Genomic DNA, 55,354 nt, shown 5'->3' with positions numbered 1-55,354 from the left:
TCATTAACTCCCGTTATTATTGTTTCACTGAAAAAAACTTATCTGACCATTATCTACTGGCCAATAAAATTAAGGCTTGGAAACAATTTTTATTATAATAATTTTATTTGAATCCGACCATTATCTCGCTACTTATCCACAAGTGCAATAAGCTTATTTGATTTAATTTAAAAAAAACCGACATTAAGAGATAAAACTCTGTTTTAATTAACTTTTAAATTTACTATTTAAGCATGAATTAGCTTTTTAATGGTGAATTTATCAACGAAATTAGGGCTAATTATTTATCTTCACAATGGCTTTTGTTATAAAACTGTGGACAGTAAACAAATTATCATTAAGATGGCGCTAAATGATCAAAGGATCCTGCTACATTTTAATAAGGATCTTTTACAATTATTTTTTATAAATAACGTTGACATTACTCTACTTTATATTTAGAATTCGGCCTCAATTTTTATACAGTGCTCGGAAACGTTTGTTTTCGTAAAGCAAACAAACTAACTCGAACATAGACAGGATAAAGTACAATGAAAAGAACTTTTCAACCTTCAGTACTAAAGCGTAAACGTAACCACGGTTTCCGTGCTCGCATGGCAACTAAAAACGGTCGTGCAGTAATTGCTCGTCGCCGTGCAAAAGGTCGTGCTAAGCTTAGCGCTTAATTCTTATTTTTAATAAGGATTACTACCCTTATGGGTAACTACGAATTTAATCGGGAGTCGCGTCTGTTGACTCCCGGTCATTTCAAACAAGTCTTCGACAACCCCACTCGTTATGGTTCAAACCATTTCACTATACTGATCCGCACAAATACTGACCAAAATAATCGTCTAGGTATGGCTATCGCGAAAAAGCGTGTTAAATTAGCTGTGCAAAGAAATCGTATTAAACGCATCGTTCGCGAAAGTTTTCGTATAAACAATGACAAATTACCTGCTATCGACATGGTTGTTATGGTAAAGTCAGGAATTGATCAGCTTGATAATGAAGCGATTAATTTACAATTGGAAAAGATATGGCGAAAAATAATTCAACGGCACAAAAGTTAATTATTGCCCCTATCCTTGCTTATAAACGCTGGCTTAGCCCGTTATTAGGTAATAATTGTCGTTTTAATCCCTCCTGCTCAACTTATGCAATAGAAGCAATTAATCGCTTTGGCGTAATAAAAGGTAGTTGGCTAGCGAGCAAACGTATATTAAAATGTCACCCGCTTAATGAGGGTGGTGAAGACCCGGTATCAAAATCTAAAAAAGAGAATTAACATATTATGGAATCACAACGCGGATTGCTATTTGTTGCTTTATTGGTGGTAAGTTTCTTACTTTTCCAACAATGGCAAGTAGACCAAGCTCCAGTACAAACGCCACAACAAACGTCTGTATCTAGCGATATGCCAGCAAACGAAGTAGCGTCGGATGAATTCATTCCATCAGCTTCTGATGCACAACAAACGATTACTCAAGCCCCTACTTCAGGTAAAGTTATTACCATTAGCTCTGATGTTTTAGAGCTTAAAGTAGATACTGAAGGCGGCGATATCATTTCGGCTAAGTTACTACAATATGACACAGAGCAAGGTAGCGGCGTTGCAATGCCGATATTAACTACCGACGGTTACAATTATGTCGCTCAAAGTGGTTTGATTGGTGCCCAAGGCGCTGATAAACCCGGCGCTCGTGCAATCTATACTAGCGCGCAAACTAACTATACGCTTTCAGGTGACCAGTTAATCGTTGACTTAACATTCAACAACAATGACATCGTTTATGTAAAAACATTTACCCTAACCAAAGGTAAGTATGATGTTGAAGTTAGTTACAAGGTTACCAACAATAGTGCTGCAAATGCTTCTGTTGAAATGTACGGTCAACTTAAACAGTCTACAACGGTAGAATCTGGTTCTTCAATGATGATGCCTACATATCGTGGTGCAGCTTATTCTACAGCTGAAGAACGCTACGAAAAATACGATTTTGATGATATTGAAGATGCAAACTTAAACCAAAACACCAAAGGTGGTTGGGTTGGTATGTTACAGCATTACTTTGTATCAGCGTGGGTACCGAACCAATCGACTAATAACAAAATTTACACGACTTACCTAGCAAGTACTGGTGAAGCGGTTATTGGTTTTAGACAACCAGCTATTTCAATTGCGCCAGGCTCTGAGCAAACAACATCAGCAACTTTTTATGTAGGTCCTAAAGATCAAGAAAAACTAGAGAAAATCGCTGAAGGTCTTGATCTTACTGTAGACTACGGCTTCCTTTGGATGATCTCACAACCGTTATTCTGGTTATTAATCATTATCCAAGATTTCGTTGTGAACTGGGGTATTGCCATTATCTGTATCACTATCGTAGTGAAAACGTTAATGTACCCACTGACGAAAACGCAATACACCTCAATGGCTAAAATGCGTAAGATCCAACCTAAGATGGCGGCCTTAAAAGAGCGCTATGGTGATGATCGTCAAAAAATGTCACAAGCAATGATGGAATTGTATAAGAAAGAGAAAGTAAACCCTGCAGGTGGTTGTTTCCCTCTTTTACTACAAATGCCTATCTTCCTTGCACTTTACTGGGTATTTATCGAATCAGTAGAATTACGTCACGCAGAATTTGGTTTATGGATCACTGATTTATCATCAAAAGACCCATACTTTATCTTACCGATTCTAATGGGTGCGTCGATGTTGCTAATGCAGAAGCTGCAACCGGCAATGTCTCAAGATCCAATGCAACAAAAAATGATGCAATGGATGCCAGTATTCTTTACGTTCTTCTTCTTATGGTTCCCATCAGGATTAGTACTTTACTGGTTCGTATCGAACGTAATTACAATTATTCAAATGCTAATTATCTTCCGCGGTATCGATAAAGCTGAAGAGAAAGCCAAGTTAGCGAAAGCGAATAAAAAGTAACTTGTTGAATAGACAGTAAAACAGTTTTCAAAGGCAGCCATTGGCTGCCTTTTCTATTTCTAGTCACTGATAACTTTTGTGTTTATAATACAGCCTATTACCCTATTTACACTGAACTGCGAATTAACTAATGCCTAATACAAACGTTGCTAGCTCAAATACTGAAACAATCGCCGCGCAAGCGACCGCGCCAGGTAGAGGTGGCGTCGGTATCATTAGGGTCTCAGGTCCGCTCGCTAAAACCGTAGCAGAACAGGTACTAGGTAAAATTCCGGAAATTCGTAAAGCCGAATACCTACCGTTTTATGATCAAAACCAACATGTAATAGACCAAGGTATCGCGTTATATTTTAAAGGCCCTAATTCATTTACCGGTGAAGATGTTATTGAATTACAAGGTCATGGTGGCCCAGTAATTTTAGATATGTTGTTAAATCACATTCTAACAATTTCAGGTGTGCGTATGGCTCGCCCTGGTGAATTCTCAGAACAAGCGTTTTTAAACGATAAACTTGATTTAACCCAAGCGGAAGCAATTGCCGATTTAATCAATTCAAGCTCTGAACAAGCAGCACGCGCTGCCCTGCACTCACTGCAAGGTGATTTCTCCAAACTTGTGCATCAATTGGTTGAAGACGTTATTCATTTACGTATGTATGTAGAAGCGGCGATCGATTTTCCAGAAGAAGAAATAGACTTTCTTGCCGATACCAAAATAAATACCGATCTTAAAGCTATCATCGACAGTGTTTACGATGTTATTAAACAAGCCCAACAAGGTGCAATTATCCGTGAAGGGATGCGCGTTGTTATTGCTGGTCGCCCTAACGCTGGTAAATCAAGCCTATTAAACGCCTTAAGTGGCAAAGACTCGGCAATTGTCACCGATATTGAAGGTACCACCAGAGACGTACTTACTGAGCAAATTCATATCGATGGTATGCCACTGCATATTATCGATACCGCCGGTTTGAGGGAAAGCCCAGATAAAGTTGAACAAATTGGCATAGAACGCGCTTGGAAAGAAATAGAACAGGCCGATCGAGTGTTATTGATGATTGATTCGGCCAAAGACGATCATAGTAACCCTAAAGCATTTTGGCCGGAGTTTTTTCAACGTTTACCAGAAAATATGGGCTTAACCATTGTTAAAAACAAGGCTGACGTAAGTGGTATTAGCACCGGCATGACTGTTGAGCACGACAGTGACACTGTTTCTCTATCCGCTAAAACAGGTGCTGGCGTCACAGAGTTAAAAGATCATTTAAAACAGTGTATGGGCTATCAAGGTTCAATGGAAGGCAGCTTCATGGCTCGACGTCGCCATTTAACCGCATTAGAAAGTGCCCATCAGCACCTTATTACCGGTTTAGAGCAGTTAGAGTCTTATGTTGCCGGTGAAATCCTAGCGGAAGAGCTACGTATTTGTCAGCAACACCTAAATGAGATCACCGGAGAGTTCACTTCTGATGATCTTTTAGGACAAATCTTCAGTTCATTCTGTATCGGTAAATAAACATTTTAAGGACTGCAAATGTCATCATTTCAAATTATCGTTGGCTCAATGTTGGGTGGAACTGAGTATGTCGCAGAGGCAGCACAAGAAGTTTTAGAAGCTAATGGCCACACAACAGAAATTCATTTTCAACCGGATTTTGACAAGATTAATCGTGATCAGCAAATTTGGCTTTTATGCACTTCTACTCACGGTGCCGGTGATTTTCCTGAAAACATCGAAAATTTTGTCCACCAGCTAAAAACCAGTGATCACAACTTTAATGATCTACCTTTCTTAGTGATCGCAGTAGGTGATTCAAACTATGACACCTTTTGCGAAGCAGGAAAATCCTTAAATAACATAATGTTAGATAAAGGTTCTAAGCAATTGTCTGACCTACTCACCATAGATATAAGTAATATTGATGATCCAGAACTGGCCGCAAACCAGTGGATAACCAGCAAATTAGATCTGTTTTAGATCAGTTATAACGATATTATCCACAATTTACGATCTTAAAAACATCATCTGTGGATAAAACTGGGTAAAAACTATTAATTTCTTATTATTATTCAGTGCACATAAAAAATTCCAGATCGTCTTGTGGATAAACAGCCCTTTTGATCATAGGTTATAAGTGAGTTGATCAAACTTTGATCACAGCAAACGATCTACTTTAAGTTAATGTTATATAAAGATAAAAATGACTTATCCACTAAAAATGCATTCCTTAATAAGTAATAATAATAAGATCTATATATAGATCTTTATATATTATTTAAGATCCGAACTATGATCTTTTTAACATTTTGATCGTTCCCCTTAGTAAAAAATAACGGTACAATTAGCATCTTTAATAAATAGATCGTTTAGGATTTTTTTGAATGTGGTATCAAGATACGTTTGATGTAATTGTTGTTGGTGGTGGACATGCTGGAACTGAAGCTAGTTTGGCTGCAGCTCGCATGGGCTGTAAAACATTACTACTAACTCATAACATCGATACGTTAGGTGCAATGTCATGTAATCCCGCCATTGGTGGTATTGGTAAAGGACACCTGGTGAAAGAGATTGATGCTCTTGGTGGATTGATGGCTGAAGCCACCGATCACGCTGGGATCCAATTTCGCACATTAAACTCATCAAAAGGACCAGCTGTTCGTGCTACACGCGCACAAGCGGATCGTTTATTGTATAAAGCGTATGTACGTAACTATTTGGAAAACCAAGAAAATTTAACTATTTTCCAACAAGCTTGTAATGATTTGATCGTTGAAGGCGACAAAGTTACTGGTGTTAAAACTGAAATGGGCCTTAACTTTAAAGGTCATACCGTGGTTTTAACCGTCGGTACTTTCCTTGCAGGCCAGATTCATATTGGTCTGAACAATTATGAAGGTGGTCGAGCTGGTGACCCAGCATCTGTTGGTTTAGCAGCGCGTTTACGTGATCTACCATTTAGGATCGATCGTTTAAAGACAGGTACACCGCCTCGTTTAGACGCTAGAACGTTAGATTTTAGCCAAATGCAAGAACAACCTGGTGATACACCAGTTCCAACGTTCTCGTTTATGGGGGATAGTAAAAATCACCCTCAACAAATTCCATGTTTTATCACTCACACCAATACAAATACTCACGATATTATTCGTGATGGCTTAGATCGTAGCCCTATGTATACCGGTGTTATTGAAGGTATTGGCCCACGTTACTGCCCTTCGATTGAAGACAAAATAATGCGCTTTAGTGATAAAGACTCTCATCAAATATTCGTTGAGCCAGAAGGTTTAACAACGCATGAAATTTATCCAAATGGTATTTCTACGAGCTTGCCATTTGATGTTCAAATGAATTTAGTTCGCTCAATCAAAGGTTTTGAGAACGCCCATATCACTCGTCCTGGTTATGCCATTGAGTATGATTACTTCGATCCTCGTGATTTGAAACAAACCTTAGAAACCAAGCATATGGATAATTTATTCTTTGCTGGCCAAATTAATGGTACGACAGGCTACGAAGAAGCAGGAGCACAAGGTTTAATAGCGGGCTTAAATGCTGCTTGCCGTGCACAAGGCAAAGAAGGTTGGACACCTGGTCGTGAACAAGCTTACATGGGCGTTTTAATTGATGATTTATCAACACTAGGTACCAAAGAACCGTACCGTATGTTTACTTCTCGCGCCGAATACCGCTTATTATTACGCGAAGATAACGCGGATATTCGTTTGACTGAAAAAGGCCGTGAATTAGGTCTTGTTGGTGATGATCGTTGGGCTCGTTTCTGCGAAAAAATGGAAAATATTGAGCTTGAACGTCAACGTTTACGATCAACATGGGTACATAAGGATCATGCAGCCTTAGATCGTTTAAATCCAATGTTGAAAAATCCATTGACCAAAGAAGCCAATTTAGAAGATTTATTACGTCGACCAGAAACTCGCTATGAAGAGTTAATGTCCATTGATGAATTTGGCCCTGGTTTAGATGATTCACAAGCAATGGAACAAGTTGAAATTCAAACGAAATATCAAGGCTATATCGATCGTCAACAAGAAGAGATCGATAAGAAGAAACGTCATGAAAATACCATTATTCCGGCTGACTTTGATTTTTCTAAGATTTCAGGTTTATCAAATGAAGTTGTTGCTAAGCTAACTGATTCTCGTCCAGAAACCTTAGGTAAAGCATCACGTATATCTGGTATTACTCCAGCGGCTGTATCTTTATTACTGGTTTACTTGAAGAAACACGGTTTATTGCGCAAAAGCGCGTAATGTGAATGCTTTCATAGAAACTGTTCACCGTCATTGCGGCGTAGGCCGCAACCTCTGGATGAATGCTTTCTATCGGTGACGATATAAAAACTGTTATTAATTCTACACCCTCTAAAGGTTCCTATAATGGATTTAACTTCCGACTTAAAAGCATTGATTGCGAAAACAGATCTCAACCTTTCTCAACAGCAAATTGAAAAACTTGTTGGGTACGTTGAGCTGCTAAACAAATGGAATAAGGCGTATAACTTAACGTCTGTCCGTGATCCTGAAGAAATGTTGGTAAAACACATTTTAGATTCTCTAGTTAATGGCCCTCTTCTTAACGGTGAAAACTTCATTGATGTCGGAACTGGCCCTGGTTTACCTGGTATTCCACTAGCAATCATGTATCCAGAAAAGAATTTTGTATTGCTTGATAGTCTTGGCAAACGAGTTACCTTTTTAAAGCAAGTGGTGTATCAGTTGAAGCTTGAAAACGTCACTCCAGTGCAATCTCGAGTCGAAAAATATACCCCCGATGTACCTTTTGATGGGGTGTTATCTCGAGCATTTGCCTCAATAGAAGATATGGTTACTTGGTGTCGACATTTGATTGATGAAAATGGTCGATTCTATGCACTTAAGGGCCAGTATCCAAAAGAAGAACTGGCGGCAATGGATAAAGATATTGAGCTAGTTGCCAGTTTTACCCTTGCGGTACCGGAACTTATTGGTGAAAGACATTTAATTGAGCTGAAAAAGTCAAAATAATTCGCTATTTACTATCGTTTTTTGGTAAGTTAGTTATTCGGATTTTTTCGGACAACAGTTCGATAACGAATTCCAAGACAATTTTCAAAAGATATTTCGAAAGATATCGCTAAATATAATAATTAATTTTTTTGCAAAAGCTTCGCGGGGAAACTGTGGGAAAAACTATCGCAATAGCCAACCAAAAAGGTGGTGTTGGTAAAACAACGACGTCGGTGAATTTAGCTGCATCTCTAGCAGCAACCAAACGTAAAGTATTGTTGATTGACCTTGATCCACAAGGTAACGCTACTATGGGTAGTGGTATTGATAAATATGAAGTTGAGTCAACTAGTTACGAATTACTCGTTGATGAAAAACCACTATCGGAAGTGATTTGTACCGAAACCACTGGTGGTTACGACTTATTGGCTGCAAATACCGACGTAACCGCTGCAGAAATAAAATTGATGGAAGTTTACGCCCGTGAACTTCGCTTAAAAAATGCTTTAGAACCTTTCAAAGATGGTTATGATTTTATCATTATTGACTGTCCACCTTCACTAAACATGCTTACCGTTAATGCTATGGCTGCTGCCGATTCAGTATTGGTACCTATGCAATGTGAATATTATGCGTTAGAAGGTTTAACGGCATTGATGGATACCATTTCTAAATTATCTTCGGTGGTGAATAAAGATTTACACATCGAAGGGATTTTACGCACCATGTATGACCCTCGTAATCGCTTAGCGAACGACGTTTCTGAACAACTAAAACGTCATTTTGGTGATAAAGTCTATCGCACTGTGATCCCTCGCAATGTGCGTTTAGCGGAAGCACCGTCTTTTGGTGCTCCAGCAATGTATTATGATAAATCGGCAACTGGCGCAAAAGCCTATTTAGCGCTGGCCGGTGAAGTATTAAAAAAACAAGCACAGCTTGCTACGGCGAGTTAAAGGAAAAGCATGAGTACTTCTAAACGTCGCGGTTTAGGTAGAGGCTTAGATGCCCTGCTTACATCAAGCCCTCGAAAATCAGATAAAGATCAAACCAATCAAGCTGAACCAGTTGTAGAAAAAAGCGATTTACAAAAACTTCCAATAGAACAACTACAACCTGGCAAATATCAACCTCGTAAAGATATGTCAGAAGCAGCCCTTGAAGATCTATCAAATTCAATCAAAGCACAAGGCATTATTCAGCCAATCGTTGTTCGTCCTGTCGGCAAAGATAAATATGAAATAATTGCTGGTGAACGTCGCTGGCGTGCGTCGCAACTTGCCGGTATTGATTTAGTCCCTTGTTTAATCAAAGATGTGCCAGATGAATCTGCAGTTGCGATTGCACTGATTGAAAACATTCAACGTGAAGATCTAAATGCAATGGAAGAAGCTGTTGCCTTAGAACGATTACTTAATGAATTTGAATTGACCCACCAAGAAGTGGCGACTGCCGTTGGTAAATCTCGCACTACCGTAACCAACCTATTGCGCTTAAATGCGCTTAATCCAGATGTAAAAACCTTTCTCGAAAATGGTGATATTGAAATGGGACACGCTCGCGCCCTTTTAGCATTACAAGGTGATTTACAAACCACTACAGCAAGAACCGTTGCTGCCAAAGAATTAACTGTTCGTGAAACAGAAAGTTTAGTGAAAAAAGTACAACAGCCTGTTGTTGAAAAACAGACTGATATTAAAGACCCGGACACGGTAAAACTTGAAGAAGATTTAGCCGTTCGTATTGGCTCTCCTGTTGAAATAAAACACAACAAGAAAGGCAAAGGAAAAATGGTTATTTCTTACTCATCTTTAGACGAGTTAGATGGTATTTTATCCAAAATTAACTAAATTGGATGTTTTCATTAACGTTTTTATAACGGACAAAAGTCTTAGTGTAAAAAACTGCTAATTTCGCTATTATCTAGGCGCTATAAAGTTGCAAAAATACTGTAATTAAGTATACTTGCGCACGCATTAAGGCTATAAAAAATAATAAAAATTAAAATAGCAGATTTAAAAAAGTGTTTCTTAGGAGTAACCGGTGGCTAACAAATTAACTGAGCCCGGTAAAAAATACGCCAAATTACAATTACTTATGCAGTTTTTGGTGTCCATTCTAAGCACGCTCATTATTTATTTTAATTGGGGATTACCTTACGCTCAATCAGCAATAGCTGGTGGATTGGTAAGCATAATCCCTAATTTTGTATTTGCTCTAAAAGCATTTAGATATGCAGGAGCTCGCGCCGCGAAACAAGTAGTCGACTCGTTTTATAGCGGTGTGAAATTAAAAATGGTGTTAACAGCAATTCTGTTTTCCTTGTGTTTTAAGTTCTTAGAACTTGCGCTGTTACCATTTTTTGTAACGTATTCCTTAGCTATGGTGGCGCCGTTTTTGGCTGCTGTAGTTAATAAATTTTACTTTAATCAACAATAATTAGGATAGAAGATGGCTGCAGATACAGGCTCTTATATCAATCACCATTTGACTAACGCGCAAATGTGTATGACAGACAGTGGCGTTGCTTTTAACAAAGCATGTGCTGATGCAGGGTTTTGGACCGTGCATGTCGACACATTAGGTTGGTCAATTGTTCTCGGTTTGATATTTCTACTTTCGTTTCGTTCAGTTGCTAAAAAAGCAACGACCGGTGTCCCTGGCAAATGGCAATGTGCTGTTGAAATGGTAGTTGGCTTTGTCGACTCAAGCGTGAAAGAGACGTTCCACGGTAAAAACAATTTAATTGCACCATTATCATTAACCATCTTCGTATGGATCTTGTTAATGAACGCAATGGATTGGGTACCAGTTGATTGGATCCCTTCAGTTGCAGGCTTTATTGGCCAACATGCATTTGACATGGACCCGCATGATGTTTACATCAAATCAGTTCCTACTACCGATATGAATATGACGTTCGCAATGTCGCTTGGCGTATTTGCATTAATCATCTTCTACTCTATCAAAATTAAAGGTTTAGGTGGCTTCGTTAAAGAATTAACGCTTCAACCATTTAACCACTGGGCATTCATCCCAGTAAACTTCATCCTAGAATCAGTTACTTTGATCGCACGTCCAGTGTCATTAGCACTACGTTTGTTCGGTAACTTATACGCGGGTGAATTAATCTTTATCTTGATCGCGACAATTGGTCTTGCTCAATTGCCGGTTCACTTTTTATGGGCAGCGTTCCATTTATTAGTAATTCCACTTCAAGCGTTTATCTTCATGATGTTAACCATCGTGTACTTAAGCTTAGCGCACGAAGATCACTAAGTAGTATTCGTACTATTTGGAAAACGTATTCGACCCCTTCGGGGTGGATGGTAGGAAGCCTGAAATACGAGCTTAACGGATTGAGCTAAATAGCCCTTAAGGTTTAAGGGCTAACCCGAAGGGTAAAAGAGCAAGGACGCTCAGAAAACAAATTTAATTTTATTAAATACTTTAATTTTTAACTTAACTAACTAAAAAATAACTGGAGATACACATGTTATATATTGCTGTTGCTCTACTAATCGGCTTAGGTGCATTAGGTACTGCGATTGGTTTCGGTCTACTAGGTGGCAAATTCTTAGAATCAGCTGCTCGTCAACCAGAATTAGCACCACAACTACAAGTAAAAATGTTCATCGTAGCTGGTCTTATCGATGCGATCGCGATGATCGGTGTTGGTATTGGCTTATATCTACTATTCGCTGTTGGTGCATAAGTAAATACTTTAACCCTTGCGAATTAATTAGATATTAGGAGAAACGAATATGAATATGAATGCTACTTTAATCGGTGAATCGATTGCATTTATCGTATTTGTGATCTTTTGTATGAAGTTCGTATGGCCGCCAATTATGGCTGCTATCGAAGATCGTCAAAAGACTATTGCTGATGGCCTTGCAGCTTCAGAACGTGCAGAAAAAGACCTTGAGCTTGCTCAAGAGAAAGTTGTTGCACAACTGAAAGATGCTAAAGCTCAAGCTGCTGAAATTATTGATGCCGCGAAAAAACGCGAAACTCAATTAATTGAAGAAGCTGCTGGTAAGGCACAAGCTGAACGCGAAAAAATTATCGCTTCAGGTCAAGCAGAAATTGAATCAGAGCGTAACCGCGCACGTGAAGAGCTACGTCAACAAGTAGCTACATTAGCGATTGCCGGTGCTGAGAAAATTCTTGAACGCTCTATTGATGGCGCTGCACACAGCGACATCTTAGATAAACTAGTCGCTGAACTTTAAGGGGAATGAGCTATGTCTGAATTGACAACCGTTGCTCGTCCTTATGCTAAAGCAGCGTTCGATTATGCCGTTGAAGCTAAAGCCGTTGACACTTGGTTAGAAATGCTAGTGTTTGCAGCTGAAGTAAGCCAAAACGAAACAATTTCTAATTACCTGTCTGGTGGCATGTCTACCGAACAAGTAAAAGATTTGTTTATTAACGTTTGTGGCGAACAGTTAAACGACAAAGGTCAAAACTTTATTAAGGTTATGGCTGAAAACGGACGCTTGTTGGTGCTACCACAGGTTGTTTCTCAATTCTCTGAATTAAAAGCTGAATTTGAGAAAGAAATTACTGTTGATGTAGCTTCTGCAGTTGAATTATCGGCAGAACAAGTTACTACATTGAGCGCCGCGCTTGAAAAGCGTTTGGCTCGTAAAGTTAAGCTTAATTGCACAGTAGATACTACCGTAGTATCTGGTCTTGTTATCAAGGCTGGTGATATGGTTATCGATGGCTCAGTTCGTGGTAAACTGAACCGTCTAGCGTCTACAATGCAATCCTAATTGGGGAACAGAGCATGCAACTGAATTCCACTGAAATCGCTGAATTAATCAAGAATCGTATTGATCAATTCGACGTTGTTAGTGAAGCTCGCAACGAAGGTACTATCGTTTCTGTAACAGATGGTATCATTCGCATCCACGGCCTTGCTGATGTAATGCAAGGTGAGATGATCGAACTTCCTGGCAGCCGTTATGCTATCGCCTTAAACCTTGACCGTGATTCGGTAGGTGCGGTAGTTATGGGTCCTTACGCGGACCTTGCTGAAGGCGTAAAAGTTAAAGGTACTGGTCGTATTTTAGAAGTACCAGTAGGTCGCGGTCTTTTAGGCCGTGTAGTGAACACTCTTGGTGAGCCAATCGACGGAAAAGGACCTATCGACAACGATGGTTTTGCTCCAGTTGAGCGTATCGCACCAGGTGTTATCGATCGTAAATCAGTTGATGAGCCAGTTCAAACTGGTATCAAATCAATTGACTCAATGATTCCAATCGGTCGTGGTCAGCGTGAGCTTATCATCGGTGACCGTCAGATTGGTAAATCAGCGATCGCACTTGACGCAATTATTAACCAGAAAAACACTGGTATTAAGAGTATTTATGTAGCAATTGGCCAAAAAGCGTCAACTGTTGCTAACGTTGTACGTTCTCTAGAAGAGCACGGCGCGTTATCAAATACTATCGTTGTTGTTGCATCAGCTTCTGAAGCTGCGGCACTACAATACTTAGCACCATACTCTGGTTGTACTATGGGTGAATACTTCCGTGATCGCGGTGAAGATGCACTAATCGTATATGATGATTTATCTAAGCAAGCTGTTGCTTACCGTCAAATCTCATTGCTATTACGTCGTCCGCCAGGTCGTGAAGCATACCCAGGTGACGTTTTCTATCTTCACTCGCGCTTACTAGAACGTGCTTCACGTGTAAACGCTGAGTACGTTGAGAAATTCACTAACGGTGAAGTTAAAGGCCAAACTGGTTCATTAACTGCATTACCGATTATTGAAACTCAAGCGGGTGATGTATCTGCATTCGTTCCAACTAACGTTATCTCGATCACCGATGGTCAGATTTTCTTAGAATCAAACCTTTTCAACTCAGGTATCCGTCCAGCTGTTAACGCTGGTATCTCGGTATCTCGTGTTGGTGGTGCGGCACAAACTAAGATCATCAAGAAACTTGGTGGTGGTATCCGTTTAGCACTAGCTCAATATGCTGAATTAGCGGCTTTCGCTCAATTCGCATCAGACTTAGATGACGCTACTCGTGCACAATTAGAGCACGGTCAACGCGTTACTGAGTTAATGAAGCAGAAGCAGTACAGCCCATTATCAATTGGCGAAACTGCGGTATCTTTATTTGCAGCTGAAAAAGGTTACTTAACAGACGTAGAAATCACTAAGATTGTTGATTTCGAAGCGGCGTTATTAACTTATGCAAATAACGAACATGCTGAGCTTATGGCTACCATTAACGAAACTGGTAACTACGATAAAGACATCGAAGCAGGTTTAAACAAGTTACTTGAATCTTTCAAGTCAACTCAAACCTGGTAATTAATAGTTTCGGAGTGAATAGTCATGGCCGGTGGTAAAGAGATAAAGAATAAGATCGGAAGTGTAAAAAATACACAGAAGATCACCAGCGCAATGGAAATGGTTGCGGCATCGAAAATGCGTCGTGCGCAAGATTCGATGTCATCTTCACGTCCATACGCTGAGAATATTAGAAACGTGATCGGTCACATTGCACGCGGCCAACTTGAATATCGCCATCCTTATTTGGAAGAGCGTGAAGTTAAGCGTGTAGGCTATATCGTTATTTCTACCGACCGTGGTCTTTGTGGCGGCTTAAATATTAACTTGTTCAAAAATGTCTTAAAAGACTCTGCTAAATGGCAGGAACAAGGCGCTGAAGTTGATTTTGCACTTGTTGGCTCTAAAGCCGCAGGTTTCTTTTCAAGTTTTGGCGCAAATATTGTTGCACAAAAATCAGGTTTAGGTGACAGCCCATCTATTACAGACCTTATCGGTTCTGTAAAAGTAATGCTAGATGCCTATGATAACGGTGAAATCGATAAGTTGTTCGTGGTTTACAACAAGTTTGTAAATACCATGACGCAAAAGCCAACAATCGATCAATTGTTACCTTTGCCTAAGTCAGATGATGACGCTATTTCGCATCGTTGGGACTACATTTACGAACCAGACGCGCAAGCATTGCTTGATCAGCTTTTAGTTCGTTACGTGGAGTCTCAAGTATATCAAGGCGTGGTTGAAAACCTAGCCAGTGAACAAGCCGCGCGTATGGTTGCTATGAAAGCAGCAACCGATAACGCCGGTAACTTAATTGATGATTTACAATTGGTATACAACAAAGCTCGTCAAGCAGCAATCACCCAAGAATTAGGTGAAATTGTTGCAGGTGCAGCTGCGGTATAGTGTAGGCAGAGTTTAATTAATAGTTTAGAGGAATAAACATGAGTGCAGGTAAAATAGTGTCAATCATTGGCGCAGTTGTGGACGTTGAGTTTCCACAAAATGCTGTACCTCAGGTATATGACGCATTGAAATTAACTGAAGGTGACCTTGGTGGCTTAGTACTAGAAGTACAACAGCAACTAGGTGGTGGCGTAGTACGTACTATCGCCATGGGTTCATCTGACGGTTTGCGTCGTGGTCTGAATGTAGAAAATACAGGCAACCCTATTCAGGTACCAGTAGGTGTGAAAACACTTGGTCGTATCATGAACGTTTTAGGTGAGCCAATTGATGAAGCTGGTGACATTGGTGCAGAAGAAAACTGGACCATTCACCGTGAAGCGCCTTCTTATGAAGAGCAAGCAGCTTCAAATGAATTACTAGAAACTGGTATCAAAGTAATCGACCTAGTTTGTCCATTCGCTAAGGGTGGTAAAGTTGGTTTATTCGGTGGTGCTGGTGTTGGTAAAACCGTTAACATGATGGAACTTATCCGTAACATCGCAATCGAGCACAGTGGTTACTCAGTATTCGCTGGTGTTGGTGAGCGTACTCGTGAGGGTAACGATTTCTACCATGAAATGAGCGAATCTAACGTACTTGATAAAGTAGCGCTAGTTTACGGTCAAATGAATGAGCCTCCAGGAAACCGTCTTCGTGTTGCGATGACTGGTCTTACTATGGCTGAGAAGTTCCGTGACGAAGGTCGTGACGTACTTTTCTTCGTTGATAACATCTACCGTTACACACTAGCGGGTACAGAGGTATCAGCACTTCTAGGTCGTATGCCATCAGCGGTAGGTTACCAACCAACTCTTGCAGAAGAGATGGGTGTACTTCAAGAGCGTATCACGTCGACTAAGACTGGTTCAATTACTTCAATCCAAGCGGTATACGTACCTGCGGATGATTTAACGGATCCATCTCCAGCGACTACGTTTGCTCACTTGGATGCAACAGTTGTACTTTCTCGTGACATCGCTGCGCAAGGTATCTACCCTGCAATCGATCCACTAGATTCTACTTCACGTCAACTTGATCCACTAGTTGTTGGTGCAGAGCACTATGAAACAGCACGTGGCGTTCAGTCGACACTTCAACGTTATAAAGAACTTAAAGATATTATCGCTATCTTAGGTATGGACGAGCTTTCTGAAGAAGATAAGCAAACTGTAGCCCGTGCCCGTAAGATTGAGCGTTTCTTATCTCAACCGTTCTTCGTTGCTGAAGTATTCACTGGTTCTCCAGGTAAGTACGTATCTCTTAAAGATACTATTTCAGGCTTCAAAGGCATCCTTGCGGGTGAGTACGATGATCTTCCAGAACAAGCGTTCTACATGGTAGGTTCAATCGAAGAAGCGGCTGAAAAAGCGAGCAAAATGTAATTTGGCGTTTGCCATAACTACAGGAGACTAATATGTCAGCTATGACCACACATTTGGATGTAGTAAGTGCAGAAGAGAGTTTATTCTCTGGTCGCATTGAATCATTACAAATTTCAGGTAGTGAAGGTGAACTTGGTATCATGCCAGGTCATGCACCATTATTAACTGCCTTAAGACCAGGTATGGCGCGTATTGTTAAACAACATGGCGAAGAAGAGGTAATTTACCTTTCTGGCGGTATGTTGGAAGTTCAACCAAACAGCGTTACTGTATTAGCCGATGTGGCTGTACGTGGTGGTGACTTGGATGAGCAAGCTGCTTTAGAAGCCAAGCGACGTGCTGAAGAGCACATCAGTTCAGCATCAGGCGATGTTGATTATGCTGAAGTTGCTGCAGAGCTAGCCAGAGCGGTAGCGCAATTACGTGTTATCCAGGAAGCAAACAAGTTTAAGCGATAACTTATTATTGCTGAACGCGAAAAAGGCGCCTTATGGCGCCTTTTTTTTCAATTTTTTTTGCCTTAATCATTACGTTCAGAAAGGTTATGTTTAACAATTTCAGAATCTTTTTGTGCATAAAAATCGACATGAAACTCGGTATCATCGGTTAAAAACTCAACTTTATGCCAGTACTCTGGTGGCGATACTGCAGATTGGTTTTCGTCAATAACAATTTCTTTTTCAACATTGCCGCGACGATGAGCGAAGCCATAAAACTTTAACTGCCCTTTTGTCACACAAATTTTCCCATAAACACCTGCCTTAGTATTATGTAAGTGCAAAAACATTTTTGGAATATTTGAACGAGTAAATTGCGGCGTTGATTTGTAATTAACAAAATCTTCTGGAATTGTTTGCATGCTCCCCCCTTTGAAAGCTTTAGTATTGATATTAGCTTAACTAAAACTTAATGCTAATTTTTGAGTAGCGTTAACGTCATATTTTCTACGACTAAGTTTTGGTATTTATTCTGCTTTTTAAACATACCGGCCAACATTTATTTAGAAACAAACTATATTAATCGGCCAAAGATCTATTTTCCCCATTTTTAAGCAAACAAGTGACCGAAACTAAGCCATTAATATTAGAAAAATAGGCTAATTAGCGCTAAAATATTGTTACTTAAAACAAAACGGAAATTTTATGTCTCTTTCAGTGGTTATCCTAGCAGCGGGCAAAGGCACGCGTATGCGCAGCGACCTGCCAAAAGTTCTTCATCCAGTAGCCCATCAATCGATGGTTGAGCATGTCATAGATTCTGCTCGTGCGGTCCAGTCAGACAACATTTATCTGGTTTATGGTTTTGGTGGTGATTTATTAAAGCAACGTGTTGTTGGTGATGATTTAACTTTTGTAGAGCAAGCAGAACAACTTGGTACTGGTCATGCTGTTGATATGGCTAGCCCACACGTTAAAGATGACGAAGATGTGTTAGTTTTATACGGCGACGTCCCTCTGACCAAAGTATCGACGCTACAACGTTTAATTGCCGCTAAAAAAGAAAATGGTATGGCATTGCTTACCGTTAACCTACAAAACCCAACAGGCTACGGCCGAATTGTTCGTATGACCGGTAACGTAGTTGGCATAGTAGAGCAAAAAGATGCTAATGAAGAACAACTGCAAATTACCGAATGTAATACCGGCATATTGTTGGCAAACGGTAAGGATTTAAAACGTTGGTTATCGAACCTTTCAAGTGATAACGCGCAGGGCGAATATTACCTTACTGATATCATTGCCATGGCCCATAGTGAAGGTAAAGTAATCAATACCGCGCATCCAGACACCGAAATTGAAGTGGAAGGAGCGAATAACCGAGTTCAGTTAGCTAACTTAGAGCGTGCTTATCAATTGCGCAAAGCTGAGGAGTTAATGATTAACGGAGCCTCATTGCGTGATCCAAATCGTATTGATATCCGTGGTGACCTAACAACCGGCAATGAAGTGGTCATTGATGTTAACTGTATCTTTGAAGGTACTAATACCATTGAGAACAACGTAACTATTGGTGCCAACTGTATCGTTATAAATTCGACTATTAAAGCGGGCGCAACAATAAAACCCAATACCATTATTGAAAATGCAGTTATCGGTGAAAATTGTAGTGCCGGTCCATTTGCTCGAATTCGCCCGGGTACGACAATGTTGCCTGACTCTCATGTTGGCAACTTTGTTGAGATGAAAAATACCACCATGGGTGAAGGTGCAAAAGCAGGGCACTTAACCTATCTTGGTGACGCTGAGATCGGTAAAAAAGTAAATATTGGCGCAGGTACTATCACTTGTAACTACGATGGCGTGAATAAATCTAAAACCATTATTAAAGATGGTGCCTTCATCGGTTCAAATGCTTCGTTAGTGGCCCCTGTTACGATTGGTAAAATGGCCACAACGGGCGCTGGTTCGACTATTGGTAAAGATGTTGAAGATGAGCAGTTAGCAATTTCTCGTGCGAAACAACGCAACCTAGACGGTTGGAAGCGACCAACTAAAAAATAGCAATTAATATTAATATGAAGGGCATTGTATTCTGCCCTTTTATTTAACCCGTACTATTGTTGTTCTCGGTCTTAACTAACAAACTTTCCCTATATCTTTTTGGCGTTAACGCTGTAACATTTTTGAAAACTCGACAAAAATGTGGTGATGTCTTAAAGCCACACATATCGGCAATAATATCTACATTGTAATGAGTAGTCGTTAATAGCAATTGGGCTTTTTCAACACGTTTATTCTGTAAATATGCCATTGGCCGTAGCTTAAAGTGTTCTAAAAATTTATCCGAAAAATAACTTGGCACTAAATTACTCTGCTTAGCCAAATCTGTAAGGGTTATTTGCTGATGTAAATTATCCTCAATATATTTAGTCACATTAAAAAAAATACTTTCATTTTTTTCATAGTTTAGACTTTGTAAAAATGGCGTTAGTAACAATTGAGCAATCGCTGTTATTTGCCACTCATCTATGGGACTCATTTTAATCTGTGCTTGCTGTAAATCTTGACTATAGATTAGGCTCACGGGGTTATAGTTTTGCAGTGGCACGTTATCGACTTGATTTAGCAAGGTTCGTAACGATGCTTGTATGTCGGCTGTGATCGGAAATTCAAATTGAATATCGTCTAACTGAAAAATAGAGCCGTAACCGGGCAGTTCTGCAGATAAAATTAGATAAAATTGAGTGCAACTATCGTTACATAGGTAATCTACGTTAGTGAACGGAGGAACAATATAAATATGTCCCGGCTTATGTTGATAGGTTTTACCGTTAAAGCGTACCTCTTGTACACCATCATATACCATAAAGATCCGAGCAAATGGACTATTGTGATTTGGATAATTCCACCAGCTCGAAACGGTAACCTCTTCAAAGGCAAAAACATTTAAATTGATGTCATTAATATTGATGTGTACACCCACTAATTATGTTTTTCGAATTATTTAATATATCAATAATAAATCCGAGATTCTAGGATTTAGATAATAATATCTTTGTTATTAATAATGATTAATCTTGCTGTTACTGATAGTCAAAGGTAATCTAATGCTCGTTAGCATTTATGCTTTTTACCAAACCAGACTGCCTCTAGCCAATCTATAGATAAAAGGTTAATAACAAAATGATGAAACGTTTGATAAATATATTACTTATCGCTTTATGCTTTATTGGCAGTATTAGTCATGCTTATGAGCGTGACTTAGATGTTCTTCAGCAAGAGTTTCGCAGTTGGAAATTTGGTATGTTTGTCCACTTTAATATGTCTACTTTTGTACCTGGAGGTTGGTCTACAGGACAAGAAGACCCTCTAAAATTTAACCCGACAGAGTTAGATTTTAATCAATGGGCCGATGCAGCTCTTTCTGCCAATATGAAATATGGCGTGTTAACCGTTAAACATACTGGTGGTTGGAGTTTATGGCAAAGTGATGTTGCCGAGCGCGATATGGCGGATTTTAAAAACTATAAAAACGGTCAGGGCGATATAGTTGCTGAGTATGTTAAGGCATTTCGAGATAAAAATTTAAAAGTTGGCTTATATTACTGCTTTCCTTTATTTAATCCTCGTTGGGCTAATTATCAAACTTTAGCCAAAGAGGGATATGCACAAGGTAAGGTCGATGCTGTTAGCTTTATTAAAGATCAATTTACTGAATTATTAACAAATTACGGCACTATAGATTTAATTTGGATTGACCAATCAGCAACTAAAAATGGTGGTATGAAAAGCGGTGACTGGTTAGAAATAAAGCGTCATATTCATGAACTGCAACCCAATACTCTGGTAATTGCCAATAATCAAACAAATTTAGCGTTAACTGATATTTACAGTTACGAGTACCCTTACTCTCTTGAGTTGCCTCCTGCGGGTAACACTATGGTGACTGAAGTTGCCGACAAATTACAACAAGGCTGGTTTTCAAACCCAGCTTCTGAAGCTGATCCGGTTCGTACCCTTGATTATGTTGTCAACAAAATGCTACGCCCATTGAACAATAATAATAGTAATTACTTGCTTAATGTGGCGCCAAATAAACATGGCTTAATGTCAAAAGCTACCGTTAGTTTACTTAAAGATATTGGTAAAGAGTGGCACCCTAATGAGCAAGAAAAAACAAATAATAATATTATTGGTATAACCCAGCAGACCATTTCACAGGTTGCCAATAAAAACAACAATGTCGGCTTACTATTTGATATTTCTAAAGATATAACAAACTTAGGCACTATTATAGATACTTTAAAGCAGTATGGTGCATCAGCAAGTTTTGTTGTTTCTGAGTACACCGTAAATAACGCTAAGAAGACACTTAAAAATCTTATTGCGCAAGGACATACCATTGTAAATGGGACAAAAAATCATGTTGACCTGACTGTTAAAGAAAAAGGACGTTTTATCCGTGATCAAATAAAACCGGTACAAAAGTCAGTGAACAAGATCACAAAGGTTCAACCTTTATTATTTAAATCACCAGAAGATAAATACAATACGTTTGTGTGGAATGCTCTTAATTATCAAGGTTTAGTCGCTATTGACTCATCATTAACAGTTGCTTCAATGCCTGAAGCAAATAGTTTAGATGTGCACAGCGGTGATATTGTTGAAATTGGCGTTAACAAAAGTGATATCAGTCATCTGCCTGCCATATTAACAAAGTTAAATACAAAAAATTTAAATGGCGTTACTATCGAATCGTTAATGGCGAGCGCATCAGATGCCTGGATACGTGATAAATTAAATAGTAAAACTAGCGCAGTTTCAGGTATGCAATAAGAGTATACTTTGGCTAACACAATGAATGTTATTTATGATAAATAACATTCTATCTCATCATTCCCCTCTTGCTTGGAATATCACTTGATTTAAAGAGATATTACGAGTGAGGGTGAAGCGCCTATCATGACGAATATTTAAAACGTCGATTACCTCTGAAAATGCATCAATAATAAATCCTACTTTGACAACCTCCTGTCTTATAAAACAAGAGGTTGCAGTTGGATCATTCTGCTCTTTATTTCCAAAATATTATTACTTTTATTGTTTGCTATATGTTTTATGGATAATTATAAGAAAATTTAATTTGTAAGCTATTGACTAATGTTTTCATGGTTTGTGTTACTCAATTGTTTTTAAAAAGAGTGTTTATTAGGCTAAATCTGTGATTCAGGTTATAACTAGAGTGATTTGGATAGTTTTAGTTATTGTTGCGGTGAGCATTAATAGTTATTTTTATTCAACTCTATTACAGGTTCCACATATTATGAAAAAAATACTCATCCTCACTCTCTTTTATTTCTGCTTACCAGTGTTTGCAGCAGATGATGTTAACTTTGATCGTGATATTCGTCCGATACTTTCGGATAAGTGTTATTTTTGTCATGGGCCTGATGCCGAAGATATTAAAGGTGACTTGCAATTACATACTTTTGAAAAAGCAACATCAGAGCGCGGCGACTATGGTCCTGCAATTGTGCCAGGTAAACCGGAAGAGAGTTTATTATGGGAATTAGTTAATAGTGAGTATGAAGATGAAATCATGCCGCCAACAGATAGGCATATGCCACTAACGGCTGATGAAAAGGACAAACTTAGACGTTGGATCATTGCTGGCGCTGAATACGATGTATTATGGTCATTTAAGCCTTTGCCTAAAGAAGTACCTGTGCCCAAAACGGCTAAAACCTCAAGCAGGAATCCTGTCGATTTATTTATAGCTGAAAAGCTTGAAGAGATCGGCTTTGCCCCTTCTCCTCAAGCAAAATCTGAGCAATTATTACGCCGTGTATATTTAAGTCTTACCGGCTTATTACCTACCGTTGAGCAAATCGATGCATATAACCAAGATAATTCAAAAAATAAATATGAAAAATTAGTTGATTCATTGCTTAAATCTCCTGCTTTTGCAGAGCGCTTAGCTGTGGATTGGATGGACTTATCTCGCTATGCGGATTCTTATGGTTACCAAACGGATAGAGCTCGTGAAGTGTGGCCTTACCGTGATTGGGTATTAAAAGCGTTACGCAAAAATATGCCATATGATCAATTCATTATGCAGCAACTTGCTGGTGATATGATGGAAGATAGCACCGATGATATGAAGCTTGCCACTGCCTTTAACCGTATGCACACTCAAAAAAATGAAGGTGGTTCAACGTCTGAGGAGTTTCGTACCGAATACGTTGCTGACCGCACACAAACAGCAGGAACCGCATTTTTAGGTCTAACCATGGAATGTGCCCGTTGCCATGACCATAAATACGACCCTATCACACAAGAAGATTATTTCAGTACTTATGCCTTATTTAACAATATTGATGAGTCAGGGTTACACACATTCTTTACTGGTGCAGTGCCAAGCCCAACAATGCATCTAATTAATGATAAGAAGAAAGAATCACAAGCAAAGTTACAACAGCAATTAACTCAAGCAGAGAAAGAACTATTAAAATTAATTTCTGAAGAAGTAAGTAACTTTGAAGAATGGCAAAACAGCTGGGATGGTAAGGTTCAAGCACAAGGTAAAATTGCCCAGTTTAGTTTTGAATCTCTTAAAGATGATCACATTCTTGTAAACGAACTTGATACTAAGACTAGCGCATATTTTTATCCTGAATATACCGCTAAAGTGCCAGGTGTTAAAGGCTTTGCTGCTAAATTAGATGGTGATGCAGCATTGAACTTTGGTGACTTAGGTCCTTATAAGCGCCACTTAGGTTTTTCTTATAGTGTCTGGCTAAATACTCCTGAGCATTTAGAGCGAGCGTTTATTTTAGGGCGTAACCGTGGTCGTTATGATGCGGGAAGTAGGGGCTACGAATTAATTATGGATGAAGGCCGTTTAAGTGCCGCGTTAGTGCATTTTTCTCCGGGCAATGAAATAAGAATACGTACTCAAGATAAAATAAAATTAGCTACTTGGCAGCAAGTAACGGTAACTTATGACGGCTCAGCAAGTGCTGAGGGTATAAAGTTATTTATTGATGGCGAGTTGGCTAAAACAGAGATCATTAAAGACCATTTAACTAAGCCCATCACTTATGAGAAAAAGGTGAAACGCAAGAAGCGTGAAGTTGCCAAAATCAGCGTTAAGGAAAGTTTGAAATTTACACCTGACTTTAGAATTGGTGCAAGTTTCCGTGATAATGGCTTTAAAGATGGTTTAGTTGACGAATTGCAATTTTTCTCACGCCCATTATCAGCCATCGAAGTTAAATCGTTATTTACTCAGCAAGACCTATCACCAAGTAAAGAAGAGTTATATGACTACTACTTAACTAACTTTTCTACAAAATACAAAACAGCTCATCAGGTCGTAGAAGATAACCGTAAGGCGCTGCATGCATTCAACGATAAGTTATTGTCGATGATGATCATGAAAGAGTTACCTGAGCGTCGTAAAACTTATGTACTTGACCGAGGCAATTACCAAACTCCTGATTTAAATCGTTTAGTTGAGCCTAAGCCTCCAGAGTTTATCTTTCCTTTTGATGGATATTCTAATGATAGGTTAGGGTTTGCTCAGTGGTTAACACACCCTGAACATCCATTAACGTCTCGAGTTGCTGTAAATAGATATTGGCAGATGATTTTTGGTAAAGGCATTGTTACCACAACCAATGATTTTGGTATGCAAGGCGAGTTACCGACTCACCAGCAATTGTTAGATTACTTATCAAGATACTTTATTGAGTCTGACTGGGATACCCGAAAACTAATCAAAGTTATTGTGATGTCGGATACCTTTAAGCAAGATTCAAATATGAATGAAGAACTGTATAAGAAAGACCCTGACAATAAGTATCTAGCCCGTGGTCCTGCTTATTATATGACTGCTGAAATGTTGCGTGATAATGCATTATATTCAGGTGGCTTATTATCATTAAAAGTGGGTGGCAAGAGCGTTAAACCAGGTAATTTAGATAAAGGTAAATATCGCCGTAGTTTATATACTCACTGGCAACGTAACTCGCTTTCTCCTGAAATGCAGATCCTAGGTGCGCCAAATCGTGAGATTTGCTCGGTGACACGTGAAGAAACCTCAACACCATTACAGTCATTGGTGTTAATGAATAGCCCTCAGTTTGTCGAAGGTGCTAGTGGCTTAGCTGCCCGCGTGTTGAAGAAAGGTGGTAGCGATATAGATAAACTACAGCGCATATTCCTTAGTTTAACGTCTCGAGAAGCAGGTGCCCAAGAGATAAAGATATTAACCAGTTTATTAACAGAACAACGCACTTACTTTAACGATAACCCCGATATTACCTACGACCTTAATAAGGTTGGTCTCATCGAGAAAAAAGACTTAGAGTCGGCGGAGTTAGCCGCGTGGACAGTGGTGGCAAGTGCCGTTTTTAATACAGATTCAAGCTACATGCTAAGGTAATCATGATGAATAGAAGAGATTTATTAAAGCTATCAGCAGCGCTAGGCGCAGGACAATTTTTTAATGTAAATGCTAGCACATCAGCGAGTACTTTTAATTCGGCTCCAGGTGTAATGGATAGTGTTCATCACACAGCCAAAGCTAAGCGTGTTATCTACTTGTATATGGCTGGTGGACCATCACAATTTGAGACCTTTGATCACAAGCCAGAGATGAAAAAATGGCATGGTCAAGATCTTCCGCCATCAATACTTGGTGACCAACGCTTAACAGGTATGTCAGCTAACCAGTCGTCTTTACCTGTAGCTGCTAGCCCTTTTGGCTTTAAGCGCTGCGGTGAAAGTGGCATGGAAATTAGTGATTTATTACCACATACGCAAAAAATTGCCGATGATATTGCCTTAGTCAAAACGGTTTATAGTGAAGCGATTAACCATGGACCTGCTAATACTTTTATGCAAACGGGTTCACAGCTTGCGGGCCGTCCATCAATTGGTGCTTGGTTGAACTATGCCTTGGGTACAGACAACATCAACTTACCACCATTTGTGGTAATGCGTACTAAAAATAAAAAAGGGCAAAAGCTGTTTTCACGTTTATGGGGTAATGGCTTTTTACCTGCTGAGTATCAAGGGGTATTATTTCGCCCAGACAATGAACCAGTCGCTTTTTTAAATAATCCAGGTGGTATAGCCGATAGTGCTAGACGACGTGTATTAGATCATATGAAGCGCCTTGAAGAATTTAATAAACAAGGTATTTACGATCCGCAAATTGATTCTCGTTTACATCAATATGACATGGCATATCGCATGCAACACTCAATACCAGAAGCGATTATTCCTGATGTAGCTGACTTGAGATCTGAAAGTGAAGCAACGTTCAATCTTTACGGTGAAGATTCTAAAATACCAGGTACCTTTGCAAATAACTGTTTGCAAGCAAGACGCTTAGTTGAGCGTGGTGTTAAGTTTGTGCAGCTTTATCATCAAGGTTGGGATTCTCATGGTGGTACCCCTTCAAATGCACAGAAACAATGTAAAGAAACCGATCAAGGTGCTGCAGGCTTGATTCAAGATTTAAAACAACGTGGCTTGCTTGATGATACCTTAGTTATCTGGGGGGGCGAATTTGGTCGTACTGCTTACTCACAAGGTAAGATCACTGAGAAATCTTATGGCCGTGACCATCACCCACGCTGTTTCCCTATGTGGATGGCTGGTGGCGGCATCAAAGGTGGTGTAACACTTGGTGAAACCGATGACTTCTCTTACAACATTGCTTCTGACGATAAAATGCATATCCATGATTTCCATGCAACTATCTTGCACTTATTGGGTATAAATCATGAGCGCTTAACGTATAAGTTCCAAGGACGTCGTTTCCGCTTAACGGATGTTCATGGTCATGTAATGAAGAAAATATTAACTTAATTAAGAAGTCTATTTAGCATGATAAAACGTAACATCATAAAGCCATTACTTTGTATTGCTCTTGTCTCGCAACTGTCAATGGCATGGGCGCATGATAAGCATAAAACATCTTGGGGAACGCCTCCTTCAGGCATGGAGACAATTGGTGAGACTCATGGTGAAATAGCTGTGGCCAACAATGGTGATATATATACCAGTGTGGTGAGTGGTAAAAAGCCCGGAATTCAGGTGTATTCACCTGCCGGCGAATACTTAAGAAATATAGATAACGCTCCTACTGATTTTCATGGTTTTACTATTCATAAAGAGGGTGACCAAGAGTTTATATATGGTTCAGGAAATAAATCACAAAAAATCTTTAAAATGACCCTTTCAGGAGACGTTGTATTAGAGGTAGATGTATTTAAAGCAATTAAAAATCAACTCGTAAAATATCAACAACAAGGTATCCAAAAAACACTACTTAGAGGTAAAAAGTTAAAATTATCTGCGGTTGATGTTAGCAGTAATGGTGACATTTATGTGATTGATGGTTACGGCGCTGATTTTATTCATCGTTTTGATAAATCGGGTAATTACTTATCAAGCTTTGGCGGCAGAGAGAGCCCATATGCATTCTCAAATGCGCATAAATTAGCTATTGATAAGCGCTTTTCACCTGAACGTATATTACTAACCGATAGAAAAAACTTGCGTTTAGTACACTTAACATTAGATGGCACCTTGATTGGCGATGTAAACACTAAACTAAAGCGCCCTAGTGCGATTGCATTTTACAACGACTATGTTGGGGTTGCAGAGATTGGTGGTGCTGTCAGCGTACTCGATAAGCAAGGAAACATTGTTAATGTACTTGGCGGCGGACAAATTAAACGACCAAAAAGCGTAAAGAAACCTTTCGATTTACCTATTGAGCATTGGCTTGCTGGACGTGTAAATACGCCGCACGGCATTGCTTTTGATAAACACGGCGACATTTTTATTACCGAATTTAATAAATACGGTCGTTTATTAAAATTTGAAAGCCCACTATCACAAGATAAGTAGATTGATAGCCGCTATCAAAATTATAAAATTTAACCAAAAGACAACTATATTAGGAAATCACATGAAACTATTTGCATTATCTTTAGCTTCAACATTACTTTTTACCACATTAAGCTTTTCAATATCGACCCCAAGTTATGCAGCTAATGTAGCGGACGATGACAGTGCGGTATCAAAAAACTTTACCGATATAGGACGCTCACTGAGAAAGCTTCGCCGTGAGAAAAACCCTGAAAAGATCGTGAACTTATTAACTAAAATAAAAGATATTGCTAATGCTAATATGGACTTAGTTCCTAGTTTTATGACTGAAGGTGATAAAGAGTTTGTCATTTACCAAGATGAAATGAAAAAAATGACAAACCTCATTGATGAATTAGTTATCAAGGTAAATAACGGCGACATCAAAAGCGGCGCAGACGTGGTTAAAGAGTTGACTACATTGAAGAAGTCGTCACATAAAAAGGTCGATCTAGAGGATTAAGTGATGTCTCATAATAGCAATTTAGGTTGGGATATTCTTATACGCTTTAGTCATTGGCTGGTAGCGAGCCTTTTTCTAGCAAATGCCTTTTTTATTGAACCTGACGCCTTTTTTTCTGACTATATCAACTGGGCAGCATTACCCGAATTTATCGCTGATGCATCTCCCCATGAATGGGCTGGTTGGACTATTTTAGGCATGTTAGTTATTAGAATATTATGGGGATTAACATTTGCGAAAGGACCTAACAGGTTAAAGGATTTTGTACCTAGTTTAGTTGATGCTAAAGAACACCTTGGTCATTTAAAAACGCGTCAAAAACAAACCAAGATTGGCCATAATAGTTTTGGCGCTATTGCGGTATATTTTATGTGGACGGGCTTAGCGTTTATTATATTCACTGGCTGGGCACAGGACACAGATTGGGGATTTGACAATAACCTAGATCAATGGCACCAATGGGGGGTAGATGCAATGACTATTTTTGTATGTATCCATGTTATGGCGGTCATTTCAACCTCGCTACTACTGAAACAGAACTTAATATCAGCGATGATAAAAAATCAAAATTAGATTAAGGCTAAGCCATTAGCGAGTTGTTAATATTGATTGCATCATACAGCTTAACTATCAGTTAAATAAAAAGGAGCTTAGGCTCCTTTTTTACTCGCTAATTCTGTGATTACTTCACAGCTTTAATCCATTCTATTTGCTTCCATACCTCTGGACCTTCGTTACTTTGTTTTTTCCCTGGCGTAGAACGGCCATTACGGATAACTTGAGCAAAAGTTTTTCTAAGCGCTTCAGCTTTTTCTGGATGATCTTTGATGATGTTATTCTGTTCGCCAATATCGTCTTTAAGGTTAACTAAGCGAGTTTTGTTTTTCTTATTCAGATAAGAGAGTTTCCAGTCACCCATTCGAATGGCTAAATCTCCCGCAAATGATTGATGCACTAGAATGCGATCAGTCGTTGTTTTGCTGCTATCTTTTAAGTAAGGCAACATAGATACACTATCTTCGCCGGCATTATCAGCTATTTTTTCGCCAAACATATCAGCCATTGTTGCATAAAGGTCGTCCAAAGATATTACTGCATCAGAGGTTGTTCCAGCTTTTACCCCACCGTTAGGCCAAGAAGTGATAAATGGTACGCGGTGACCACCTTCTTGTACTCGACCTTTATAACTGGTGTATATATAGCTTGTTTTGTGTTGATACTTTTCTTGTAGACTTATTGGAAATCCTTTTATGGAGGTGCCGTTATCTGCAGTAAACACAACTAGGGTATTGTCATACAGGCCTTTTTCTTTAAGCGCTTTAACCACTTGCCCTACAGCCCAATCTGTTTCTATAACGAAATCACCATAAAGGCCGGCTTTACTTTTACCTAGGAATTCTTTATTTGGAGTAACTGGAGAATGTGGTGCCGTAAGTGGCATATAAAGAAAAAATGGTTCATCTTTATTTTGCTGATTAATGTACTCAACGGCTTTTTCGGTTAGTTTTGGCATAGCATCAACTACAGTGACACCTTTTACTCCTGCACCTCCATCCCATTTTGTTAAAGGGTACTTAGATTTTATTGGTTTAAGGTGTTTGCCTTTTACTCCTGCAGCTATAGCATCTTGGACTTCTTTAGGTTCAAATTCGTAATTGCTGCCTTTTACCGTAACTGTTGGCACTTCAGTCAGCAGGCGGTTTTCGATGTAACCATACGGTGCCATATTCCATGAAGCCGAAGGTCCAAACCAATAGTCAAAACCTAAATCTAAAGGACCGTGCGTTATTGGCTTAGTAAAATCGACAGTCGTGTCGCCATTGGTACGCTCAATTGTTTTGCCCTCTTTAGCTTGCCAGTCTAATCCTAAGTGCCATTTGCCAACCATTGCAGTTTTGTAGCCATGTCTTTTTGCTAGCGATGCAACTGTATCTCTGTCTTTAGCAATCATCGACGGAGAGTAGCCACCTAATACTCGACCTTTTAACTCTGTTCGCCAACTTGAACGCCCTGTCATTAAAGAATAGCGAGTAGGCGTACACACAGATGCACCTGAATGCGCATCAGTAAAGGCAACCCCTTCACTTGCTAATTGATCTAAATATTTGGTGCTAATTTTTGATTCAGGATTAAGTGCCGATACGTCACCTACCCCCATATCATCCGCGAGAATGTATACAATGTTTGGTTTTTCTACAGCAAAAGAAGTTGAACTAATTACCGCCATCGTCGTAATGATAAAGAGTTTCTTTAAATTAAACATAATTTTATGATTCATATATAAATTGTATGGTGAAATTTAAAATATCATAAATAGACAATTTTATGAGTAATTTACTTAACATTTACACATCATAGGGCGTTTAATTGAGCTTATATTAATTCCTTTTTGCTTATAAAAAAATTTGATCACTTAATTACGTTAATTGCTATTGAAGTGCGCTAGTGAAGGAAGAAAAATTAATTAAAATTTTAAAGTACGTCATCGGACTCGGTTTATGTATGTTAGTTACCAACTAAAATGTATTTAACTTTGATTTAGTTAAACAAAAAATCAAAAAAACAGAAAATAATAACTAAACTAATAGCTAAATCTTATTTTTATTTGTACATTAACTGGTAATACCACTAAAGTGTAAGCTTTTATAAATTCGTAGGAAGTAATAATGACACGGAATTTAATCTCCTTAACGCTCACATCAAGTTTTATCTTATCTACTTCTGTATTTGCAGCGTCGCCTGCACAAACAGGCCTATTTGCCGAAGCCAATGGCGCCGGCACGTCGGCAACAAACCCAGCGGGCATGACCAGACTCAAAGGTACCCATAAAGAATTGCAAGGCATGTTAGTGCTTAGTGTTGGTGAATTTGAAGTCGATGAAGAGTTAAGCAGCACCGATGGCGGCGATCCAGATAATGAATTAACACCGATTGTTGTTCCTGGTTTTTATTATGTTAACGAGATAAATCAAGATTGGCGTTTTGGTTTTAGTGCCAATATTCCTAGCGGCTTTGGTGCAACCAACGGTAATGATTGGGCAGGACGTTATTACAGTGATGAATTTTCACTAATCTATGTCGCATTAACGCCAGCAGTTGCCTATAAAGTCAGTGACAAATTATCCATTGGCGCGGCGGTTTCATTTACCTACAACTATTCTGAAACAACAACGCCAGTGAACAATGGCGCAGGTTATGACGATGGTGAAATGACGTTTGAAGCTGGTGCTCTCGCGATAAGTTCATCAATATCTATGCTATACGAATTTACTGACAATACCCGAATTGGCTTAGTCTATGGCAGCGAAGGCAGCGCTGATTTAGAAGGTGATTTGGAGTTTTCTGGTCTAAGTCCTGCGCTTGATCAACGACTAACCGAGAATGGCACAAAAGACAGTGAAGTTACAGTAGAAAACATCATCCCACAACGTGTTCAATTTGGTGTGTATCATCAATTCGAACAGGGCGATTACCTGACCTTTGATACCGTTTGGGCAGATTTCTCTGAATTTGGTACGGGTGATGTCACCTTTAATGGCAACGACGCACAAAACAGCGAAGGTATTTATAACGATGTTTGGGTCGCCAGTATTGGTTATGGTTGGCCTGTTGAAAACAACAAAACTTATAAAGTCGGTTTAATGCACGTAACCTCAGCAGTGGACGATGATAAGCGAAGCTTTTCAATACCGCTTGATAGAATCTGGGGTATAGGTGCTGGAATGAGCGTTAAAGGCGAAGATGAAGGTTGGGATTTTAACGTTAATCTATACGATATTGGCAGTGCGCCGATTGATACCGGTAACAACCCGGTTCGTGGCCGAGTAGTCGGTGACAATAAAAACCCATATGCGCTAATGTTTGACGTTGCCTATCACTGGTAAAATAAATCCCCTTGTTATATACACTTTATGAATAAGGGGAGTAAAGATATATCAAAGTAAATCAGATAATGGACTAAGTACGCCACTGGCTCCACGTTCAATCACATGGGTATAAATTTGAGTGGTACGGACATCAATATGACCAAGCTGCTCTTGCACCGTTCGTATATCTGCACCACGCTGCAATAGATGAGTAGCAAAAGAGTGCCGTAAGGTATGGCATGTTACACGCTTTTTTATACCTGCTTTTTGAGCAGTATGTCGCACCGCTTTTTGCAATCCAGTATGATCGATATGGTGGCGCCTCAATAAATCGTTATCTGGATCTGCGCTTAACCGGCCGGAAGGGAATAAATAATGCCAACCAATTTGCTTTGGCGCTTTCGGATATTTCTTAGCTAAAGCATAAGGCAACCAGACGCCGGCATATTCAGAATTTTTAAGGTCTTGTTTAACAAACTCGGTAGCGTATCCAATTTGGGTTTTAAGTGGCTGCAATAACTCTTTAGCTAAGGTGACACGCCTATTTTTACCGCCTTTGCCTTGCCACACCTGTAAGCTGATATAATCAAAATCTATATCTTGAATACGCAGTCGCATAACTTCCATTAACCTTAAGCCACTGCCATACATTAACTGACATGGCAGTACCCACCTTACCGGCAATAATGAGAAAAATAGCTTTATCTCCTCTTTAGTTAACACCACTGGCAGCTTTGTTGGAGCACTACTTTTATTGAAGTTTAACGACAAGCTTAAAGGCTTTAACAGAATATCGCGATACAACAACACTAACGCATTCAATGCCAAAGCTTGCGTGCGCGGCGCAACGTGACGTTGATTGGCCAAGTAACTTAAAAATAGTTCTACTTCGTTATCGTGCAGATGTTTTGGATGGGTTTTATGGTTAAAGTTAATAAATGCTTTAATCCAATACAGATATGCCTCAATTGTGCGTTTTGCATAACGACGCGACCACATGTATTGCTTTACTTCTAATAAGAATCTTGATTTCATACATTGAATTCCTTTTCAATAGTTAACGCTTAATCAAAATAAGTATAGATTAAAAATGACCGACCTAACTGAAAAACAAAAAATGCTCGCCGGCCAACAATACAATCCGTTAGACAAGGAGCTGCTCCAAGAAAGAGAAGCCTGCAAGCTAATACTTAAGCAATTTAACGACTGCCAACCCAATGACCATAAGCAGCACAAAAAGTTATTGAAAGAGTTATTCAACGCCAATTACCAAACTTGGATTGAAGCGCCATTTTATTGTGACTATGGAACCAACATTACGCTTGGTAAACAAGTGTTCTTTAATACCAACTGTGTTGTATTAGATGCCGCAAAAGTAACAATAGGTGACCACGTATTTATCGGGCCGGCGGTACAAATATACACCGCAATACACCCACAAGATGCAGAAACAAGACGAAAGTTTTTTGAATCAGCCAAACCAATAACCATAGAAAAAGACGTTTGGATTGGCGGCGGCGCTATTATTTTACCTGGTGTAACCATTGGCGAAAACGCCATCGTAGGCGCAGGAAGCGTTGTAACAAAAGACGTTGAAAAAAATACAACAGTCGCAGGTAGCCCAGCAAAAATAATAAAAAAACAACACTAATTAAAACAAGCCTGCATTTGCACACCCAAATGTAGCAACACCAAACCAACTCAAATCATCAAAACACTTTAGATGTTTGTTTTAAAAAGAATTAGTGTTAACTTATCTAAATAAATTTAATAATCAAAACATTTAGCGGCACGTAAAAATGATGACTAAATCGTTTTAATAAACTGTTAGTATGTTTCTTCTTTAAAAGTAAAAAACAGGGAAAGTTTTCAATTCAAAGTAAGCGCTTTTTATCGAGTATCGATTGTTTCAATCCAGCGCTTACCCTATCAATAATTTCCCTTTTGTTTTCTTTTTCAGTAGAGTGAATAAATTAACAATAAGTGTATGTTTACCAGTAGTTTATGGCCAGTAAACTGGCGGAAGCGTGGTTACTCATACTAACAAGGCGCTTAAGTGGACAACTAACATTGTCACGGCTTTTGCAAAAGGCGCAAATGCGCGCGCCATTATTATTAGCCTACTTAGCTAGGCGTTAAATTACTAAGGAAATGTTCAACGAATGGATCTCAATAACGAAATCAAAAAACATATGCGCATGCAAAGCTTGATCGGTTTTATAGGCTTTCCTTTTATACTTGCTTTGATCTTTGGTGGTATGTCGTTTCTCAATGGGGACGCTATTTTTCCATTTCTAGAGGTAGATAGTAACTCGCTCTATGTATTTGTAATAGGCATTATTGGTACTGTGCTTGAACTATGGTTCGGCACTAAAAATGCATTGAAGATTAGAGCACTAAAAAATAAAGTAACTTAACAAGCCATTCAAGCGGGACTGCTAAAGTTTGGCTCGGTTTCGCTTCGCTACACAGTTTAGCCAAACATTTATCAGCCCCTTAATGGGGCGTTAAATTACTAAGGAAATGTTCAACGAATGGATCTCAATAACGAAATCAAAAAACATATGCGCATGCAAAGCTTGATCGGTTTTATAGGCTTTCCTTTTATACTTGCTTTGATCTTTGGTGGTATGTCGTTTCTCAATGGGGACGCTATTTTTCCATTTCTAGAGGTAGATAGTAACTCGCTCTATGTATTTGTAATAGGCATTATTGGTATTGTGCTTGAACTATGGTTCGGCACTAAAAATGCATTGAAGATTAGAGCACTAAAAAATAAAGTAACTTAACAAGCCATTCAAGCGGGACTGCTAAAGTTTGGCTCGGTTTCGCTTCGCTACACAGTTTAGCCAAACATTTATCAGCCCCTTAATGGGGCGTTAGGTTTTTCAAAAGGTTCATTGTCATCATCAAATTAATTAAAAGTTTATTACCTGAGATTTTAGGGACTATTTTTTCTGTTTTTATTTTGGCTTTAGCTTATTTATTATTATTTTTTGTATTTGAAGTATCAAAGTCACATGCTTTTACTCAAGGAGTAAATAAAATGCTTTCTGGTGATATAAACCCAGTATCTATTGGTGCTTCTGTTGCAATCAGTATTTTTCTAATTAAGGAATTTCTTGAGGCTTATAGAAAATCAAAAGCTAGAAGCAGAAAGGTTAAAGCTCTAAAAGCAATTATTTCTGAAGAAATTGAGATTAATTATTGGGCATGGATACAAATTGAGACTCTTGTAAATAAAGTAAAAGAGTTCCCTCGAACGACTGATTACAAAATATCAACATCTACCTCTGGAGTTGAACGGTTTGAATTTATTCACATAGATGGCAGCTTCGGTGGTGGAAGTCTCCCTCCGGTGACAGAAAAAATATTTAATAAGCTCATAATTGATATAGCCGAACTAGATAAAGTTTTTTACGAGAAAGCCATTTCGTATAGTAAATCAATAGCGGACCTAAAGCACCTAAGAAATGGGGCATATGACTTTATACATGAAACTCAGTTAGGTGATCATTATACCGATGGGTTTGCTGATTATGCTTTAGATGAATTACCACCAATTTATACAACTATGAGCAAATTTTATGAAATTTGCACAGGAGAAGAACTAACAAAACACCGGATGCGATAAAACCTAACACATATGAGCCTTTTCCTGTCAAATAAGCACTAGAAATTCTGTGGTTGCGTAGCAGCCACCTCTTATATCAATTAGCAAAAACGTCTGCTTCGTTCTGTCGCTTTGCAATTAAATCATCGTTTACTGCAAACACATATTGAGGCTCTCTTAATGTGATCTCATCACTGCCTATCATTCCATCCTCCTTGGTGAAAATAGGGGCACTAGACATTCTTCGGTTAACCTTTGACTAGCACTATTCAAGCAAAGTGATTCAAACGTTCAGTTAGTTTCAGGCTTAGCTAAGGTGTAAACGATTTTGCTTATTGTTTGTATGCGCACCAATGGCGTGTCTAATCAAGCAATATGGGCTTGGACAACTTGGCATAATCATCATCAAATAGTGATTAAACGACGATGATAGTTCATGCTCTTAACCAGCGAGTTAGGCTTTAGGCTCACGCCATTGTGCGACTTAACCTTTTAAAAATTTATCTTCATCAAATACCGTTTTGTTTTTCAGCATGTAATACACACAACGACCTATTTTATGCGCTAACGCAGAGAGTGCTTTGCCTTTGCTCATGCGTTTTTGCAGTTTGCTTAGATGGTTTTTCGCTCTATCGTTACCGCGCAGATACAGAACCGCGGCTTCGCTAAATGCCCACTTTAGATAGCCATTTCCAATCTTATTGCCGCTAGTACCATAAATTTTACCTGCTGACTCGGCTTTACACTTTACGAGTCGACTATAAGAGGCAAAGTTTTGAACGGATTCAAATCGGCAAATCTCACCAATTTCATAAAGAATGGTTAACCCAAGAATTTGTCCGATACCAGGAAAGGTGCGTATTAATGATAAATAACAACCGTGGTGCTCTTTCGCTTGTTTTTCGATAAACCATTCTACTTTCTTTAACTCTTTTGCATAGCAATCAAGTAACACCATATCCAGCTCGATGGTTCGCTGAATAACAGGGTCCTCGTAATGGTGTTTTAAGCCTTCTCTGGCTGATATATTTTTCAGATTGAGTGCTTGAGACGGTAAATTATATTGGCTGTCGGTATTAACGACATGTGCTTTTAAATCAGCACCGTGCCTAACAACATGAGTTCGTCGTCTGAGTAAGTCGCGAGTTGCACGCATTCTTGAAGGGTAAACGTAAGCAAGAGGGAAGTTACCGCCACGCATTAAACAGGCAATTTTATAAGAATCTATTTTGTCGTTTTTGGCTTTCCCACCATGAATAGCTTTCATATAAAGTGCATGGCCTAGAATAAAATCAATACTATATTCTTCACACCAATCACTAACCCAATACCAGCAATGCATACATTCAACACCAACAACGACATGGCCAATGTAAGGTTTTAGTAAATTTAATAGTTGTTGCTTATCTGCTTTAATCTGTTGATGTAAAACAGTTTTTCCTTCATTATCAATAATGCACACGTACAAAATACGTGAATGAAGATCGATCCCACAATAAAAAGGGTGAGAATTAGTATAGAATTTCATTGAGTGTTCTCCTTTTGGTTTGGTCGCCTTGAAGTCTAGTTTATCGCTAGACTTCGGGGAGAAGGCTCAATAAGTATCAAGTCATTAAAGCAGGACAAATAATAGTTGGCTTTTGCTCCTGCGTCGCTTATTTTAGCCAACATATTATTTGCCTCTTAAAGAGGCGTTATGCAGCAAGGAAGAATCATAGTGAAGTCCCAGTGTAGTGCATGTGTTAACGAAATATCATTTTTTGATGCACTTAAAAGTATATTTTCAAAAGATATTACATGCCCATATTGTAATCATAAAATTAAAACTAAAAGCTATTATGTTTACTCTATAACTTTTGCCGCGAGTGCTATATTTTTTGGAGCTTTTACATCCACAAACAGCCTTTTTATGTTCTTTCTATCAATGGCTTGCTTTTATATCGCTAATAAAAGTAAATTAAATAATATGCAAATTACAGCATAACAAGAACATTAAGGAATGGACGCAAAACACTTGGCTGGCGTTCGTTCCTCACTAATTTTAGCCAAGTATTTTGCGCCCCTTATGTGGGCGTTATATTTTACCAAGATCGATGAGTCAAAATGAATAATGTGAATTCTTTTATTTGTAGCTTTATTAAGTTTATTTTAGCTGTAGTTATTACTGGTGAGCTATTCATTCTTGCGGGTTACGATACAAGTAAAATAAGTATCCGAAATATCGATACTTTTTCTATTTACTCTATACTGATTTGGGGTATGTGTTTTACAACTATTGAACGTTTGCTAACAAAGCTTCAGAGGTACTCATTTAGTAAAGGTAAAAGTAAAATATAACACATATGAGCCTTTTCCTGTCAAATAAGCACTAGAAATTCTGTGGTTGCGTAGCAGCCACCTCTTATATCAATTAGCAAAAACGTCTGCTTCGTTCTGTCGCTTTGCAATTAAATCATCGTTTACTGCAAACACATATTGAGGCTCTCTTAATGTGATCTCATCACTGCCTATCATTCCATCCTCCTTGGTGAAAATAGGGGCACTAGACATTCTTCGGTTAACCTTTGACTAGCACTATTCAAGCAAAGTGATTCAAACGTTCAGTTAGTTTCAGGCTTAGCTAAGGTGTAAACGATTTTGCTTATTGTTTGTATGCGCACCAATGGCGTGTCTAATCAAGCAATATGGGCTTGGACAACTTGGCATAATCATCATCAAATAGTGATTAAACGACGATGATAGTTCATGCTCTTAACCAGCGAGTTAGGCTTTAGGCTCACGCCATTGTGCGACTTAACCTTTTAAAAATTTATCTTCATCAAATACCGTTTTGTTTTTCAGCATGTAATACACACAACGACCTATTTTATGCGCTAACGCAGAGAGTGCTTTGCCTTTGCTCATGCGTTTTTGCAGTTTGCTTAGATGGTTTTTCGCTCTATCGTTACCGCGCAGATACAGAACCGCGGCTTCGCTAAATGCCCACTTTAGATAGCCATTTCCAATCTTATTGCCGCTAGTACCATAAATTTTACCTGCTGACTCGGCTTTACACTTTACGAGTCGACTATAAGAGGCAAAGTTTTGAACGGATTCAAATCGGCAAATCTCACCAATTTCATAAAGAATGGTTAACCCAAGAATTTGTCCGATACCAGGAAAGGTGCGTATTAATGATAAATAACAACCGTGGTGCTCTTTCGCTTGTTTTTCGATAAACCATTCTACTTTCTTTAACTCTTTTGCATAGCAATCAAGTAACACCATATCCAGCTCGATGGTTCGCTGAATAACAGGGTCCTCGTAATGGTGTTTTAAGCCTTCTCTGGCTGATATATTTTTCAGATTGAGTGCTTGAGACGGTAAATTATATTGGCTGTCGGTATTAACGACATGTGCTTTTAAATCAGCACCGTGCCTAACAACATGAGTTCGTCGTCTGAGTAAGTCGCGAGTTGCACGCATTCTTGAAGGGTAAACGTAAGCAAGAGGGAAGTTACCGCCACGCATTAAACAGGCAATTTTATAAGAATCTATTTTGTCGTTTTTGGCTTTCCCACCATGAATAGCTTTCATATAAAGTGCATGGCCTAGAATAAAATCAATACTATATTCTTCACACCAATCACTAACCCAATACCAGCAATGCATACATTCAACACCAACAACGACATGGCCAATGTAAGGTTTTAGTAAATTTAATAGTTGTTGCTTATCTGCTTTAATCTGTTGATGTAAAACAGTTTTTCCTTCATTATCAATAATGCACACGTACAAAATACGTGAATGAAGATCGATCCCACAATAAAAAGGGTGAGAATTAGTATAGAATTTCATTGAGTGTTCTCCTTTTGGTTTGGTCGCCTTGAAGTCTAGTTTATCGCTAGACTTCGGGGAGAAGGCTCAATAAGTATCAAGTCATTCAAGCAGGACAAATTTAACTTGGTTTTTGTCACTGCGTTCGAGATTTTAACCAAGTTAAATTTGCCTCTTAATGAGGCGTTATATTTAAAGGCGTAAATCGGAAATGGATTATAAAATTAATATTTCACTAATTGTCGCAGGAGCATTAATCGTTATCGCCGCGACATTAGGGTACACCATTCAGGTAAGCTCTATGATGTCTGTTTTAGCGTCTGGCTATGCCGGTAGTATCGACATAAACACCGTTCCATTTTTTGTAAGTAGTGGTATTGGTGGTTTTATTACTTTGCTAGGGATAATACGCCCTAAAAAATCAAAAATTTAAATATAACAAGGCGCTCAATTGGACAATTAACACTGTCACAGTTTTTGCAAACAACGCAAAAGCAGCGCCATTATTAATAGCCACTTAGCTTGGCGTTATACGCTCTTGACCTTGACAGACTGTAAGAATATTCTGGTGATGAATATTTCTCTGTAACTAAAAATATTTCAGTTAATATTTATCTAGATATTATTGACCTACTCCAAGATTTCCTTGAGATTTTGGCGGATTTTAACTAACGGCGAAAGACTAGGCAGAATCGCTAGTTCGTGAATGGACACGCTATCGCACACCGCTACGTGAGATATGCCTAACCTCAGAATAAATAATTAAGGACAAAATTAATGGCTATGACTCATATAAAGAAACACTTTACCTTATTATGTTTTTCTATCATCTCTATATTCCTAATAGGGTGTCAGACATACAGCGGCCCTAAAACCGTTTGGCTTACACAGAAAACCTTTGATCAAAAATATCCAAAAGCGAACATAACCCCCCCATTTAGAAATATTCGACTAGAAAAGTTAAGCTATATAATAAAAGTTGATAGCGACACTTGGTTTGGAAAGGGGTCTGGAGGGTGTCAAGGAAGAAAAATTGAAGACAGCCACCAAACCTATAGTATTACGCACCACTCGAAAAATACTTATAAAGTAAAAAGGAGGAAGGTCGGATGTCGCAGCAATCCATCGACAGCTAATCTTTACGGAAGACTAAAAGGGAGCGAGCTAGCTTTGTATGGTGGAGGTTTTTACGGCAACACAGTCCTTAAATTTAGTAATGACTTTAGTTATGCGAAGGAATATCGAGTTTATTACTATTCAGACAATACCGTAGAGGAAACCATTTCATCGAAGCATCACGGAACGAGCGAGGATATTCTAGAAACATATTTGGTGCCATATATATCTCCTAAGGAAGCACGACGGTTAGAAGATGCCGCTAAAAATAGTCGGGGTGGTTCTTCAATTTTCACTCAGCTTGCACAAGGAATCGCACGAAACTCAAATCAATACTCTTCATCCGGCTTAGATGGTTTGTCGTCAAGCAGCGTGCCAAAATCATCGACATCTAAGGGTTACAAGTCTTATTCTCATACCTTTTCATGCGGATCATATGGTTCGCCTAAAACAATAAAGGTTCCATATAAAACCAACCGTCAAAAGCAACTTCGAATTAAGTTGGCCGAAGCAGGAAGCTGTAACAGAATAGAAGAAATGAATGCCGCAATAGCTCTTTGCCAACGAGAATTCGGCCATCCATATTGTGAATAGCATATAACAAGTTTATCAACGAACGCCTTTGGCTGGACAAAGTGCTACGCACTTTGCCCGTTATAAAGGCGTTAGGTGTTTTAGTGAAAATTGAAACTGGAAATTCAACATTTGGAAGAGTAATTCTTCTGCTCCTGATGGGTATCCCATTTGGTGCAACTCAATTGCTTTTTCAAAGCTATATTGTTTTATCAGTTTTATTGTTTTTAGCTTGGTTAGTTATCGGAGTATTTTTGGTTAATTGGTTAGCTAAAGAGAAGTTGGTTCGCAAGCCTTTTTCATTACTTATTATGGCTGTTATGTCTATTTGTTATTTCGTTGTGTTTTGGGCTAAGTTCAACACCTAACAAGGCAATCAAGCAGGACTTTTATCAGTTGGTTGAGTTCCGCTTCGCTTCAAATTTTAACCAACTAATAAAAGCCTCTTATTGAGGCGTTAGATGTTTTCTCAGGGATGATGTTAAATTGAAAAAATTATTAATTCTAATTCTTATATGTTTAGGTGCTTGGCAGTATTCTCTTAAGAATAGTGAAACTGTTGAACCTAATAAAAGTAGTGCCGCAGTCAAGTTTTCAAACAGTGCTGCTATTCAAACACTGTCTAAAGCTAAGGAAATCGCAAAGCCAAAATCGCGCTTTAAATGTGATGGTAGACAGCATTGCTCTCAAATGAGGTCTTATGAAGAGGCTAAGTATTTTATCAGGCATTGTCCTAACACGAAAATGGATGGTGATAACGATGGAATACCTTGTGAAAGACAGTTCAATAGATATGATTGAAAACTCTAACAAGTCATTCAAGCAGGACAAATTCAACTTGGTTTTTGTCACTGCGTGCCGGAATTTTAACCAAGTTAAATTTGCCTCTCAATGAGGCGTTAGAGGCCTGTCGACTTATGAGATATATTATCTTTCTTTGCATTATCATTTCGAATATTACATTTGCTAGTGAAAAAGTGCCTAAATTCAAAGTTACTAAGCTAGCTGATAATGTTTATCAGCACATTTCATATAAAAAGGTTGGTTCTTATGGAATGGTAGGTGCATCAGGTTTAGTTGTTGTTGATGGATCAAATGCACACATTATAGATACACCATGGACAGTCAAAGATACAAAGAAATTAGTAGAGTGGATTACATCAAAAAAATTAACACTCAAAAGTGCTGTAGTTACACACTTCCATAAAGATGCTAGCGGTGGACTTTCATTCCTTAACAGCTTAGAAATAAAAACTTATGCTACACCATTAACTAATAAACTACTCAAATCTAAGAAGAGAGAAGAATCTAGCCACGAAATCAAAAATAATGAATTACTTACTAATAAAATAGAAATATTTTATCCTGGTGCTGGTCACTCACGGGATAATATTGTTGTTTGGCTTCCAAAGGAAAAAATTCTTTTTGGCGGGTGTTTTGTTAAAAGTATTGAGAGTAAAGGCTTAGGTTATACGGGACATGCATCAGTGAAAGACTGGCCTATATCAATTCAAAACGTTATTAATAAGTACCCTAACGTAGAGAGGGTAGTACCGGGGCATGGGAAAATCGGTGATATAAGTTTACTTAAACATACCGCGAAACTTGCTCTAGGTGAAAAAGGCCTCTAACAAGGCACTCAAAAGGACAAATAACAGTTGGTTTTTGCTCCTTCGTCGCTTATTTTAACCAACTATTATTTGCCTCTTAGTGAGGCGTTAAATCGCATGTCAAAGTACGCATCTAGTATGTAACCTTAAGGGTTGCGGAGCGATACCTTTCGGGTTACAATCAAGTTATGATTAAAAGTTTCATTCATAAAGGTCTTCGAAAGTTCTACTCTTCAGGTAGTACTGTAGGAATCCAGAAAAAGCACGAAAAGAAACTACGTCTAATTCTTGCTAACTTAGATCAAGCAGAAGAACCAGACGATATGGATCTACCTGGTTTATTTATGCATCAACTTAAAGGTGACAGGAAAGGCGTATGGTCAGTTCGAGTAAACGGGAATTGGCGCATAACGTATAGATTTATTGGACGTGACGTTGAAATTGTAAATTATGAGGATTACCACTAATGGCTATGTTTAACCCTGCACATCCGGGGGAAATATTAAAAGAGTTAGTGATCGACTCTTTAGAGTTAACGATCACGGATGTTGCAAAGCACCTTGATGTAAGTCGAAAAACTTTATCTAAAGTTTTAAATGCAAAAGGGTCTGTAACCCCCGAGATGGCTGTCCGTCTTGAATTAGCTTTTGGAAAACCATCAGCAGATCATTGGCTTCGTTTACAGAATGCACATGATTTATGGAGAACAAGACAAGAGCAAAGCTCATTACATGTTTCACCGTATAATTTTCAAGTGGCATAATGCGGTTTAACAAGTTACTCAATAGGACAAATAACACTGTCACAGTTTTTGCAAACAACGCAAAAACATGTGCCAGTATCATTCGCCTCTTAGTAAGGCGTTAAATGTCACAAAGGATTGGTTATGGAATTTAAGTTCTCCTATTTGTTTGCTGTAATTTGGCTCTTAATCAATGTAATTGTTTCTATTCAAGTTGCGAGAAGAGATGATTTGGATGCTTTTCAAAAAAAAGGGCAAATCGTTTTTGTCTGGATTATCCCTTTTCTAGCTGCAATTTTTGTATGGCATTATAACCGGTCAATGGATCTGGAAGTTAAGAGAGGAAATGGAACTTTTGGTGGCGGAGAAAGCCCCGTAGATCATGAGTAAAGTAACACTTAACAAGTCATTGAAGCTGGACAAATTTAACTTGGTTTTTGTCACTGCGTTCCGGAATTTTAACCAAGTTAAATTTGCCTCTTAATGAGGCGTTAGGCGGAGAAACGAGCGGCACCGATCATCAGTATAATATTTTTACAATTTGCGGCGAAAAGGTGCCAGTAATTTTTACACATTTCAGGACTTTAATATGGGTTCTGTAAAATAATATGATAAAACAATGGCATAGGGTTTTGGCATGCATTTTGCTTTTTGTTACGAATTATATTTTACGGAGAATAATAATGAAGAAACTCATCACAATACTTGCTTTTTTGGCATACGCACATTCCGCCAATGCAACTTTAATAAATACTGATTATGCCTCAGCTGGCGATGGATTGCTTGTCCTTGATACAGATACTAATTTGGAATGGGCGCTCGTAACACAGACAGGAAGATCGGTCGATTATTTTTTTAGTAGCAGTGTTTACGCAGGTGGTGGTTTTACGGTTGCTAATGCAACTGATTTACTAGCATTTTTTACAAATACAGGTGCAACTGAACTGACCATAGGAACTTATCATACTGGAGATCAGTATGATGCCCCAGCCCAGTTAATGTACGATTTAATGGGGGTTTACACACCATATACAGAGTTCGGTGGAAATAATTGGATTCATGCTTTCTATGACAATGGTTCTGGTACCTACGATACTGGACGTGTAGGTTGGGATGGCTCTACTTATATTCGTCAAAGTAGCTTCATGATCGGCAATAACAATTTATCAAATGCTGACTCTTCTTATTCTCATTCAGCTTACAGCGTATGGGCATATCGTGAAGCCGCAGCAGTTCCAGAGCCTGCTTCACTTGCACTGCTAAGTTTTGGTTTAGCTGGTTTGGGATTTTCTCGTAGGAAATCGAAAGCCTAACAATCGCATTAACGCGGACAAACAAAAAGCGGGGCTTGAAGGCCCCGTTTTTTGTTTGCCGGTTATGCGGGCGTTATATTAAAAGGAATTAAACTTATGACCCGATATCTATTTCTTGTTCTTCTATTCTTTTCTACAAATATAATTGCCGAAGAAAATCCGGATGTAAAACCACAAGAAACAGAAATAACGCCGCTAATGATTATAGGGGTGGAAGCGTTATTTGCTGTTAATTCATGGATGGCATCAGAAGATCCGCATACGTATGGCGGCGCAGCCGCTCTATTATTTCCTATTGCTGGTTGTAACGAGTTATATTGCAGTAATTTAATTGCAGCAGAATCTCTAGCTCTGTATAACTTATCGATAGATGATGACAAAACGTCGAAAAGTGAAATTTTCAAAAACAACATGATTGCATGGCATATTTTTGCTGGTGTTGTTGGTTTGTCTGAATATTTAATTGAAGATAAAGATATTAAATTAAGCTTTCAACCAATATCAACAGGCGGTGGAAAAATAGTGTTTGACTATAAATTTTAATATAACACATATGAGCCTTTTCCTGTCAAATAAGCACTAGAAATTCTGTGGTTGCGTAGCAGCCACCTCTTATATCAATTAGCAAAAACGTCTGCTTCGTTCTGTCGCTTTGCAATTAAATCATCGTTTACTGCAAACACATATTGAGGCTCTCTTAATGTGATCTCATCACTGCCTATCATTCCATCCTCCTTGGTGAAAATAGGGGCACTAGACATTCTTCGGTTAACCTTTGACTAGCACTATTCAAGCAAAGTGATTCAAACGTTCAGTTAGTTTCAGGCTTAGCTAAGGTGTAAACGATTTTGCTTATTGTTTGTATGCGCACCAATGGCGTGTCTAATCAAGCAATATGGGCTTGGACAACTTGGCATAATCATCATCAAATAGTGATTAAACGACGATGATAGTTCATGCTCTTAACCAGCGAGTTAGGCTTTAGGCTCACGCCATTGTGCGACTTAACCTTTTAAAAATTTATCTTCATCAAATACCGTTTTGTTTTTCAGCATGTAATACACACAACGACCTATTTTATGCGCTAACGCAGAGAGTGCTTTGCCTTTGCTCATGCGTTTTTGCAGTTTGCTTAGATGGTTTTTCGCTCTATCGTTACCGCGCAGATACAGAACCGCGGCTTCGCTAAATGCCCACTTTAGATAGCCATTTCCAATCTTATTGCCGCTAGTACCATAAATTTTACCTGCTGACTCGGCTTTACACTTTACGAGTCGACTATAAGAGGCAAAGTTTTGAACGGATTCAAATCGGCAAATCTCACCAATTTCATAAAGAATGGTTAACCCAAGAATTTGTCCGATACCAGGAAAGGTGCGTATTAATGATAAATAACAACCGTGGTGCTCTTTCGCTTGTTTTTCGATAAACCATTCTACTTTCTTTAACTCTTTTGCATAGCAATCAAGTAACACCATATCCAGCTCGATGGTTCGCTGAATAACAGGGTCCTCGTAATGGTGTTTTAAGCCTTCTCTGGCTGATATATTTTTCAGATTGAGTGCTTGAGACGGTAAATTATATTGGCTGTCGGTATTAACGACATGTGCTTTTAAATCAGCACCGTGCCTAACAACATGAGTTCGTCGTCTGAGTAAGTCGCGAGTTGCACGCATTCTTGAAGGGTAAACGTAAGCAAGAGGGAAGTTACCGCCACGCATTAAACAGGCAATTTTATAAGAATCTATTTTGTCGTTTTTGGCTTTCCCACCATGAATAGCTTTCATATAAAGTGCATGGCCTAGAATAAAATCAATACTATATTCTTCACACCAATCACTAACCCAATACCAGCAATGCATACATTCAACACCAACAACGACATGGCCAATGTAAGGTTTTAGTAAATTTAATAGTTGTTGCTTATCTGCTTTAATCTGTTGATGTAAAACAGTTTTTCCTTCATTATCAATAATGCACACGTACAAAATACGTGAATGAAGATCGATCCCACAATAAAAAGGGTGAGAATTAGTATAGAATTTCATTGAGTGTTCTCCTTTTGGTTTGGTCGCCTTGAAGTCTAGTTTATCGCTAGACTTCGGGGAGAAGGCTCAATAAGTATCAAGTCATTCAAGCAGGACAAATTCAACTTGGTTTTTGTCACTGCGTTCCTAGATTTTAACCAAGTTAAATTTGCCCCTTAACAGGGCGTTATATTTCTCTCGACGAGTGATGCGCATCACGCTATACTTATGTCATGATTAAATCTTTTAAGCACAAAGGCCTCAAAAAGTATTTCCAAACTGGAAGTGTTGCTGGAATACAGGCTAAGCATCAACGTAAATTACGGATGCAACTTACCGCAATAGATACCGCGCAAGAAATTGATGATATCAATTTACCCGGTTTTAAATTGCACCCTCTTAAAGGGGATCGTGACGGGATTTGGTCTATTACTGTAAATGGCAACTGGCGCATTACTTTTGAGTTTATCGATGGTAATGCATACATTCTCAACTATGAGGACTATCACTAATGACTATGCATAATCCGCCGCATCCTGGAGAGTTTATCTATGACGTTTACCTAGAGCCTGCTGGCTTTAGCTGTCGTTATTTAGCTAAGCAATTAGATGTAGCATCATCTACTTTAAACCGTGTTCTTAAAGGTCAAAGTGCTATCTCTCCTGAAATGGCACTTCGCTTATCTAAAGCAATTGGCAGAACGCCAGAAAGTTGGCTAGCAATGCAAGATAACTATGATCTTTGGCATGCTAAACAACAAATTAATTTAAGTAATGTTCACTCAGTAAACTTTACGGTAGCATAAAAATATAACAAGGCGCTTAAACGGAAAATTACAGTTGGCTCGCGCTCCGCGCAGTTTAGCCTAACTGTATTTTTCGCTTAGCTTGGCGTTAGGTGTAAGGGAGACGGTTGAATATTCTTAGTGCCGTATTGACGGGCGTATACATTATTGTTGCTGTTGTAATAATTGTAGTTGTCATATCTAACAAAATGCCGATCTATTTATTACCAGTTGCCCTTCCTTTTATTTGTTTAGCTTTTGCATTAAATGGTAAGGGTGGGCTAATCGTTAAGATTCTTGGATATGCAACTTCAAGTCTTCTGGCATTTTGTGCTCTACTTGTTTTTGTTATGTTTGTATCTACTTTTTTTAATCACGAATATGATTCGCTGTCGCCAGTAATTCTTGTTGTATTGGGTTTTTTAGGTATTTTGTCTATTATCTGTTTGAGAAAGCTTGGTATTACTAATTAGAATTTACACCTAACAAGCAAATAAAGTCGGGACTGCTAAAGTTTGGCTCGGTTTCGCTTCGCTACACATTTTAGCCAAACATTATCAGCACCTTAACAGGGCGTTATAACTCAAACTAGTTTGGCTTTAATTCCCATAATGGGTTATATTTTACGGTACAACTAATTGTACAACTAAAGGTACTTTATGAGCCGTATTCATTTTGACCAAGATATTCAACCTCTCTCTGAATTTAGAGCAGGTGTTGCTTCTTTCATAAAGCAAATTAACGAAACAAGAAGGCCCCTAGTTATAACTCAACGAGGGAAAGGTGTTGCTGTTGTTTTAGATGTTGCGGAATACGAAGCAATGCAGGAAAAAATAGAACTACTTGAAGAAGTGCAAAAAGCTGAATTACAGCTGGCTTCTGGACAAGGAATTTCAAATTCAGATGCTCGAGCTCAAGTATTGGCGAAGCTAAATCAATGATTGTAGTTTGGTCGCCATTGGCGATATAAAAAAGTAGGTTCAATTGCTGATTTTATTGCTCTCGATAAACCTTCGGCAGCAATAAAATGGACCAATGACGTTTTTGACCTTGCGGTGCGTATTGGCTCTCAGCCAGAAATGGGGCGAATGGATATTTATGAAGTGTAAAAAGTGTAAATCAGAAATTACAGCGCCAAAAGTTCGAATAGCAAATATAAATGGCACTCCAATAACAGCATCAACTTGCCCTGTATGCGGCGAAAATCTAGCTGCTTCAAAAAAGAATTGGATTGCTTTAATTATTTTGTTTGTTGCAGTTGGCGTGGCGTCAAAATATTTTGCTTAAGTTTGTACGTGCTTTTTAACTAGGCGTTACTTTTAATGAAAGGTTGTTAGTAATGCGAAAGTTTTTATATTTTATAAGTGGGCTTCCATTGTATTGGTTTTTATCTCCTATAATAGCTGCAGGTGCATTAATTATAGGCTTCCCCCTTACGAAATTACTCGCGAAACTCGGAATAATTGAGCTACCAATTGTTCGCTATATACCAACATTCATCGGTGATATCGTTGCTGTCTATTTCGCTGCTCTTTGCTTTTTAATCATTATATATAGAGCAAGTGAAACTAGTTTTGTAGATTTTAATAAGTTTACATTCAGGGGAGTTATTGCTGGTTTTATTGTTAACTTATCTCTATCTTTGCCAACTACAATGGCTATTGGCATAGTAATGTTACCAATAATTGCTTTTCAATTGCTTGGTGTACTATTAGCGTTTAAAACAGTTAATTATGTCGTCAAAAACTAAAATATAAAATCCCCTCAATTAGGCATTAGAGCTCTCTGAGGTGAAGATGTGTCGGAACACAAAATATTTTCAATGGTATTAGCAAAAATATATTCTCTCTACGTTCAAAAAGCAGAGAGAAAGAACAGAACCGAAGAGGAAGTCATCCAAGTTATTTGTTGGCTCACAGGTTATAACTCTATCGCTCTGATTAAACAGATTAAGAATGAAAATGACTTAACTACATTCTTTGCTGAGGCGCCAGTAATCAACCCCAATGTATCTCTGATCAAGGAAGTTGTATGCGGAGTACGTATTGAAGAGATCCAAGATCCACTTATGCGTAAGGTTCGATATCTCGACAAATTGATTGATGAGCTTGCCAAAGGAAAGTCTATGGAAAAGATTTTACGTTCGTCCTAGTGGTGCATAAATGATAGCAACTAAACTAAGCAGGAAGCACAATTCTTTAAAAGGTGAACTTTGATGATCTCTTGTGAACAACATGATTATGTAGAAATAGCCTGTATGTATAATTATTTAATCAAACTTACTCTCAAATCGGGTGATGAAATAACAGGCATCGCTGTGGATGTTAAACGTAATACAAGTCGAGAAGAGTGTATAAAGATTAAAGTTAACAATAGTGAACAATTGTGTGTATTGGATTCGGTGTCGAAAATGGAAGCTCTTGCAGATAACCCACATTTTAAGGTTGTAAGTTTTAAATAGAATACCGAATCTCTAGTCCATTATTGACTCTTTTATAGGGTGTAAGTTTTTGTTACATCTTAAAGTCGTTTATTTCTATTATTTCATGTTAAATTTATTTTTTTATAAAGGAATGACTTATGAAAACTCTGCAAAAAACAGGAGGAGTCGCAGCACTTCTTGAGGCTATTATTTACATATCAGCTTTCGTGTTTTTTGGTGCATTTTGGAATTTCCCAGCAGATGCTAATTCTGTGCAAAAGTTTGCTTTTCTCGCTGAAAATCAAGTCGCGTTGTCTATCGTAAATTTCATTATGTATATACTATTTGGGATTTTGTTAGCGGTATTGGTGCTTGCGATTAATGACCGATTGAAAGCCAATACCCCAATCCTGTCTCAAGTCGCCGCTATATTCGGTGTGGTTTGGGTGGGCTTAGTTATTGCAAGTGGAATGATAGCCAATATTGGGTTATCAGCTGCTTTGGAGTTATCAACTAAAGATCCAGAACAGGCGATGACAATGTGGCGAGCTATTTACACTGTGGTTGAAGGTTTAGGTGGTGGCAACGAAATTGTCGGTGGGCTTTGGGTATTATTGTTAAGCATTGCCGCGTTAAAAGGTAATGAGTTTTCTAAAGGCCTTAATTACTTAGGAATTTTCGTTGGCGTTGTTGGCATTCTTACGGTAATTCCTGCTGAAGTCTTTACTGAAATTTTTGGTGTAAGCCAAATTGTCTGGTTTTCTTGGTTAGGAATATCCCTGCTAACGAGTAGTAAAAGTGAATAAGAATTATGGTTCAAAGGAAGGTTATGCGTAAATTTTTATCCCGTTTATTGTCAATGTCGATGCTAACGTCGATGTTATCGCTAATGTTAGTGTTATTTAATTCAGCGGCCTTGGAAAATAACATTGTAAATAAGTTTATTGAGTTAACCGATAAAACGAAAGTTATTGGGGCAACAGATGCAGACATAAATGCAGTAGCCAATTTATTGGCTGAGGATATGCGTTATCAACACCCAAATTACAATGCTGATCTATCTAAGTCTGAATTTATTGACGGTTTAAAGCGCTATATGGGCGTAGCTGACTCTTTAACAACTAAAGTTGTTAATCAAATCAATGGCAAACAAGCCGTCACCATTGCTTATATATCGACGATAGTTATGGATGGAAAAACCGAAGTAGATCCAGCTCCGTTAATGCGTTTAATAGAGTTTAAAGATGGAAAAATCGTGTTAGTTAGAGAGTACTGGTAAACGAAAAAGGCAAAAATTTTAACGCACAAACTTAAGAATAAAACCTTTAAAATTGCTGTCTAGATAGTCGGTATGCTCTGGTTTAAAGAACGTCGATACATAGCCAAATTCAAGTAACTTTTTCGCCAGTTTGTTTTTTCTGCCTCGGCCGGGATCTACAATAATTACTTCGCAAGCTGAGTTAGAATGTTCGCCAATAAAATTGGCAAGTAAATCTATATGCTGGTCTTCGTATAAGAGGTCACTACCAATGATTAAATCAAAGCGACCTAAACTATCATTATTATCGCCCCAACCAGTTCTTTCATAAGGAATAACAGCATCGCCATTGAGCTCAGAGTTTCTGGTTAGAAAAGTACCTACTTCTGGGTGGTAATCTGTCGCAGTAATATCTACGTCTCGTTTATTTAATAATAAGCTACTGAGGGCCGTACCACAGCCAACCTCTAGAACACGTTTTACGCCGACGTCATAGTTAGAAATGTGGTGGGCTAGAACCATACTTGATGGCCAAACAACACCAAAAATTGGCCAAGTAGCTGAAGAAATTCCGAGCTCTTCGGCGATGCCATCAGGATCGTGAAATTCTTGCTTGTTTCGAAGAGTACAAAGATGAATATCTGTTTTTCCAAACTCAATGGTTTGGTAGCGTAATCGCAAGTTTGTCATGTGGCCGCCTCAATGATTGAGCGCTCAGCCAACTATCAAAGATAAATGACAAAACGAAAGCATACAGGTTATAGTGATTAGCTTAGAAAGGAAAGACATATATTTAACAGGCCATGTAAAGGCGCTGCCATATGAGCCTTACTTAGGTTTGATTTGGTTGACTTATTTTAGAACGTTATAAATCAGGAGTAATTGCAAATAATGTACCTTGGGAAGTGTTTATGTGGTGACGTTCAAGTCAAAATTAACGGTGAAATCAGCGATATTATTCACTGTCATTGCTCTTTATGTCGAAAAAATAGTGGCACAGCATTCGCGACAAATGGATTCATAAATTCGGCAGAGTTTGAGATCATAGCGGGTAAAGAAAAAATAACTACCTTCTCTTTTAAACCTGGCCGGAATAGACATTTTTGCACTAATTGTGGGTCACCTGTTTACAGCTCTAATGACCAAGATCCGGCTCGTTTTAGGATAAGGTTAGGCATTTTAGATTCAGAAATAACAGAAAGGCCCATTTCTCATAACTTTGTTTCGTCAAAGGCAAACTGGGAAGAACTAGATGCTCAGTTGCCTAGGTATGATGCATTTGAGCCGAGCCGTAAATAGCTTATTAATACTTTAGCTAACTATTGTTAGCCTCTATAAGAGACATCAAATTACATTGGAGAAAACATGTCACTGAAAGTCGATCACGTTACTATTTTGGTTAAATCATTAACCGGCAGTATGCCGTATTATACAAAGCTATTAGAACTTATTGGCTTTACTCAATTGCGTGATTTTGTGTGGACCGATAATAACGGTTTTTTTCTTCAATTTAATCAGGCTAAAGAAGGTTCTAGAGAGTATGATAGGTATGGTGCAGGAATGAATCATATCGGCTTTTCCGCACCTTCTGCAGAGTTTGTAATTGATTTACAAACCAAGATGAAAGCAAGTGGTTTTGATGTACCTGAAATACAAAACTTTGATGGTGTTAAAGCGCTTTTTATGAAAGACGCCGATGGCATTCGTTTCGAAATTACATATTATCCACCAGGTATGGCTGTGGTTGAGTAAAATTTATCGTATTGCAAGGCAACAATTTAGCCTAATACATCACCTTAAAATAGGACGTTTTAAAATGAAAAAACAGGGGCTACTATTTTTCGCGCTACTAGTGATTAACGTTGCTATCAGTGCGAAGGAGCTTGATGGTTCGCAACCGCCATCATTAAACGATTATAAGATTGGTGAAACCTGGGTGTGGAAATACAAAGGTGCGACATCTTCAGGAGAGGTGCGTGCTGAAGGTACAGACACAAAAACAATAGTCGATGACAATGGTGTTGTCAGTATGAAAACTCAGCATGGCATGATCCCGCTGAAACATATTGTCAAACCAGAGAAAAGCGATACACCTCGGTATCATTGGCCATTGCAGGCAGGAAAAAAGTGGAAGTTTGAGGAGAGGTGGACGAGCGAAGACGGTACAACCGGAGCCACTATACAAGATGCTGAAGTTTTATCGTACCAACAAGAAACTGTAGAGGCTGGTACATTCATGGCTTACACCATTCGATATAAAGGCACGATAAGCAACTCAAGAGGTTATCGCGCTGATTCAGAAGATATTTATCTATATGCCCCGACATTAAAAACCTTTATTAAGCTTACTCAGTCACAAGATAGCTATGTGTATGTAGAAGAATTGATTGAGCATAAAATCGAAAAGTAGCTAATGCAGGCGTTGATATAAATGGATAAAATCGTGTTTAAAATAAAGTTAGATGACTTATCGGGAGGGCAAGTTATAGCACTTCTTGAAGAGCACCTCGCAGATATGCAGGCAACGTCACCGCCCGAAAGCAAACATGCTTTAGACTTAACGAGCTTAAAAGCGTCCCAAGTGAAGTTTTGGACTATTTGGGATGGTGAAAGCATAGCGGGGTGCGCGGCCTATCAAAGGCTTAGCGATAGCCATGCAGAAATTAAGTCGATGAGAACGGCTGCAAATTATAGAGGCAAAGGTGTCGCTTCAAAATTACTAAATCATCTAATTAACGATGCTCAATTAAACGGTTTTCAAAGGCTAAGTTTAGAGACAGGTTCAATGGATTATTTTAAACCTGCACGAGAGCTATATAAAAAATACGGCTTTAAGTATTGCCAACCTTTTGCTGATTATATTGAAGATCCAAATAGTCAGTTTATGTATTTAAACTTAACCTCAGAAGTTTTGCCCTAAAAATTAATTAGTTTTAGTCCTAACTATTTTAACTATCAAGGATTTACTCATCTAGACACCAGGTTCTGGTCACATGTTGTCACTTGAAAAACCGCGCAAGTTGGCACAGTACATAAATACGTGGGTAGAGTTTTAACAAAGAATTCGAGGTACGCATGCATAGAACAATTACGTTATCAGAGTATGTAAAAAAACGAAATGGTGTCGCTCTTGGCGATTCGGGTTCAATGACCAATATGCTTCAACGATCGTTAGGAGCGGGTTCGTTTTATTTATTCTGGCAATTTTGGAACCCTGTATGGGGTTACTATCTTTCTCGCAACGTAATGAAACCAATGAGTCGTTACTTTCCTGTATCGTTAGCCATTATTTTGACGTTTGCTGTGAGTGGGGCTTTGCATGATCTGGCGATAACGTTAGTAAAGTGGAAATTAACATTTTTATTTACACCATGGTTTGTAATGCTGAGTTTGGTCGTTATTGCGACAAAGAAATTTGGCATTTCATACCATAGAAATCCTTGGTTTGTTCGAGCATTGATTAACATATCAATTATCGTAATATGTTTATTTTTAACACGTCAGTATACATAACAAGCCACTAAGTTAGCGAACAAAACAGTTGATTCATAATTATATTTTTTGAATTAAGCTATTTAAGCCGATATACCATGCACAAGGAGGATAATTTTGATCTCATATCGACCAACTGATGATTTATCCAAATCAGCAGAAATTACCTATCAGAATATGCGCTCTTATTATGAGCATTACTCAGTAGATTGGGAACAACCTAAAATTTTGGAGCAAATTCAAGGGCTAGATAATTGGGATATTCTATACAATGATGAGCTTATCGGTGC

General features: G+C 38.6%; 68 protein-coding genes (1 of these 68 cut by a window edge). 57 read left to right on the top strand and 11 right to left on the bottom strand.

Features of this window, described 5'->3' with window-relative positions:
- Positions 1-530: 530 nt before the first annotated feature.
- The 19 genes from rpmH to LT090_RS16675 all read left to right on the top strand — a co-directional run bounded on the left by rpmH (position 531) and on the right by LT090_RS16675 (position 17,040).
- Complete coding sequence (gene rpmH / locus LT090_RS16765) at positions 531-665, top strand: 50S ribosomal protein L34 (protein WP_068547039.1); 135 nt, start codon at positions 531-533, stop codon at positions 663-665.
- Positions 666-695: 30 nt separating this feature from the next.
- Positions 696-1,052: a ribonuclease P protein component gene (gene rnpA, locus LT090_RS16760; protein WP_068547040.1), complete on the top strand. Its 357-nt coding sequence runs from the start codon at positions 696-698 to the stop codon at positions 1,050-1,052.
- Complete coding sequence (gene yidD / locus LT090_RS16755; RefSeq protein ID WP_068547041.1) at positions 1,019-1,267, top strand: membrane protein insertion efficiency factor YidD; 249 nt, start codon at positions 1,019-1,021, stop codon at positions 1,265-1,267. Before rnpA ends, yidD begins: the two co-directional genes overlap by 34 nt.
- A gap of 6 nt (positions 1,268-1,273) precedes the next feature.
- Entirely contained in the window at positions 1,274-2,929 is a 1,656-nt protein-coding gene (gene yidC / locus LT090_RS16750; RefSeq protein WP_068547042.1) for a membrane protein insertase YidC, read from the top strand.
- 130 nt (positions 2,930-3,059) lie between these two features.
- Entirely contained in the window at positions 3,060-4,445 is a 1,386-nt protein-coding gene (gene mnmE, locus LT090_RS16745) for a tRNA uridine-5-carboxymethylaminomethyl(34) synthesis GTPase MnmE (RefSeq protein WP_068547043.1), read from the top strand.
- A gap of 18 nt (positions 4,446-4,463) precedes the next feature.
- A complete protein-coding gene (mioC, locus tag LT090_RS16740) occupies positions 4,464-4,907 on the top strand; it encodes an FMN-binding protein MioC (protein WP_068547044.1) in 444 nt (147 codons plus the stop codon).
- A gap of 404 nt (positions 4,908-5,311) precedes the next feature.
- A complete protein-coding gene (mnmG, locus tag LT090_RS16735; protein WP_068547045.1) occupies positions 5,312-7,201 on the top strand; it encodes a tRNA uridine-5-carboxymethylaminomethyl(34) synthesis enzyme MnmG in 1,890 nt (629 codons plus the stop codon).
- Positions 7,202-7,327: 126 nt separating this feature from the next.
- Positions 7,328-7,954, top strand: a complete 627-nt coding sequence (rsmG, locus tag LT090_RS16730; RefSeq protein ID WP_068547046.1) for a 16S rRNA (guanine(527)-N(7))-methyltransferase RsmG — start codon at positions 7,328-7,330, stop codon at positions 7,952-7,954.
- A 155-nt stretch (positions 7,955-8,109) separates the two neighbouring features.
- Positions 8,110-8,892 carry a ParA family protein gene (locus tag LT090_RS16725; protein ID WP_068547047.1) on the top strand — a complete coding sequence of 261 codons (783 nt, stop codon included), beginning with the start codon at positions 8,110-8,112 and terminating at the stop codon, positions 8,890-8,892.
- A gap of 9 nt (positions 8,893-8,901) precedes the next feature.
- Entirely contained in the window at positions 8,902-9,786 is an 885-nt protein-coding gene (locus LT090_RS16720) for a ParB/RepB/Spo0J family partition protein (protein ID WP_068547048.1), read from the top strand.
- Positions 9,787-9,979: 193 nt separating this feature from the next.
- Positions 9,980-10,375 (top strand): ATP synthase subunit I, encoded by a 396-nt coding sequence (locus LT090_RS16715; protein WP_068547049.1) that lies wholly within the window; start codon positions 9,980-9,982, stop codon positions 10,373-10,375.
- 12 nt (positions 10,376-10,387) lie between these two features.
- Positions 10,388-11,215: a F0F1 ATP synthase subunit A gene (gene atpB, locus LT090_RS16710; RefSeq protein ID WP_068547050.1), complete on the top strand. Its 828-nt coding sequence runs from the start codon at positions 10,388-10,390 to the stop codon at positions 11,213-11,215.
- A 214-nt stretch (positions 11,216-11,429) separates the two neighbouring features.
- The gene (gene atpE / locus LT090_RS16705) at positions 11,430-11,651 is read left to right on the top strand and encodes a F0F1 ATP synthase subunit C (RefSeq protein ID WP_089153031.1); all 222 of its coding nucleotides are present in this window, start codon (positions 11,430-11,432) and stop codon (positions 11,649-11,651) included.
- Positions 11,652-11,700: 49 nt separating this feature from the next.
- Positions 11,701-12,171, top strand: a complete 471-nt coding sequence (gene atpF / locus LT090_RS16700; RefSeq protein WP_068547052.1) for a F0F1 ATP synthase subunit B — start codon at positions 11,701-11,703, stop codon at positions 12,169-12,171.
- A gap of 12 nt (positions 12,172-12,183) precedes the next feature.
- Positions 12,184-12,717 (top strand): F0F1 ATP synthase subunit delta, encoded by a 534-nt coding sequence (atpH, locus tag LT090_RS16695; protein ID WP_068547053.1) that lies wholly within the window; start codon positions 12,184-12,186, stop codon positions 12,715-12,717.
- 14 nt (positions 12,718-12,731) lie between these two features.
- Positions 12,732-14,273 (top strand): F0F1 ATP synthase subunit alpha, encoded by a 1,542-nt coding sequence (atpA, locus tag LT090_RS16690; protein WP_068547054.1) that lies wholly within the window; start codon positions 12,732-12,734, stop codon positions 14,271-14,273.
- Between the two features lie 24 nt (positions 14,274-14,297).
- Entirely contained in the window at positions 14,298-15,158 is an 861-nt protein-coding gene (atpG, locus tag LT090_RS16685; protein WP_068547055.1) for a F0F1 ATP synthase subunit gamma, read from the top strand.
- A 38-nt stretch (positions 15,159-15,196) separates the two neighbouring features.
- Positions 15,197-16,582: a F0F1 ATP synthase subunit beta gene (gene atpD, locus LT090_RS16680; protein ID WP_068547056.1), complete on the top strand. Its 1,386-nt coding sequence runs from the start codon at positions 15,197-15,199 to the stop codon at positions 16,580-16,582.
- Between the two features lie 32 nt (positions 16,583-16,614).
- Positions 16,615-17,040: a F0F1 ATP synthase subunit epsilon gene (locus LT090_RS16675; RefSeq protein WP_068547057.1), complete on the top strand. Its 426-nt coding sequence runs from the start codon at positions 16,615-16,617 to the stop codon at positions 17,038-17,040.
- 62 nt (positions 17,041-17,102) lie between these two features.
- Here LT090_RS16675 and LT090_RS16670 read toward each other — a convergent pair whose 3' ends face one another.
- A complete protein-coding gene (locus LT090_RS16670) occupies positions 17,103-17,441 on the bottom strand; it encodes a TehB family protein (protein ID WP_068547058.1) in 339 nt (112 codons plus the stop codon).
- Positions 17,442-17,724: 283 nt separating this feature from the next.
- Between LT090_RS16670 and glmU the strand changes: the two genes are divergently transcribed.
- A complete protein-coding gene (gene glmU, locus LT090_RS16665) occupies positions 17,725-19,083 on the top strand; it encodes a bifunctional UDP-N-acetylglucosamine diphosphorylase/glucosamine-1-phosphate N-acetyltransferase GlmU (RefSeq protein ID WP_068547059.1) in 1,359 nt (452 codons plus the stop codon).
- A 43-nt stretch (positions 19,084-19,126) separates the two neighbouring features.
- Here glmU and LT090_RS16660 read toward each other — a convergent pair whose 3' ends face one another.
- Positions 19,127-20,005, bottom strand: a complete 879-nt coding sequence (locus LT090_RS16660) for an AraC family transcriptional regulator (RefSeq protein ID WP_068547060.1) — start codon at positions 20,003-20,005, stop codon at positions 19,127-19,129.
- A 200-nt stretch (positions 20,006-20,205) separates the two neighbouring features.
- Between LT090_RS16660 and LT090_RS16655 the strand changes: the two genes are divergently transcribed.
- The 6 genes from LT090_RS16655 (at position 20,206) to LT090_RS16630 (ending at position 29,005) form a co-directional block, all read left to right on the top strand.
- A complete protein-coding gene (locus LT090_RS16655) occupies positions 20,206-21,858 on the top strand; it encodes an alpha-L-fucosidase (RefSeq protein WP_068547061.1) in 1,653 nt (550 codons plus the stop codon).
- 487 nt (positions 21,859-22,345) lie between these two features.
- Positions 22,346-25,468 (top strand): DUF1553 domain-containing protein, encoded by a 3,123-nt coding sequence (locus LT090_RS16650; protein ID WP_068547076.1) that lies wholly within the window; start codon positions 22,346-22,348, stop codon positions 25,466-25,468.
- Positions 25,469-25,470: 2 nt separating this feature from the next.
- Positions 25,471-26,901, top strand: coding sequence for a DUF1501 domain-containing protein (locus LT090_RS16645; RefSeq protein ID WP_068547062.1), 1,431 nt, complete (start codon positions 25,471-25,473; stop codon positions 26,899-26,901).
- An 18-nt stretch (positions 26,902-26,919) separates the two neighbouring features.
- Positions 26,920-27,948, top strand: a complete 1,029-nt coding sequence (locus tag LT090_RS16640; protein WP_068547063.1) for an NHL repeat-containing protein — start codon at positions 26,920-26,922, stop codon at positions 27,946-27,948.
- Between the two features lie 61 nt (positions 27,949-28,009).
- Entirely contained in the window at positions 28,010-28,432 is a 423-nt protein-coding gene (locus LT090_RS16635; protein ID WP_068547064.1) for a cytochrome b562, read from the top strand.
- Positions 28,433-28,435: 3 nt separating this feature from the next.
- Complete coding sequence (locus LT090_RS16630) at positions 28,436-29,005, top strand: cytochrome b/b6 domain-containing protein (RefSeq protein WP_070796027.1); 570 nt, start codon at positions 28,436-28,438, stop codon at positions 29,003-29,005.
- Between the two features lie 109 nt (positions 29,006-29,114).
- Here the strand turns inward: LT090_RS16630 and LT090_RS16625 are convergent, their stop codons facing one another.
- Entirely contained in the window at positions 29,115-30,695 is a 1,581-nt protein-coding gene (locus LT090_RS16625) for a sulfatase family protein (protein WP_162272309.1), read from the bottom strand.
- Between the two features lie 403 nt (positions 30,696-31,098).
- Here LT090_RS16625 and LT090_RS16620 point away from each other — a divergent pair, with 403 nt between their 5' ends.
- Positions 31,099-32,316, top strand: coding sequence for an OmpP1/FadL family transporter (locus LT090_RS16620; protein WP_068547067.1), 1,218 nt, complete (start codon positions 31,099-31,101; stop codon positions 32,314-32,316).
- A 51-nt stretch (positions 32,317-32,367) separates the two neighbouring features.
- Here the strand turns inward: LT090_RS16620 and LT090_RS16615 are convergent, their stop codons facing one another.
- Entirely contained in the window at positions 32,368-33,333 is a 966-nt protein-coding gene (locus tag LT090_RS16615) for an integron integrase (RefSeq protein ID WP_068547068.1), read from the bottom strand.
- A 55-nt stretch (positions 33,334-33,388) separates the two neighbouring features.
- Here LT090_RS16615 and LT090_RS16610 point away from each other — a divergent pair, with 55 nt between their 5' ends.
- The 4 genes from LT090_RS16610 (at position 33,389) to LT090_RS16595 (ending at position 35,932) form a co-directional block, all read left to right on the top strand.
- Positions 33,389-33,949, top strand: a complete 561-nt coding sequence (locus tag LT090_RS16610; RefSeq protein WP_068547069.1) for a sugar O-acetyltransferase — start codon at positions 33,389-33,391, stop codon at positions 33,947-33,949.
- A gap of 511 nt (positions 33,950-34,460) precedes the next feature.
- Positions 34,461-34,715: a hypothetical protein gene (locus LT090_RS16605; protein ID WP_068547070.1), complete on the top strand. Its 255-nt coding sequence runs from the start codon at positions 34,461-34,463 to the stop codon at positions 34,713-34,715.
- A 117-nt stretch (positions 34,716-34,832) separates the two neighbouring features.
- Positions 34,833-35,087: a hypothetical protein gene (locus LT090_RS16600; protein ID WP_068547071.1), complete on the top strand. Its 255-nt coding sequence runs from the start codon at positions 34,833-34,835 to the stop codon at positions 35,085-35,087.
- Positions 35,088-35,266: 179 nt separating this feature from the next.
- The gene (locus LT090_RS16595) at positions 35,267-35,932 is read left to right on the top strand and encodes a hypothetical protein (RefSeq protein WP_068547072.1); all 666 of its coding nucleotides are present in this window, start codon (positions 35,267-35,269) and stop codon (positions 35,930-35,932) included.
- 76 nt (positions 35,933-36,008) lie between these two features.
- Here LT090_RS16595 and LT090_RS17050 read toward each other — a convergent pair whose 3' ends face one another.
- The 4 genes from LT090_RS17050 to LT090_RS16580 form a co-directional block, all read right to left on the bottom strand.
- Complete coding sequence (locus tag LT090_RS17050) at positions 36,009-36,152, bottom strand: hypothetical protein (protein WP_157726661.1); 144 nt, start codon at positions 36,150-36,152, stop codon at positions 36,009-36,011.
- Between the two features lie 243 nt (positions 36,153-36,395).
- Positions 36,396-37,439 (bottom strand): IS110 family RNA-guided transposase, encoded by a 1,044-nt coding sequence (locus LT090_RS16590; protein ID WP_068547699.1) that lies wholly within the window; start codon positions 37,437-37,439, stop codon positions 36,396-36,398.
- An 878-nt stretch (positions 37,440-38,317) separates the two neighbouring features.
- Positions 38,318-38,461 (bottom strand): hypothetical protein, encoded by a 144-nt coding sequence (locus LT090_RS17045; RefSeq protein ID WP_157726661.1) that lies wholly within the window; start codon positions 38,459-38,461, stop codon positions 38,318-38,320.
- A gap of 243 nt (positions 38,462-38,704) precedes the next feature.
- Positions 38,705-39,748 (bottom strand): IS110 family RNA-guided transposase, encoded by a 1,044-nt coding sequence (locus LT090_RS16580; RefSeq protein ID WP_068547699.1) that lies wholly within the window; start codon positions 39,746-39,748, stop codon positions 38,705-38,707.
- Positions 39,749-39,938: 190 nt separating this feature from the next.
- Here LT090_RS16580 and LT090_RS16575 point away from each other — a divergent pair, with 190 nt between their 5' ends.
- From LT090_RS16575 to LT090_RS16530, 10 genes are all read left to right on the top strand, one after another.
- Positions 39,939-40,160 (top strand): hypothetical protein, encoded by a 222-nt coding sequence (locus LT090_RS16575; protein ID WP_068547888.1) that lies wholly within the window; start codon positions 39,939-39,941, stop codon positions 40,158-40,160.
- 344 nt (positions 40,161-40,504) lie between these two features.
- Positions 40,505-41,437, top strand: a complete 933-nt coding sequence (locus LT090_RS16570) for a hypothetical protein (protein WP_068547889.1) — start codon at positions 40,505-40,507, stop codon at positions 41,435-41,437.
- Positions 41,438-41,520: 83 nt separating this feature from the next.
- A complete protein-coding gene (locus LT090_RS16565; RefSeq protein WP_157726665.1) occupies positions 41,521-41,784 on the top strand; it encodes a hypothetical protein in 264 nt (87 codons plus the stop codon).
- 118 nt (positions 41,785-41,902) lie between these two features.
- Entirely contained in the window at positions 41,903-42,217 is a 315-nt protein-coding gene (locus LT090_RS17305) for an excalibur calcium-binding domain-containing protein (RefSeq protein WP_068547891.1), read from the top strand.
- A 116-nt stretch (positions 42,218-42,333) separates the two neighbouring features.
- On the top strand, positions 42,334-43,047 hold the full coding sequence (gene bla / locus LT090_RS16555) for a subclass B1 metallo-beta-lactamase (RefSeq protein WP_068547892.1): 714 nt from the start codon (positions 42,334-42,336) through the stop codon (positions 43,045-43,047).
- 167 nt (positions 43,048-43,214) lie between these two features.
- Positions 43,215-43,493: a type II toxin-antitoxin system RelE/ParE family toxin gene (locus LT090_RS16550; protein WP_068547893.1), complete on the top strand. Its 279-nt coding sequence runs from the start codon at positions 43,215-43,217 to the stop codon at positions 43,491-43,493.
- Positions 43,493-43,789 carry a HigA family addiction module antitoxin gene (locus LT090_RS16545; protein WP_068547894.1) on the top strand — a complete coding sequence of 99 codons (297 nt, stop codon included), beginning with the start codon at positions 43,493-43,495 and terminating at the stop codon, positions 43,787-43,789. The genes LT090_RS16550 and LT090_RS16545 overlap by 1 nt, the downstream gene beginning before the upstream one ends.
- A gap of 123 nt (positions 43,790-43,912) precedes the next feature.
- The gene (locus LT090_RS16540) at positions 43,913-44,158 is read left to right on the top strand and encodes a hypothetical protein (RefSeq protein ID WP_068547895.1); all 246 of its coding nucleotides are present in this window, start codon (positions 43,913-43,915) and stop codon (positions 44,156-44,158) included.
- Positions 44,159-44,451: 293 nt separating this feature from the next.
- The gene (locus LT090_RS16535) at positions 44,452-45,081 is read left to right on the top strand and encodes a PEP-CTERM sorting domain-containing protein (protein ID WP_068547896.1); all 630 of its coding nucleotides are present in this window, start codon (positions 44,452-44,454) and stop codon (positions 45,079-45,081) included.
- Positions 45,082-45,177: 96 nt separating this feature from the next.
- Positions 45,178-45,624, top strand: a complete 447-nt coding sequence (locus LT090_RS16530; RefSeq protein ID WP_157726666.1) for a hypothetical protein — start codon at positions 45,178-45,180, stop codon at positions 45,622-45,624.
- Positions 45,625-45,698: 74 nt separating this feature from the next.
- On the opposite strand, the gene LT090_RS17040 is transcribed toward LT090_RS16530, so the two are convergent.
- Both LT090_RS17040 and LT090_RS16525 read right to left on the bottom strand, forming a co-directional pair.
- Positions 45,699-45,842 carry a hypothetical protein gene (locus LT090_RS17040; protein ID WP_157726661.1) on the bottom strand — a complete coding sequence of 48 codons (144 nt, stop codon included), beginning with the start codon at positions 45,840-45,842 and terminating at the stop codon, positions 45,699-45,701.
- 243 nt (positions 45,843-46,085) lie between these two features.
- A complete protein-coding gene (locus LT090_RS16525) occupies positions 46,086-47,129 on the bottom strand; it encodes an IS110 family RNA-guided transposase (RefSeq protein WP_068547699.1) in 1,044 nt (347 codons plus the stop codon).
- A 212-nt stretch (positions 47,130-47,341) separates the two neighbouring features.
- Here LT090_RS16525 and LT090_RS16520 point away from each other — a divergent pair, with 212 nt between their 5' ends.
- From LT090_RS16520 to LT090_RS16475, 10 genes are all read left to right on the top strand, one after another.
- Entirely contained in the window at positions 47,342-47,620 is a 279-nt protein-coding gene (locus LT090_RS16520) for a type II toxin-antitoxin system RelE/ParE family toxin (RefSeq protein ID WP_068547700.1), read from the top strand.
- A complete protein-coding gene (locus LT090_RS16515) occupies positions 47,620-47,913 on the top strand; it encodes a HigA family addiction module antitoxin (RefSeq protein WP_068547701.1) in 294 nt (97 codons plus the stop codon). The genes LT090_RS16520 and LT090_RS16515 overlap by 1 nt, the downstream gene beginning before the upstream one ends.
- 107 nt (positions 47,914-48,020) lie before the next feature.
- Positions 48,021-48,365: a hypothetical protein gene (locus LT090_RS16510; protein WP_068547702.1), complete on the top strand. Its 345-nt coding sequence runs from the start codon at positions 48,021-48,023 to the stop codon at positions 48,363-48,365.
- 186 nt (positions 48,366-48,551) lie between these two features.
- The gene (locus LT090_RS16505; RefSeq protein ID WP_068547703.1) at positions 48,552-48,833 is read left to right on the top strand and encodes a type II toxin-antitoxin system Phd/YefM family antitoxin; all 282 of its coding nucleotides are present in this window, start codon (positions 48,552-48,554) and stop codon (positions 48,831-48,833) included.
- A 94-nt stretch (positions 48,834-48,927) separates the two neighbouring features.
- Positions 48,928-49,179, top strand: a complete 252-nt coding sequence (locus LT090_RS16500; protein WP_226996504.1) for a hypothetical protein — start codon at positions 48,928-48,930, stop codon at positions 49,177-49,179.
- A gap of 52 nt (positions 49,180-49,231) precedes the next feature.
- Entirely contained in the window at positions 49,232-49,642 is a 411-nt protein-coding gene (locus tag LT090_RS16495; protein WP_068547705.1) for a hypothetical protein, read from the top strand.
- A 48-nt stretch (positions 49,643-49,690) separates the two neighbouring features.
- On the top strand, positions 49,691-50,044 hold the full coding sequence (locus LT090_RS16490) for a DUF2200 domain-containing protein (protein WP_068547706.1): 354 nt from the start codon (positions 49,691-49,693) through the stop codon (positions 50,042-50,044).
- Between the two features lie 63 nt (positions 50,045-50,107).
- Positions 50,108-50,353, top strand: a complete 246-nt coding sequence (locus LT090_RS16485) for a Rho-binding antiterminator (protein ID WP_068547707.1) — start codon at positions 50,108-50,110, stop codon at positions 50,351-50,353.
- A 119-nt stretch (positions 50,354-50,472) separates the two neighbouring features.
- On the top strand, positions 50,473-51,120 hold the full coding sequence (locus tag LT090_RS16480; RefSeq protein WP_068547708.1) for a DUF4386 family protein: 648 nt from the start codon (positions 50,473-50,475) through the stop codon (positions 51,118-51,120).
- A gap of 23 nt (positions 51,121-51,143) precedes the next feature.
- Positions 51,144-51,593 (top strand): nuclear transport factor 2 family protein, encoded by a 450-nt coding sequence (locus LT090_RS16475; RefSeq protein ID WP_068547709.1) that lies wholly within the window; start codon positions 51,144-51,146, stop codon positions 51,591-51,593.
- Between the two features lie 18 nt (positions 51,594-51,611).
- On the opposite strand, the gene LT090_RS16470 is transcribed toward LT090_RS16475, so the two are convergent.
- Positions 51,612-52,262, bottom strand: coding sequence for a class I SAM-dependent methyltransferase (locus tag LT090_RS16470; RefSeq protein WP_068547710.1), 651 nt, complete (start codon positions 52,260-52,262; stop codon positions 51,612-51,614).
- 201 nt (positions 52,263-52,463) lie between these two features.
- On the opposite strand from LT090_RS16470, the gene LT090_RS16465 reads away from it, so the two are divergent.
- The 6 genes from LT090_RS16465 to LT090_RS16440 all read left to right on the top strand — a co-directional run.
- On the top strand, positions 52,464-52,871 hold the full coding sequence (locus LT090_RS16465) for a GFA family protein (protein WP_068547711.1): 408 nt from the start codon (positions 52,464-52,466) through the stop codon (positions 52,869-52,871).
- Between the two features lie 66 nt (positions 52,872-52,937).
- The gene (locus LT090_RS16460; RefSeq protein WP_082897264.1) at positions 52,938-53,324 is read left to right on the top strand and encodes a VOC family protein; all 387 of its coding nucleotides are present in this window, start codon (positions 52,938-52,940) and stop codon (positions 53,322-53,324) included.
- Between the two features lie 64 nt (positions 53,325-53,388).
- The gene (locus LT090_RS16455; protein ID WP_068547712.1) at positions 53,389-53,982 is read left to right on the top strand and encodes a hypothetical protein; all 594 of its coding nucleotides are present in this window, start codon (positions 53,389-53,391) and stop codon (positions 53,980-53,982) included.
- Between the two features lie 21 nt (positions 53,983-54,003).
- Positions 54,004-54,492 carry a GNAT family N-acetyltransferase gene (locus LT090_RS16450; protein ID WP_068547713.1) on the top strand — a complete coding sequence of 163 codons (489 nt, stop codon included), beginning with the start codon at positions 54,004-54,006 and terminating at the stop codon, positions 54,490-54,492.
- 155 nt (positions 54,493-54,647) lie between these two features.
- Positions 54,648-55,085, top strand: coding sequence for an acyltransferase (locus LT090_RS16445; protein WP_068547714.1), 438 nt, complete (start codon positions 54,648-54,650; stop codon positions 55,083-55,085).
- Positions 55,086-55,181: 96 nt separating this feature from the next.
- A protein-coding gene (locus tag LT090_RS16440; RefSeq protein ID WP_068547715.1) for a GNAT family N-acetyltransferase crosses the window boundary here: on the top strand, positions 55,182-55,354 show its 5' end (the start). Its footprint extends 250 nt past the window's final position; only the first 173 of its 423 coding nucleotides appear in the window; the start codon lies at positions 55,182-55,184; its stop codon lies beyond the right edge, outside the window.

This window comes from Thalassotalea crassostreae, from assembly GCF_001831495.1.
Lineage (GTDB): Bacteria > Pseudomonadota > Gammaproteobacteria > Enterobacterales > Alteromonadaceae > Thalassotalea_A > Thalassotalea_A crassostreae.
This window is presented reverse-complemented; position numbering and strand designations above follow the sequence as displayed.

What these genes read in the sequence shown, in the direction of transcription:
- LT090_RS16495 (WP_068547705.1), top strand. Translation starts at nt 49,232, where the DNA reads ATGCGAAAGTTTTTATATTTTATAAGTGGGCTTCCATTGTATTGGTTT.
- rpmH (WP_068547039.1), top strand. Translation starts at nt 531, where the DNA reads ATGAAAAGAACTTTTCAACCTTCAGTACTAAAGCGTAAACGTAACCAC.
- atpE (WP_089153031.1), top strand. Translation starts at nt 11,430, where the DNA reads ATGTTATATATTGCTGTTGCTCTACTAATCGGCTTAGGTGCATTAGGT.
- LT090_RS16605 (WP_068547070.1), top strand. Translation starts at nt 34,461, where the DNA reads ATGGATCTCAATAACGAAATCAAAAAACATATGCGCATGCAAAGCTTG.
- LT090_RS16445 (WP_068547714.1), top strand. Translation starts at nt 54,648, where the DNA reads ATGCATAGAACAATTACGTTATCAGAGTATGTAAAAAAACGAAATGGT.
- LT090_RS16655 (WP_068547061.1), top strand. Translation starts at nt 20,206, where the DNA reads ATGATGAAACGTTTGATAAATATATTACTTATCGCTTTATGCTTTATT.
- atpH (WP_068547053.1), top strand. Translation starts at nt 12,184, where the DNA reads ATGTCTGAATTGACAACCGTTGCTCGTCCTTATGCTAAAGCAGCGTTC.
- atpD (WP_068547056.1), top strand. Translation starts at nt 15,197, where the DNA reads ATGAGTGCAGGTAAAATAGTGTCAATCATTGGCGCAGTTGTGGACGTT.
- LT090_RS16615 (WP_068547068.1), bottom strand. Translation starts at nt 33,333, where the DNA reads ATGAAATCAAGATTCTTATTAGAAGTAAAGCAATACATGTGGTCGCGT.
- atpF (WP_068547052.1), top strand. Translation starts at nt 11,701, where the DNA reads ATGAATATGAATGCTACTTTAATCGGTGAATCGATTGCATTTATCGTA.
- LT090_RS16625 (WP_162272309.1), bottom strand. Translation starts at nt 30,695, where the DNA reads ATGTTTAATTTAAAGAAACTCTTTATCATTACGACGATGGCGGTAATT.
- LT090_RS16620 (WP_068547067.1), top strand. Translation starts at nt 31,099, where the DNA reads ATGACACGGAATTTAATCTCCTTAACGCTCACATCAAGTTTTATCTTA.
- LT090_RS16485 (WP_068547707.1), top strand. Translation starts at nt 50,108, where the DNA reads ATGATCTCTTGTGAACAACATGATTATGTAGAAATAGCCTGTATGTAT.
- LT090_RS16550 (WP_068547893.1), top strand. Translation starts at nt 43,215, where the DNA reads ATGATTAAAAGTTTCATTCATAAAGGTCTTCGAAAGTTCTACTCTTCA.
- LT090_RS16545 (WP_068547894.1), top strand. Translation starts at nt 43,493, where the DNA reads ATGGCTATGTTTAACCCTGCACATCCGGGGGAAATATTAAAAGAGTTA.
- LT090_RS16675 (WP_068547057.1), top strand. Translation starts at nt 16,615, where the DNA reads ATGTCAGCTATGACCACACATTTGGATGTAGTAAGTGCAGAAGAGAGT.
- rsmG (WP_068547046.1), top strand. Translation starts at nt 7,328, where the DNA reads ATGGATTTAACTTCCGACTTAAAAGCATTGATTGCGAAAACAGATCTC.
- LT090_RS16535 (WP_068547896.1), top strand. Translation starts at nt 44,452, where the DNA reads ATGAAGAAACTCATCACAATACTTGCTTTTTTGGCATACGCACATTCC.
- LT090_RS16610 (WP_068547069.1), top strand. Translation starts at nt 33,389, where the DNA reads ATGACCGACCTAACTGAAAAACAAAAAATGCTCGCCGGCCAACAATAC.
- yidD (WP_068547041.1), top strand. Translation starts at nt 1,019, where the DNA reads ATGGCGAAAAATAATTCAACGGCACAAAAGTTAATTATTGCCCCTATC.
- LT090_RS16525 (WP_068547699.1), bottom strand. Translation starts at nt 47,129, where the DNA reads ATGAAATTCTATACTAATTCTCACCCTTTTTATTGTGGGATCGATCTT.
- LT090_RS16630 (WP_070796027.1), top strand. Translation starts at nt 28,436, where the DNA reads ATGTCTCATAATAGCAATTTAGGTTGGGATATTCTTATACGCTTTAGT.
- LT090_RS17050 (WP_157726661.1), bottom strand. Translation starts at nt 36,152, where the DNA reads ATGTCTAGTGCCCCTATTTTCACCAAGGAGGATGGAATGATAGGCAGT.
- LT090_RS16450 (WP_068547713.1), top strand. Translation starts at nt 54,004, where the DNA reads ATGGATAAAATCGTGTTTAAAATAAAGTTAGATGACTTATCGGGAGGG.
- LT090_RS16455 (WP_068547712.1), top strand. Translation starts at nt 53,389, where the DNA reads ATGAAAAAACAGGGGCTACTATTTTTCGCGCTACTAGTGATTAACGTT.
- LT090_RS16570 (WP_068547889.1), top strand. Translation starts at nt 40,505, where the DNA reads ATGGCTATGACTCATATAAAGAAACACTTTACCTTATTATGTTTTTCT.
- rnpA (WP_068547040.1), top strand. Translation starts at nt 696, where the DNA reads ATGGGTAACTACGAATTTAATCGGGAGTCGCGTCTGTTGACTCCCGGT.
- mnmE (WP_068547043.1), top strand. Translation starts at nt 3,060, where the DNA reads ATGCCTAATACAAACGTTGCTAGCTCAAATACTGAAACAATCGCCGCG.
- LT090_RS16645 (WP_068547062.1), top strand. Translation starts at nt 25,471, where the DNA reads ATGATGAATAGAAGAGATTTATTAAAGCTATCAGCAGCGCTAGGCGCA.
- LT090_RS17040 (WP_157726661.1), bottom strand. Translation starts at nt 45,842, where the DNA reads ATGTCTAGTGCCCCTATTTTCACCAAGGAGGATGGAATGATAGGCAGT.
- LT090_RS16720 (WP_068547048.1), top strand. Translation starts at nt 8,902, where the DNA reads ATGAGTACTTCTAAACGTCGCGGTTTAGGTAGAGGCTTAGATGCCCTG.
- LT090_RS16635 (WP_068547064.1), top strand. Translation starts at nt 28,010, where the DNA reads ATGAAACTATTTGCATTATCTTTAGCTTCAACATTACTTTTTACCACA.
- atpA (WP_068547054.1), top strand. Translation starts at nt 12,732, where the DNA reads ATGCAACTGAATTCCACTGAAATCGCTGAATTAATCAAGAATCGTATT.
- LT090_RS16590 (WP_068547699.1), bottom strand. Translation starts at nt 37,439, where the DNA reads ATGAAATTCTATACTAATTCTCACCCTTTTTATTGTGGGATCGATCTT.
- LT090_RS16540 (WP_068547895.1), top strand. Translation starts at nt 43,913, where the DNA reads ATGGAATTTAAGTTCTCCTATTTGTTTGCTGTAATTTGGCTCTTAATC.
- LT090_RS16575 (WP_068547888.1), top strand. Translation starts at nt 39,939, where the DNA reads ATGGATTATAAAATTAATATTTCACTAATTGTCGCAGGAGCATTAATC.
- atpB (WP_068547050.1), top strand. Translation starts at nt 10,388, where the DNA reads ATGGCTGCAGATACAGGCTCTTATATCAATCACCATTTGACTAACGCG.
- LT090_RS16470 (WP_068547710.1), bottom strand. Translation starts at nt 52,262, where the DNA reads ATGACAAACTTGCGATTACGCTACCAAACCATTGAGTTTGGAAAAACA.
- LT090_RS16505 (WP_068547703.1), top strand. Translation starts at nt 48,552, where the DNA reads ATGAGCCGTATTCATTTTGACCAAGATATTCAACCTCTCTCTGAATTT.
- LT090_RS16580 (WP_068547699.1), bottom strand. Translation starts at nt 39,748, where the DNA reads ATGAAATTCTATACTAATTCTCACCCTTTTTATTGTGGGATCGATCTT.
- LT090_RS16460 (WP_082897264.1), top strand. Translation starts at nt 52,938, where the DNA reads ATGTCACTGAAAGTCGATCACGTTACTATTTTGGTTAAATCATTAACC.
- LT090_RS16670 (WP_068547058.1), bottom strand. Translation starts at nt 17,441, where the DNA reads ATGCAAACAATTCCAGAAGATTTTGTTAATTACAAATCAACGCCGCAA.
- LT090_RS16650 (WP_068547076.1), top strand. Translation starts at nt 22,346, where the DNA reads ATGAAAAAAATACTCATCCTCACTCTCTTTTATTTCTGCTTACCAGTG.
- bla (WP_068547892.1), top strand. Translation starts at nt 42,334, where the DNA reads ATGAGATATATTATCTTTCTTTGCATTATCATTTCGAATATTACATTT.
- LT090_RS16480 (WP_068547708.1), top strand. Translation starts at nt 50,473, where the DNA reads ATGAAAACTCTGCAAAAAACAGGAGGAGTCGCAGCACTTCTTGAGGCT.
- LT090_RS17045 (WP_157726661.1), bottom strand. Translation starts at nt 38,461, where the DNA reads ATGTCTAGTGCCCCTATTTTCACCAAGGAGGATGGAATGATAGGCAGT.
- LT090_RS16515 (WP_068547701.1), top strand. Translation starts at nt 47,620, where the DNA reads ATGACTATGCATAATCCGCCGCATCCTGGAGAGTTTATCTATGACGTT.
- glmU (WP_068547059.1), top strand. Translation starts at nt 17,725, where the DNA reads ATGTCTCTTTCAGTGGTTATCCTAGCAGCGGGCAAAGGCACGCGTATG.
- atpG (WP_068547055.1), top strand. Translation starts at nt 14,298, where the DNA reads ATGGCCGGTGGTAAAGAGATAAAGAATAAGATCGGAAGTGTAAAAAAT.
- LT090_RS16475 (WP_068547709.1), top strand. Translation starts at nt 51,144, where the DNA reads ATGCGTAAATTTTTATCCCGTTTATTGTCAATGTCGATGCTAACGTCG.
- LT090_RS16640 (WP_068547063.1), top strand. Translation starts at nt 26,920, where the DNA reads ATGATAAAACGTAACATCATAAAGCCATTACTTTGTATTGCTCTTGTC.
- LT090_RS16530 (WP_157726666.1), top strand. Translation starts at nt 45,178, where the DNA reads ATGACCCGATATCTATTTCTTGTTCTTCTATTCTTTTCTACAAATATA.
- mioC (WP_068547044.1), top strand. Translation starts at nt 4,464, where the DNA reads ATGTCATCATTTCAAATTATCGTTGGCTCAATGTTGGGTGGAACTGAG.
- LT090_RS16520 (WP_068547700.1), top strand. Translation starts at nt 47,342, where the DNA reads ATGATTAAATCTTTTAAGCACAAAGGCCTCAAAAAGTATTTCCAAACT.
- LT090_RS16600 (WP_068547071.1), top strand. Translation starts at nt 34,833, where the DNA reads ATGGATCTCAATAACGAAATCAAAAAACATATGCGCATGCAAAGCTTG.
- mnmG (WP_068547045.1), top strand. Translation starts at nt 5,312, where the DNA reads ATGTGGTATCAAGATACGTTTGATGTAATTGTTGTTGGTGGTGGACAT.
- LT090_RS16500 (WP_226996504.1), top strand. Translation starts at nt 48,928, where the DNA reads ATGACGTTTTTGACCTTGCGGTGCGTATTGGCTCTCAGCCAGAAATGG.
- yidC (WP_068547042.1), top strand. Translation starts at nt 1,274, where the DNA reads ATGGAATCACAACGCGGATTGCTATTTGTTGCTTTATTGGTGGTAAGT.
- LT090_RS16465 (WP_068547711.1), top strand. Translation starts at nt 52,464, where the DNA reads ATGTACCTTGGGAAGTGTTTATGTGGTGACGTTCAAGTCAAAATTAAC.